The sequence below is a fragment of the Thermus scotoductus DSM 8553 genome (genome assembly GCF_000381045.1).
Taxonomy (GTDB): domain Bacteria; phylum Deinococcota; class Deinococci; order Deinococcales; family Thermaceae; genus Thermus; species Thermus scotoductus.
Window position 1 is genome coordinate 1 of the sequence record NZ_KB905747.1, and the last position, 43102, is coordinate 43102.

General features: G+C 65.4%; 46 protein-coding genes, 1 other RNA gene, 1 pseudogene and 1 riboswitch. Of the genes and pseudogenes, 31 read left to right on the forward strand and 17 right to left on the reverse strand.

Features of this window, described 5'->3' with window-relative positions:
• Positions 1-121: 121 nt before the first annotated feature.
• Positions 122-712 carry a TIGR01440 family protein gene (locus tag F604_RS0107455; protein WP_015717304.1) on the forward strand — a complete coding sequence of 197 codons (591 nt, stop codon included), beginning with the start codon at positions 122-124 and terminating at the stop codon, positions 710-712.
• Here the strand turns inward: F604_RS0107455 and F604_RS0107460 are convergent.
• Entirely contained in the window at positions 675-1733 is a 1059-nt protein-coding gene (locus F604_RS0107460) for a pyridoxal-phosphate-dependent aminotransferase family protein (protein WP_019551104.1), read from the reverse strand. The genes F604_RS0107455 and F604_RS0107460 overlap by 38 nt on opposite strands.
• Positions 1734-1742: 9 nt before the next feature.
• Entirely contained in the window at positions 1743-2453 is a 711-nt protein-coding gene (locus F604_RS0107465) for an NADH-quinone oxidoreductase subunit B family protein (RefSeq protein WP_019551105.1), read from the reverse strand.
• A 123-nt stretch (positions 2454-2576) separates the two neighbouring features.
• Here F604_RS0107465 and F604_RS0107470 point away from each other — a divergent pair, with 123 nt between their 5' ends.
• The gene (locus F604_RS0107470; protein WP_019551106.1) at positions 2577-3425 is read left to right on the forward strand and encodes a hypothetical protein; all 849 of its coding nucleotides are present in this window, start codon (positions 2577-2579) and stop codon (positions 3423-3425) included.
• Here the strand turns inward: F604_RS0107470 and mscL are convergent.
• A complete protein-coding gene (mscL, locus tag F604_RS0107475) occupies positions 3379-3759 on the reverse strand; it encodes a large conductance mechanosensitive channel protein MscL (protein WP_019551107.1) in 381 nt (126 codons plus the stop codon). The genes F604_RS0107470 and mscL overlap by 47 nt on opposite strands.
• A gap of 278 nt (positions 3760-4037) precedes the next feature.
• On the opposite strand from mscL, the gene F604_RS0107480 reads away from it, so the two are divergent.
• From F604_RS0107480 to csaB, 4 genes are read left to right on the forward strand one after another with little or no spacing between them, the layout of a single operon-like run.
• Entirely contained in the window at positions 4038-5168 is a 1131-nt protein-coding gene (locus tag F604_RS0107480; RefSeq protein ID WP_019551108.1) for an ABC transporter ATP-binding protein, read from the forward strand.
• 50 nt (positions 5169-5218) lie between these two features.
• Complete coding sequence (gene udk / locus F604_RS0107485; RefSeq protein ID WP_015717316.1) at positions 5219-5857, forward strand: uridine kinase; 639 nt, start codon at positions 5219-5221, stop codon at positions 5855-5857.
• A complete protein-coding gene (locus F604_RS0107490) occupies positions 5854-7554 on the forward strand; it encodes a DUF5693 family protein (RefSeq protein WP_019551109.1) in 1701 nt (566 codons plus the stop codon). Before udk ends, F604_RS0107490 begins: the two co-directional genes overlap by 4 nt.
• Positions 7539-8543 carry a polysaccharide pyruvyl transferase CsaB gene (gene csaB / locus F604_RS0107495; protein WP_019551110.1) on the forward strand — a complete coding sequence of 335 codons (1005 nt, stop codon included), beginning with the start codon at positions 7539-7541 and terminating at the stop codon, positions 8541-8543. Before F604_RS0107490 ends, csaB begins: the two co-directional genes overlap by 16 nt.
• Here the strand turns inward: csaB and F604_RS0107500 are convergent.
• Genes F604_RS0107500 through miaA form a run of 4 tightly spaced genes read right to left on the reverse strand, consistent with a single transcriptional unit; the run spans position 8506 to position 12691 of the window.
• Positions 8506-9615 carry a hypothetical protein gene (locus F604_RS0107500; RefSeq protein WP_019551111.1) on the reverse strand — a complete coding sequence of 370 codons (1110 nt, stop codon included), beginning with the start codon at positions 9613-9615 and terminating at the stop codon, positions 8506-8508. The two genes, csaB and F604_RS0107500, sit on opposite strands and share 38 nt — an antisense overlap.
• A gap of 1 nt (position 9616) precedes the next feature.
• Positions 9617-10360: a 3'-5' exonuclease gene (locus F604_RS0107505; RefSeq protein ID WP_015717320.1), complete on the reverse strand. Its 744-nt coding sequence runs from the start codon at positions 10358-10360 to the stop codon at positions 9617-9619.
• Entirely contained in the window at positions 10360-11775 is a 1416-nt protein-coding gene (gene gatA / locus F604_RS0107510; RefSeq protein WP_019551112.1) for an Asp-tRNA(Asn)/Glu-tRNA(Gln) amidotransferase subunit GatA, read from the reverse strand. Before gatA ends, F604_RS0107505 begins: the two co-directional genes overlap by 1 nt.
• 7 nt (positions 11776-11782) lie before the next feature.
• Positions 11783-12691, reverse strand: a complete 909-nt coding sequence (miaA, locus tag F604_RS0107515; RefSeq protein ID WP_019551113.1) for a tRNA (adenosine(37)-N6)-dimethylallyltransferase MiaA — start codon at positions 12689-12691, stop codon at positions 11783-11785.
• 18 nt (positions 12692-12709) lie between these two features.
• On the opposite strand from miaA, the gene F604_RS0107520 reads away from it, so the two are divergent.
• On the forward strand, positions 12710-13117 hold the full coding sequence (locus F604_RS0107520) for an Hsp20/alpha crystallin family protein (RefSeq protein ID WP_019551114.1): 408 nt from the start codon (positions 12710-12712) through the stop codon (positions 13115-13117).
• Here F604_RS0107520 and F604_RS0107525 read toward each other — a convergent pair.
• The 3 genes from F604_RS0107525 to F604_RS0107535 form a co-directional block, all read right to left on the reverse strand.
• Positions 13111-13689: a thymidine kinase gene (locus F604_RS0107525; protein ID WP_026329053.1), complete on the reverse strand. Its 579-nt coding sequence runs from the start codon at positions 13687-13689 to the stop codon at positions 13111-13113. The genes F604_RS0107520 and F604_RS0107525 overlap by 7 nt on opposite strands.
• A 349-nt stretch (positions 13690-14038) precedes the next feature.
• Entirely contained in the window at positions 14039-14254 is a 216-nt protein-coding gene (gene rpmE / locus F604_RS0107530; protein ID WP_019551116.1) for a 50S ribosomal protein L31, read from the reverse strand.
• Positions 14255-14334: 80 nt separating this feature from the next.
• Positions 14335-14517, reverse strand: a complete 183-nt coding sequence (locus F604_RS0107535) for a hypothetical protein (protein ID WP_019551117.1) — start codon at positions 14515-14517, stop codon at positions 14335-14337.
• Between the two features lie 43 nt (positions 14518-14560).
• On the opposite strand from F604_RS0107535, the gene rnpB reads away from it, so the two are divergent.
• The 17 genes from rnpB to ruvC all read left to right on the forward strand — a co-directional run bounded on the left by rnpB (position 14561) and on the right by ruvC (position 29710).
• An RNA gene (gene rnpB / locus F604_RS12415) (RNase P RNA component class A) lies at positions 14561-14929 on the forward strand.
• 186 nt (positions 14930-15115) lie between these two features.
• The gene (gene mraZ / locus F604_RS0107540) at positions 15116-15550 is read left to right on the forward strand and encodes a division/cell wall cluster transcriptional repressor MraZ (protein ID WP_019551118.1); all 435 of its coding nucleotides are present in this window, start codon (positions 15116-15118) and stop codon (positions 15548-15550) included.
• 6 nt (positions 15551-15556) lie between these two features.
• Complete coding sequence (gene rsmH, locus F604_RS0107545; RefSeq protein WP_019551119.1) at positions 15557-16417, forward strand: 16S rRNA (cytosine(1402)-N(4))-methyltransferase RsmH; 861 nt, start codon at positions 15557-15559, stop codon at positions 16415-16417.
• Complete coding sequence (locus F604_RS0107550; RefSeq protein WP_019551120.1) at positions 16417-16680, forward strand: hypothetical protein; 264 nt, start codon at positions 16417-16419, stop codon at positions 16678-16680. The genes rsmH and F604_RS0107550 overlap by 1 nt, the downstream gene beginning before the upstream one ends.
• A complete protein-coding gene (locus F604_RS0107555) occupies positions 16677-17996 on the forward strand; it encodes a peptidoglycan D,D-transpeptidase FtsI family protein (RefSeq protein ID WP_019551121.1) in 1320 nt (439 codons plus the stop codon). Before F604_RS0107550 ends, F604_RS0107555 begins: the two co-directional genes overlap by 4 nt.
• Positions 17980-19290: a UDP-N-acetylmuramoyl-tripeptide--D-alanyl-D-alanine ligase gene (locus F604_RS0107560; RefSeq protein ID WP_026329055.1), complete on the forward strand. Its 1311-nt coding sequence runs from the start codon at positions 17980-17982 to the stop codon at positions 19288-19290. The genes F604_RS0107555 and F604_RS0107560 overlap by 17 nt, the downstream gene beginning before the upstream one ends.
• Positions 19278-19985 (forward strand): hypothetical protein, encoded by a 708-nt coding sequence (locus F604_RS0107565; RefSeq protein ID WP_019551123.1) that lies wholly within the window; start codon positions 19278-19280, stop codon positions 19983-19985. Before F604_RS0107560 ends, F604_RS0107565 begins: the two co-directional genes overlap by 13 nt.
• Complete coding sequence (locus tag F604_RS0107570) at positions 19976-20833, forward strand: phospho-N-acetylmuramoyl-pentapeptide-transferase (RefSeq protein ID WP_019551124.1); 858 nt, start codon at positions 19976-19978, stop codon at positions 20831-20833. The genes F604_RS0107565 and F604_RS0107570 overlap by 10 nt, the downstream gene beginning before the upstream one ends.
• Positions 20830-22083, forward strand: a complete 1254-nt coding sequence (locus F604_RS0107575) for a Mur ligase family protein (protein WP_019551125.1) — start codon at positions 20830-20832, stop codon at positions 22081-22083. The genes F604_RS0107570 and F604_RS0107575 overlap by 4 nt, the downstream gene beginning before the upstream one ends.
• Complete coding sequence (locus tag F604_RS0107580) at positions 22062-23120, forward strand: FtsW/RodA/SpoVE family cell cycle protein (protein WP_019551126.1); 1059 nt, start codon at positions 22062-22064, stop codon at positions 23118-23120. The genes F604_RS0107575 and F604_RS0107580 overlap by 22 nt, the downstream gene beginning before the upstream one ends.
• Positions 23108-24127, forward strand: a complete 1020-nt coding sequence (locus F604_RS0107585; RefSeq protein ID WP_019551127.1) for a UDP-N-acetylglucosamine--N-acetylmuramyl-(pentapeptide) pyrophosphoryl-undecaprenol N-acetylglucosamine transferase — start codon at positions 23108-23110, stop codon at positions 24125-24127. The genes F604_RS0107580 and F604_RS0107585 overlap by 13 nt, the downstream gene beginning before the upstream one ends.
• Entirely contained in the window at positions 24124-25464 is a 1341-nt protein-coding gene (murC, locus tag F604_RS0107590; RefSeq protein ID WP_019551128.1) for a UDP-N-acetylmuramate--L-alanine ligase, read from the forward strand. The genes F604_RS0107585 and murC overlap by 4 nt, the downstream gene beginning before the upstream one ends.
• Positions 25454-26251, forward strand: coding sequence for a UDP-N-acetylmuramate dehydrogenase (locus F604_RS0107595; RefSeq protein WP_019551129.1), 798 nt, complete (start codon positions 25454-25456; stop codon positions 26249-26251). The genes murC and F604_RS0107595 overlap by 11 nt, the downstream gene beginning before the upstream one ends.
• Before the next feature lie 33 nt (positions 26252-26284).
• Positions 26285-26869, forward strand: a complete 585-nt coding sequence (locus tag F604_RS0107600; protein ID WP_019551130.1) for an FtsQ-type POTRA domain-containing protein — start codon at positions 26285-26287, stop codon at positions 26867-26869.
• Positions 26866-28110: a cell division protein FtsA gene (gene ftsA / locus F604_RS0107605; RefSeq protein ID WP_019551131.1), complete on the forward strand. Its 1245-nt coding sequence runs from the start codon at positions 26866-26868 to the stop codon at positions 28108-28110. Before F604_RS0107600 ends, ftsA begins: the two co-directional genes overlap by 4 nt.
• A 31-nt stretch (positions 28111-28141) precedes the next feature.
• A complete protein-coding gene (ftsZ, locus tag F604_RS0107610) occupies positions 28142-29197 on the forward strand; it encodes a cell division protein FtsZ (RefSeq protein WP_019551132.1) in 1056 nt (351 codons plus the stop codon).
• 12 nt (positions 29198-29209) lie between these two features.
• On the forward strand, positions 29210-29710 hold the full coding sequence (gene ruvC / locus F604_RS0107615; RefSeq protein WP_019551133.1) for a crossover junction endodeoxyribonuclease RuvC: 501 nt from the start codon (positions 29210-29212) through the stop codon (positions 29708-29710).
• 2 nt (positions 29711-29712) lie between these two features.
• Here the strand turns inward: ruvC and F604_RS0107620 are convergent, their stop codons facing one another.
• Positions 29713-30573: a complex I NDUFA9 subunit family protein gene (locus F604_RS0107620; RefSeq protein WP_019551134.1), complete on the reverse strand. Its 861-nt coding sequence runs from the start codon at positions 30571-30573 to the stop codon at positions 29713-29715.
• Between the two features lie 223 nt (positions 30574-30796).
• Here F604_RS0107620 and F604_RS0107625 point away from each other — a divergent pair, with 223 nt between their 5' ends.
• Positions 30797-31705: a DUF72 domain-containing protein gene (locus F604_RS0107625; protein WP_019551135.1), complete on the forward strand. Its 909-nt coding sequence runs from the start codon at positions 30797-30799 to the stop codon at positions 31703-31705.
• Between the two features lie 30 nt (positions 31706-31735).
• Complete coding sequence (mntR, locus tag F604_RS0107630) at positions 31736-32407, forward strand: manganese-dependent transcriptional regulator MntR (protein WP_019551136.1); 672 nt, start codon at positions 31736-31738, stop codon at positions 32405-32407.
• On the opposite strand, the gene F604_RS0107635 is transcribed toward mntR, so the two are convergent.
• The 6 genes from F604_RS0107635 to F604_RS0107660 form a co-directional block, all read right to left on the reverse strand.
• Positions 32389-33555: a serine hydrolase domain-containing protein gene (locus F604_RS0107635; RefSeq protein ID WP_019551137.1), complete on the reverse strand. Its 1167-nt coding sequence runs from the start codon at positions 33553-33555 to the stop codon at positions 32389-32391. The genes mntR and F604_RS0107635 overlap by 19 nt on opposite strands.
• A gap of 9 nt (positions 33556-33564) precedes the next feature.
• Positions 33565-34302: an SDR family oxidoreductase gene (locus F604_RS0107640; RefSeq protein ID WP_019551138.1), complete on the reverse strand. Its 738-nt coding sequence runs from the start codon at positions 34300-34302 to the stop codon at positions 33565-33567.
• 128 nt (positions 34303-34430) lie between these two features.
• Positions 34431-34742, reverse strand: a complete 312-nt coding sequence (locus F604_RS0107645) for a hypothetical protein (RefSeq protein WP_019551139.1) — start codon at positions 34740-34742, stop codon at positions 34431-34433.
• Entirely contained in the window at positions 34723-35475 is a 753-nt protein-coding gene (locus F604_RS0107650) for an ABC transporter ATP-binding protein (protein ID WP_019551140.1), read from the reverse strand. Before F604_RS0107650 ends, F604_RS0107645 begins: the two co-directional genes overlap by 20 nt.
• On the reverse strand, positions 35462-36490 hold the full coding sequence (locus F604_RS0107655; RefSeq protein ID WP_019551141.1) for a FecCD family ABC transporter permease: 1029 nt from the start codon (positions 36488-36490) through the stop codon (positions 35462-35464). The genes F604_RS0107650 and F604_RS0107655 overlap by 14 nt, the downstream gene beginning before the upstream one ends.
• A gap of 3 nt (positions 36491-36493) precedes the next feature.
• Entirely contained in the window at positions 36494-37348 is an 855-nt protein-coding gene (locus F604_RS0107660; RefSeq protein WP_019551142.1) for an ABC transporter substrate-binding protein, read from the reverse strand.
• 133 nt (positions 37349-37481) lie between these two features.
• Positions 37482-37641: riboswitch (cobalamin riboswitch) on the reverse strand.
• A gap of 131 nt (positions 37642-37772) precedes the next feature.
• Between F604_RS0107660 and F604_RS12025 the strand changes: the two are divergent.
• From F604_RS12025 to F604_RS0107685, 5 genes and pseudogenes are all read left to right on the forward strand, one after another.
• Positions 37773-38965 (forward strand): annotated as a pseudogene (locus tag F604_RS12025) (ROK family transcriptional regulator).
• The gene (locus F604_RS0107670; protein WP_019551143.1) at positions 38922-40157 is read left to right on the forward strand and encodes an ABC transporter substrate-binding protein; all 1236 of its coding nucleotides are present in this window, start codon (positions 38922-38924) and stop codon (positions 40155-40157) included. Before F604_RS12025 ends, F604_RS0107670 begins: the two are co-directional and overlap by 44 nt.
• A 52-nt stretch (positions 40158-40209) precedes the next feature.
• Positions 40210-41319 carry a carbohydrate ABC transporter permease gene (locus tag F604_RS0107675; RefSeq protein WP_026329056.1) on the forward strand — a complete coding sequence of 370 codons (1110 nt, stop codon included), beginning with the start codon at positions 40210-40212 and terminating at the stop codon, positions 41317-41319.
• On the forward strand, positions 41319-42125 hold the full coding sequence (locus tag F604_RS0107680; RefSeq protein ID WP_019551145.1) for a carbohydrate ABC transporter permease: 807 nt from the start codon (positions 41319-41321) through the stop codon (positions 42123-42125). Before F604_RS0107675 ends, F604_RS0107680 begins: the two co-directional genes overlap by 1 nt.
• Before the next feature lie 9 nt (positions 42126-42134).
• Positions 42135-43043 carry an NADPH:quinone oxidoreductase family protein gene (locus F604_RS0107685; protein WP_019551146.1) on the forward strand — a complete coding sequence of 303 codons (909 nt, stop codon included), beginning with the start codon at positions 42135-42137 and terminating at the stop codon, positions 43041-43043.
• Positions 43044-43102 lie beyond the last annotated feature (59 nt).

Consider the following 43102-nt stretch of genomic DNA (forward strand, 5'->3'; position numbering starts at 1 on the left):
ATCCCCGGTTTGGTCAGCCTGTGTCACGCGTTAGCGTATCTTGAGGGCTATCTTGGAAACCGGGGGATTATAGCTCCCCCACACCCCCACTTTTCTCTAAAATCGCAGTGGAGGCCAGGTCATGGAGGGCATCCGCAAGGCGGCGGAAAAAGCGATTTTGGAGTTTCTGGACCTCTTCCCCATGCCCAGGGGAAGCCTCTTCGTCCTGGGGGGGTCCACCAGCGAGGTCTTGGGGGAAAAGGTGGGAACGAAGCCCAGTCTCGAGGTGGCCGAAGCCATCCTCGAGGGGCTCCTTCCCCCTCTCCTCGAACGGGGGATATGGATAGCCGTCCAGGGATGCGAGCACCTGAACCGGGCCCTGGTGGTGGAAAGGGAGGCAGCCCGGACCTACAGCCTGGAGGAGGTCACCGTCTTCCCTCATCCCAAGGCGGGAGGGAGTCTGGCCACGGCCGCCTTTCTCCGCTTCCAGGACCCCGTGATGGTGGAATCCCTAAAGGCCCAAGCCCACGGGGGAATGGACATCGGGGGCGTTCTCATCGGCATGCACCTGCGGCCCGTGGCCGTACCCCTTAGGCTTTCCCTGCGCAGGATTGGCGAGGCAGTACTCATCGCCGCCAAAACCCGTCCCAAGCTGGTGGGCGGGGCCAGGGCGGTCTACACCCAGGAGGAGATGCTCAGGAAGCTGGAAGAATATCGGCAAAAGCTTCCCTGAAAAGGGCCGCCACCCCGAGGGCCTCGTAGCGGTTGTAATAACCCATAAGGGAAAGGCGGAATACCCTGCCCTTCAAGGGCCCCTGGCCCCCGGCGATCACCGCCTGCCTTCGGGCAAAGGCCTCCTTCACCTTCTGGTAGGAAACCCCTTCGGGCAGGTAAAAGGCGGCCACCGCCGGGCTTGGCACCTCGGGCAGAGGGCTTAATCCCAGCTCCGCCCCAACCCGGTACAGAAGGTCGTTCTGCCAGGCCTTTAAGGCCAGGTGTTCGGGAAGCTTGGGCAACACCTCCTCCAGCACCGCCGCCACCGCCCCCACCAGGTTGATGGCCGGGGTCCAGGCGCTTTCCCCTTCCCTCTGGGCTTTGAGCTCCCGGGAGAGGTTCAGGTAGTAGCCCCGGGGGCGCAAACGTTCCAAGGCCCAAGGGCTTAGGGCCACAAAACCCAGCCCTGGGGGGCACATGAGGCCCTTCTGGCTACCGGAGGCCGCGGCGTCCACTCCCCAGGCCTCGAGGGCCACCTCCCGTACCAGCAAGCTGGTCACCATGTCGGCCCCCACCAGACCCTCGGGGTTGGCCTCCTTAAAGGCTCTTGCCAGGGCGGGCAGGTCCACCATGGCCCCGGTGGAGGTCTCCGAGTGAACCAGCAGTAGCCCTTGGTAACCGGGCCGGGCCACCTGCTCTGGGCCAGGCACCTCCCCGTAGGGGAGGTCCAAGCGATCCACCTCAAGCCCTGCGCTCTCGGCAATCTCGGCAAAACGCTCGGAAAACTTCCCGTAAACCGGCACCAACACCCTTTCCCCGGGAGCGAAGAGGTTCCACACCAAAGCCTCCATGGCCAGGGTGCCGCTTCCCGTGAGGATCAGGACCTCCCCTTGGGTTTGAAAGGCTTGTTGGAGAAGGTTTCTAGCCCTTAGGAAAAGCTCCCGGGCCGGCTCCGTACGGTGGTGGAGCTGGGGACGGCTAAGGGCCTCCAACGCCTTGGGGTGAAGGCGAACCGGTCCAGGGGTGAGGAGCCACTCCATGGGAAAAGTTTAGCGTAAGAAGCCTCCCACTAAGCGCTGGACCATTCGGCCAGTGAGAAGCAAGAGCCCGTGGAGAATGGCCCCCGGCCTAGGCGGGTCTCCCGGCACGTAGACATCCACGGGCACCACCTTATCCACCCCCGCCAGCACCTCTTGGCTTTCCGCAAAGACCCCGCCCGAAATGGCCTCGTTCCCCACAGCCACCACCCCTTTGGGCTCCGGCATGGCCTCGTAGGTGCGCCTTAGGGCCTCGGCCATGTTGCGGCTCACGGGGCCCGTGACCAGAAGGGCGTCCGCGTGCCGGGGCGAAGCCACCACCTGGAACCCAAAGCGGCCCATGTCGTTAAAAGGATTGCCAAGAAGGGCGATCTCCGAGTCGGCAATGCCTGTGCCCCCGGCGCTCACCTCGCGAAAGGCCAGGGTAGGTAGGCGAAGCTCTGTCCGAGGGGAAGGGGGAGGGCCTGGGTCCAGAAACCCTCCCCTGTCCAGGTCCACCCGCTGGACCAGGTCCTCCCGCCGGGTCACGGCCACCTCGAGGCGCTTTACCTCCTCCACCGCCTCTGGGCGGCCCAGAACACACCGGCCACATCCCACGCACCGGGCCAGGTCCAGCTGGAAAACCCCGCCCTCCTCCCGGAAGGCCCCGCTCGGGCAGAGGCGAAGGAGGTGGGCCCGGGCCTTGAAGAACTCCGCCTTGTAGCGGTGGAGGGTGCTAGGCATACTTCTTCCTTTGGCTATATGCATATAGCCACATACTTCCAACCTTAGGCCTCTTCGCCCCCCCCCTGTCAACATCCCCACGTGGTATCATGTCCCGCCGGCGGCCCCTTTATGCCAGAGCCCATGTTTCGCCTCCGCTACCGAAGCCCAGGGCAGGAAACCCTCCTGCTTCCCCTGCCCCAAAGCCTTCCCGGGCAGAAAGTGGGGGACCTCTTCCTCTCCCGGCGGCCCGAGGAGGTGTACGAGGCCCAGGGGAACCTCCTGGCCCGCTTTTCCCTCTCCGAGGGGGAGATCCTCGAGGTGCGCTTCCCCTTGAAGACCGAACCCCTGAAGCACCTCCCCCCCTGGGGGAAAACCCTCCTCTTTGAACCCCCGGAGGCCTGGCCCGGCATCCTGGCCCACAAGGGACACAAGGTAGAAAGGGCCTTTGGCTTTCTCCTCTCCGGCCAACCCCACGCCTGGTACCTGGTGGACGGGCTTCCCCTGGATCCCCTTCTCTACCAAACCCTCCAGGAAAACCCCACCCACCTCCTCCCCTTGGGGGTAGCCCCCGAGCCCCACCTCTACCTGGGGGGGCACGAGGGGAAAAGACTTCTCCTTTTAAGAACCCCCTGGCCAGGAGGGGAGGAACCCCTGTGGCAAGAGCTCCACCCCCTGGGGTTCCAACCCCTGCCCTTCCTTCGGGGCCTGGCCTTCGCCAGCCTGGGGGTTTCCGCCCTGGGCCTGGCCACCGGTCCTTGGTTCTACCTTCCCTACCTGGGGGCGCTGATCCTGCAGCAGGGGCCTGCCCTCAAAAAGCTTTTCCTGCGCACCCCGCGCCACGTTTTGGAAAGCCTGTTCTTCCACGCCTTCGCCCTTTCCGTAACGGTAAACCCCAGGCCGGAGCTCGGCCTGGGGTACCTGGCGCTCTTCCTCTGGAACCGGCTTAGGCCTTCCGCCGCAACTCCGAAAGAATCTCCCGAAGAAGCTTGACCTCCTCTGGTGGCTCGGGAGGAGGGGGTGGGGCCGTCTCCTCCGCCTTCTTGCGCCGCTTTTCAATCTCCTGCATGGGCACCACGATCAAGAAGTAGATGGCCGCCCCCACCACCAGGAAGTTCACCACGGCGTTGATAAACTTCCCCAAGGCGATGGGCCCCAGCTTGATGGCGGAAAAATCCGGCGCCCCTCCCAAAGCCCCGATCAAGGGGGTGAGGATATCCGCCACCAAGGAGTTCACCACCTGGCCGAAGGCCCCACCGATGACCACGGCCACCGCCAGGTCCACCACGTTGCCCCGCATGATGAAATCCCTAAAACCCTTCAACATACGTACCTCCTTGCACGCTCCCTAACGCCAAACCCGGTCCGAGTTCCTGGACCGACGGCCACCCTACCCGCTCCCTTTGAAAATCTTGTGAAAAGAACCCTCGCCTGAAAGGCCAACCCCGCCCTTCTCCTGCCTTCCAGACCTGGCCCGCTTTGGGAAAGACCCTCACCGAAGGGAGAAGCCCAGGCGGTATATAATGCCCCCGAACCCCCGATGGGCCAAGGTCAGCCCGAAGGGCTGCCTTGCGGGCTCAAAGCGCGGGGCCTAGGAGGTAAAGCATGGCCAAGGTTAGGCTGGAGCACGTTTGGAAGCGCTTCGGCAAGGTAGTGGCGGTCAAGGACTTCAACCTGGAAACCGAGGACGGGGAGTTCGTGGTCTTCGTGGGGCCTTCGGGCTGCGGCAAGACCACCACCCTGCGGATGATCGCCGGCCTCGAGGAAATCTCCGAGGGCCGCATCTACATCGGTGACCGCCTGGTGAACGACGTGCCTCCCAAGGACCGGGATATCGCCATGGTCTTCCAGAACTACGCCCTATACCCCCACATGAACGTCTACGAGAACATGGCCTTCGGCCTGCGCTTAAGGCGCTACCCCAAGGACGAGATTGACCGCCGGGTGAAGGAAGCCGCCCGCATCCTTAAGATTGAGCACCTCTTGAACCGCAAACCCCGGGAGCTCTCCGGCGGCCAGCGCCAGCGGGTGGCCATGGGCCGGGCCATCGTGCGGGAGCCCAAGGTCTTCCTCATGGACGAGCCCCTTTCCAACCTGGACGCCAAGCTCCGGGTGGAGATGCGGGCGGAGATCGCCAAGTTGCAAAGGCGGCTTGGGGTCACCACCATCTACGTGACCCACGACCAGGTGGAGGCCATGACCCTGGGCCACCGCATCGTGGTCATGAAGGATGGGGAGATCCAGCAGGTGGACACTCCCCTAAACCTCTACGACTTCCCCGCCAACCGGTTCGTGGCGGGCTTCATCGGTAGCCCCTCCATGAACTTCATCCGCGCCCAGGTGGAGGTACAGGGGGAGAAGGTTTACCTGGTGGCCCCGGGCTTCCGGGTCCGGGCCAACCCCATCCTGGCCCAGGCCCTGAGACCCTACGGGGGCAAAGAGGTCTGGATGGGCATCCGCCCCGAGCACCTGGGCCTGAAGGGCTACACGGTGATTCCCGAGGAGGAAAACGTCATCCGGGGCGAGGTGGATGTGGCCGAGCCCCTGGGGGCGGAAACCGAGATCCACGTGAGCGTGGACGGCACGGTCCTGGTGGCCAAGGTGGACGGCCACGCTCCGGTGAAGCCCGGGGATAGGGTGGAGCTTCTGGCCGACACCTCCCGCCTCCATGCCTTTGACGTGGAAAGCGACCAGACCATCGGCCACGCCCAGGAACGGGAAGCGGTGGCCCGCTAGGAATAGGCCTTTGGGCGGGGGATGCCCTCCCCCGCCCTTATCATGGAGGGGTGAGCCGGCGGGATAAGCCCTTCATCATAGGCATCGCTGGGGGAAGCGCCAGCGGCAAAACCACCCTGGCCCGCTCCCTGGCTAAGGCCTTGGGGGAACGGGTGGCCCTGCTCCCCATGGACCACTACTACCGGGATCTTTCCCACGTGGCCTTCCCGGAGCGCCTCCAAGCCAACTACGACCACCCGGAGGCCTTTGACCTTCCCCTCTATCTTGAGCACGTGCACGCCCTTCTTTCCGGGCAGGCGGTGGAAATGCCCCTTTACGACTTCCGGGCCTATACCCGAAGCCCGAAGACGGAAAGGGTCCTGCCCGCTCCCGTCGTCATCCTCGAGGGCATCCTGGTCCTCTACCCCGAACCCCTAAGGGCCCTTATGGACCTCAAGGTCTTCGTGGATGCGGACGCCGACGAGCGTTTCATCCGACGGTTGGAGCGGGACGTCCAGGAACGAGGACGTAGCCTGGAAAGCGTGGTGCGCCAGTACTTGGAAAAGGTAAAACCCATGCACCTGGCCTTCGTGGAACCCACCAAGCGGCATGCGGACGTGATCCTGCCCGGTGGCGGGCAGAACCCGGTAGCCTTGGAGATGCTCAAGGCCAAGGCCTTGGCCCGCCTGGCGGAGATGGGGGTAGCATGAAAAGGTTCCTCCACCTTCTCCTCCTCCTGGCCCTGGTGCCCTCCCTCCTGGCCCTTCCACCCCGCCTGCGGGCGGAGCGGCCAGGTCCCGTGGTGCTACTCCTGGATGCGGAAGCCCTGCGGGAGGAAGCCCAAAGCCAAGGGAAAAGCCTTCTAGAGGTGCTGGAGTCCTACCGCCCCCTGGGGGTCAGAGGGGTGGCCTTCCCGGAACGGCTTGTGAAGGACTGGGTGGGGCAAGGGGAACTTCTTTACCGGAGCGGGAGGGAGCTTTTGGAAGCGGGGCTACCCGCCAAACCCAACTGGTACTACCTCCGGGGCAACCGGGAGCTTCTGGAGCTCTTACAGGCGGCCTATGACCTTCCCCACGAATGGGTGGGTCCTTGGCTGGGCTTCCCCCTGGATGTCCAGGCCTTCCCTGCCTTTTATCCCTTGGAGGAGGTCCGGGCTGCCAAGGAAGCTGGGTTTTTCGTGGCGGTCCGCCCCATCAACCAGCGTTACCGCCGCCTGGATGCTTCCCTGCCCATCGTTCCCAAGGAGGCGGACGCCGTGGTCTTCGCTGGCCTCGAGGCCCTGGGCTACCCCTACCGCCTGGAGGAAGCCCAAGAGCGGGTCCCGGTACCCGTGGCCCTCATTGAGGGCACGCCCCAGCCCGGGCTTGCCGCCTACCGGGAAAAGGGCATCCTGAGGCTTTTCAGCCTACGGTACGAGTGGCAGCTCACCCTGACCCCCGAGGAAGCCGCGGACAAGTACGTTTTGGCCGCCAGGGAACGGGGGCACCAGCTCCTTTACTTAAGGCCCTACCCCTACCGGCAGGACACGGAGCGCCTCCTAGCGCGGATCCAGGAGGGGCTCGCGGCTAGCGGCATCCCCCTGGGTCACCCCAAGCCCCGGGAGTTCACCCCTAGCCCCCTTCGCCACGCCGCCTGGGTGGGGGTGGTTGCGGGCTTGGGCCTTCTGGCCCTGGGGCTTTCCGTCTACGGACCCCTGGTGGCCTTCCTCCTCCTGCTCCTGGCCCTGGGCTATGCGGGAAGCCAAGCCGGGGCCCTTTTGGCCGCCTTGGTCTTCCCCGTGCTGGGCTTTTTGGGTCCCCGGAATGGCCTCTGGATGTGGCTTCGCACCCTGGGCTACGCCCTGGCCGGGACGGTTTTCCTCTCGGCCCTGGGCTCCACCCCGGAGACCATCCTGGGGCTTCAGGCCTTCAAGGGCGTTTCCCTCACCCTCCTGGTGCCTCCCCTCCTGGTGGCCCTCAGCTTCCTGGACAGGAACTACAAGGAAACCCTGACCCGGCTTTTCCTGCATCCCCTGCGCCTGGGGGAGGTGGCCCTGGCAGGGATGGCCCTCGCCCTTCTCCTGTTGGCTCTCCTGCGCCGGGGCAACGAGGCCCCCTTGGTCCCGGACCTGGAGCTAAAGCTTAGGAGCCTCCTCCAGGACCTCATGGTGCGCCCCCGCTTCAAGGAGGTCTTCGGCCACGCCCTCTTCCCCCTGGCCCTCCTCCTTCCCTGGCCGAGGTGGGTGCAAAACAGCATGCTCTTCCTGGCCGCCCTCGGGGTGGCCTCCATCCTGAACACCTTCAGCCACTTCCACACCCCCCTTCCTATCTCCTTCTTCAGGGTGGTGAACGGGGCGCTTTTGGGCGTTTCCCTCGGGCTTCTCGGGGTTATGCTGGTAAGGAGGCTTCGGGCATGGTGGTTGGAGTAGCGGGGTACTACGGGTTTAAAAACGCCGGGGACGAGGCCATCCTCGAGGCCATCGCCCGGGAGCTGAAGGCCCGGGGGCACCAGGTTCTCGCCCTTTCCGGCGATCCCAAACAGACCGCCAAGGAGCACGGGATCCGGGCCGCCTATCGCCTAAACCCCTTGGCCCTTCTCCAGGCGGACCTCTGGCTTTTGGGGGGCGGAGGGCTTTTGCAGGACGCCACCAGCTCCCTAAGCCTTCTTTACTACCTGTCCGTGCTCCGGACTGCCCGCTTCTTCCGCAAGAGGGTGGTGGTATTCAACCAGTCCCTCGGCCCCCTCACCCCCTGGGGGGAAAAGCAGGTGAAACGGGCCTTGCGGGGCGTGCCCATAATCCTTCGCGACCAGGATTCCTGGGAATACGCCAAGAACCTCGGCCTTTCCCCCGCCTTGGGTGCCGACCCTGCCCTCCTCCTCACCCCGCCCCCTGTAAAGCGGGAAGAGGACCTGGTTCTCGTCATTCCTCGGGCTGGGGTGGACCAGGAAGCCCTCACCAACCTCTACATCACCGCCAACCACCTGGTGCACGAGGGAAAAAGGGTGCTGGTCCTCCTCCTCCAACCCGGATACGACGACGAGGTCATCGAGATCTTCCGCCTGCACCGGGTGGAGAAGACCGCCGATCCCAGGCGGGTCCTCTACCTGGCCGCCCAGGCGGGGTACGTGATCTCCATGCGCCTGCACGGCCTCATCCTGGCGGCGGCGGCGGGCACCCCCTTCGCCGCCCTTTCCTACGACCCCAAGGTGGCCGCCTTCGCCAAGGAAACCGGGGCCTACTACCAGGAGCTCCCCGGCGACCCCATCAAGCTCTCCAAGGCGGCCGTGTACGGGCGCTACCCCGACTGGGAAAAGGTGGAAGCCCTAAAGGAGCGGGCCCGGCAGAGCTTTGACCTGGCCCTGGGGGAAGCCAGCCTGGTCAAAAAGACCCACGGACGCGGTTCAAGCGGCCCCTAAGCCCCTGGGCAAAGGCCTCCAGGTCCCGAAGGGCCTCCTCCACCTCCTGCCGGAGGAGGAACTCCCCCGGGGAGAGGCGCTTGAGCACGAGGAAGGGAGGCTGGGAAAGCACCTCCACCCCCTGGCGCACCACCTCGGGGATGAGGCCTTCCTCCACGGCCTCCGCCTCCAGATCCGCCAGCAAAAACACCTCCCCCATGGACTTGCGGGAAAGCAAAAGGAGGAAGGCAGCGAAGGCCCCGCGCTCGGAAAGCTCGGCCACCAGCCGGTCCTCCAGGGACTCCACCGCCTCGAGGTCCACAAAACCTTCCCGAAGAAGGTCCTCCAGGTCCAAAGGCGAAAGGGGAAAGCGGGCCTTAAGGCGCACCAGGCGGCTCACCGCCTCCGGGGAAAGGTATCCCACTCCCTCCGGCACCCCTTCCTTCTGGGATTCCGGCGCCAGGATAACCACGTACGCCCCTTGCTGGCGGTAGGACTTGAGCAGGCTGGGCTCCCCTTCCCCCGGACGCAGCAGCACCAGAAGCACTTGGCGGCGCCCCAAGGGGGCTTTGTACACCCACGGCGGGCCGCCTTCCAGGAGAAAGCCAAGCAGCCTCAAGTCCTCGGTAACCCCAGGGGGCTCCAAGGTCCTTTGCGGCTCGTTGGGGAAAAGCACCTCCTTGGGATAGGGTGTCACCCGCACCCGCCGCTTCTCCGGCCTGGGATCCCCTGCCTCCTTGGATTCCCTCCCGGAAGCAGCCGGCCTCGCCTCCCGCCTCTCGGGCTGGGCAGGCTCCCTGGACTCCGCCTGCCCAAGCCGGGGGAGGCCCCTAGGGGTGGCCTTAAGCTCCACTTCCTCCCCGCGGAAGTGGAGAAGGATGGTCTCGTTCGCGGCGAGGCGGCGCTTTTGATAGTAGGGCAGAAGCCCCCGCACCACCCCCTGTTTCCAGTCCACCTCCACCTCGTACACCTCCCCATCCTCGTCCACGAAGCGCACCCGCTCCTTGCCGAGGAGATGCTGGCGGAGGGAGACGGTTAAGGTCATGGTTCCCGTTTGAATACAGGTGCTGGTCAGCACATAGCGTGCGGTCATATCACCTCCCGAGGTCCACCAAGGGACGGGGAATCCCTGAAGTAAGCATATAATACACCTCGTAGGCCACGGCAAGGGTACGCTCCACATCCCCAAGGGCCCGGTGGGCTTCCCTGGGAGGAAGCTCCAGGACCTGGGAAAGAGCGTCCAGGCCGTAGCGCCTGAGGCCAGGCATGGCCCTTTTGGCCAGGCGGAGGGTGTCTACCACCGGGTTCTCCAGGGAATAGCCCATGCCCTCCAGGGCGGGCCGCAGGAACCCCAGGTCAAAGCTGGCGTTTTGGATGACCAAGGTGGCCCCCCGCAAGAGGGGATAGGCCTTCTCCAGAACCTCCTCGAGGGAAGGAGCCTCCTCCAGCTCCCAAGCGCGAATCCCCGTAAGCCTCTCGATAAAGGGGCTGGGAGGGCGGCTTGGGCGCACCAGGCTCTGAAAGCTCCTGCGCTCTCCCTGCTCCAGCCGCACCAAGCCCACTTCGATCACCTCGTTGAGGCCGGGGGAAAGCCCGGTGGTCTCCAGGTCCAAGACCACCACCGCCTCCCCGGAATAGGGGAAAGGGTAGTGCCACTCCCAAAGCCCCACCTCCTCCCCCAAGCGGAAGCGCCCGTCCAAGAGGGGCCGCACCACGGGCTCCACCGGACCCCTTAGCCCCAGGGCCTCCCCCAGGGCGGGAAGGGGCAAGGGCCTGCCCTCGGCCCTAAGCCTTCGGGCCAGGCGGGTGGCCAGGCGGTGGCGAAAGAAAGCCTCCACTACAAAGCCTCGCCCAAAGGGGTACGAAGGAAAACCCGGTCGGTAGCCTCCTCAAAAGCCAAGGCCGCCTGCAGGAGGAGTTCATCCCTCGACCAGGGAGCGAAAAGCTGAAGGCCAACAGGAAGGCCATCCTCAAAGCCGGCTGGGAAGGATAGAGCGGGAAGGCCCGCCAGGTTAGCCCCCACGGTGTAGAGGTCCTCCCGGTACATGGCCAAGGGATCGGGCCTGCCTCCCAGGAGAAAGGCGGGATGGGGGGTGGTGGGGAGGAGGAGGAGGTCCACCTCCTGAAAAAGGGCTTGGGCCTCCGCCTTAAGCCGCCTGCGGAAGGCCTGGGCCCGGCCGTAGTAGGCCTCGTAGTACCCACTGGAAAGCACAAAGGTGCCCACCAGGATGCGGCGCTTCACCTCGAGGCCAAATCGGGCCCGCGTCTCCTCCAGCACCCGCCACAGCTCCTCCCCTTCGGCCCGATAGCCGAAAAGGGTCCCGTCGTAACGGGCCAGGTTGGAACTGGCCTCGGCGGGGGCCAGGATGTAGTAGGCGTTTAAGGCCAGGGGCAGGGAAGGCCAGGAGACCTCCTTCACCTGAAGGCCAAGCCCCCGGAAAACCTCCAAGGCCTGCCGCAAAGCCCCCTCTACCCCGGGGCTATTCCCGGAAAGGGCCTCCCGCACCACCCCAAGCCGCAAGGAGGGCAGGGGCTCCGCCAAGGCCTCCTGAAACCGGGGCTTCAGGTCCAGGCTGGTGGCGTCCAGGGGATCGGGACCGGAGATGGCGTCCATGACCAGGGCGAGATCCCGCACCGAGCGGGCCATGGGGCCGATCTGGTCCAGGCTCGAGGCGTAGGCGATAAGGCCATAGCGGCTTACCCGGCCATAGGTGGGTTTAAGGCCATAGATCCCGCAGAAGGCTGCAGGCTGGCGCACGCTTCCCCCGGTATCCGACCCCAAGGCCAAAGGCGCCAGATCCGCCGCCACTGCCACCGCGCTTCCCCCGCTGGACCCCCCGGGCACCCGGGTGGGGTCAAAGGGATTCCGGCTGGGGAAAAAGGCGGAGTGCTCGGTGGAGGAACCCATCCCAAACTCGTCCAGGTTGGTCTTGCCTATGACCAGGGCGCCAAGGGCCTTTAGCCGGGCCACCGCCGTGGCCTCGTAAGGGGGCAGGAAACCCTGCAGAAGCCGGCTTCCCGCCGTGGTAGGGATTCCCTTGGTGACGATGTTGTCCTTAACGGCCACGACAAGCCCCGCAAGGGGAAGGGAAGGATCCAGGGAACGGGCCTCCTCCAGCACCCCCTCGTTTACCGTGAGGAAGGCTCCAAGGCCTGGGTCCAAGGAGCGGATCCGCTCCAGGTAAACCTGGGCCACCTCCAGGGGAGATACCTCCCCTTGCGCCACCTTGGCGCGGATCTCGTGGGCCAACATGCCCCTACTATAGCCCGAAGTGGAGATCAAACCAGTCCCGAAAGCCCCGGTAAGCCTCCTCCCCTCCCCTCGGCAAATAGGTGACGTCCCCGGGTTCGTGGCGGAACCAGGTGTACTGCCTTTTGGCGTAGGCCTTCACCGCCCGGATATCCCGGGCCAGGGCTTCCTCCAGGCTGTACGCACCCTGAAGGTACCCCACCACCTCCTTGTAGCCGATGGCCTGAAGGGCGGTCGGCATGGCGGGGTACCGCTCCAACAGGCGCTTCACCTCCTCCACCAGACCCCGGGCGAACTGGCACCTGGCCCTTTCCTCCAGTTTGGGAAAAAGCCAGGTGCGCTCAGGCCAGAGAACCAGTTTCCTGTAGGCGAACCGGGGTGGGCGAAGGGGAAAGCGGGCAGGGGGCGTTCCCGTGCGCCTTACTACCTCCAAAGCCCGCACCAGCCGCCTAGGGTTCCTATCCACCCGCAGGGCATCCTCCGGGCTAACCCGGGAAAGCTCGGCCACCAAGGCCTCAAGACCCCTTTCCTCGAGCTCCCGCCGAAGGGCCTCTTGGACCTCTGGATCGGGTGGGGGCAGGGTGGGAAGCCCCTGGGAAAGAGCCCGGATGTAGTACCCCGTCCCCCCAACCACCAAAGGCACCTTTCCCCGGGCCAGGATATCGGCGATGGCCGCCTCCGCCAGCTCCACCCAGCGCACCACGCTCAGGGCCTCGGAGGGCTCCAGGATGTCCACCAGGTGGTGGGGAACCCTTTGCCTTTCCTCCGGACTGGGCTTGTCCGTGCCGATGTCCAGGCCCCGATAGACCATGGTGGCGTCGGCGGAAACCACCTCGAGGGGAAGCTCCTCCCCAAGCCTCAAGGCCAGGAGGGTCTTCCCACTCCCCGTGGGGCCCGCCAGGACCGGGATCGCCTTCACATCCCTTATGCTAAGGGCATGCTGGAGCGCTTAGACCGCCTGGAGACCCTGCGCAAGCTGAAAGAGCTACAGGAGCGCATCGCCGAGCTGGCCTACCAGCTCACAGGGGAGGAACCCGCCGCCTGGACCCCCAAGGTGGACCTCCTCGAGGACGAGGACCACTACGTCCTCCTCGTGGACCTCCCCGGGGTGCGCCCCGAGGATTTGGAGCTTCTGGAGGAGGGAAGCCGCATCACCCTGGCCGGGATCCGCCATCCCCTGCCCGGGGTCTACCTCCTGGAGGAACGGCCCATGGGCACCTTCCGCCGCACCCTGGACCTGCCCAGCCCCATCGAGGAGGGCACCGCCCAGGCAAGCCTCCGGCAAGGGGTGTTGGAGGTGCGCTTCAAGAAGCGCAAAGGGGCTCCCCTGCCCCTCTCTCAGTAGCGCACCTGGTGGCAGGCCCGGCAACGGGGCTCGTAGTGCTCCTTGGCTCCCACCAGGATCACGGGGTCCGTGTAGCGGGCGGGCTTCCCGTTCACCAGGCGCTGCGTGCGGGTGGCAGGGGCTCCGCACTGGGCGCAGATGGCCGTAAGCTTCTCCACGAACTCCGCCCGGGCCAAAAGCTCGGGCATGAGGCCGAAGGGCTCACCCCGGAAGTCCAAATCCAGCCCCGCCAGGATCACCCGTACGCCCTGGCAGGCCAGATCCTCCGCCAGGGAGAGAAGGCCGGCATCCAAAAACTGGACCTCGTCCACCGTCACCACCTGGGGCAAGGGGGATAGGTACGCCTTGATTTCCCTGGCATCGCCCACGGGGATGGCCTCCACCCGCTGGCCGTCGTGGCTCACCACCTGGCTTTCGTGGTAGCGGGTGTCCAGCCGGGGCTTGAACACCAAAACCCGCTGCCGGGCGATGAGGGCCCGCTTGACCCTGCGGATGAGTTCCTCGCTCTTGCCCGAGAACATGGGCCCGGTGATAACCTCAATCCAACCCTGACGATGCAGTACCGGGGGCATCCTGGCCCAGATTCTACCCGGGCATAGGATATACTTTCTCCAAAATGTCGGCCTTGGACCGGGTTCGGAGGATGCTGGAGGAAGGCTCTGAGGGGAAGGCCCTGGTCTTTCTTTGCCAACTCTCCTCCCCTCAACCCCCACGAAGAGGCCCTGGCCCGCGCTTATGACGAATAGCGAGCGGAGGGAGCGATCCTGGGGAAGAGGGGACGATAAAAGCACACCTGCCCCATTCCCCATAGAAGTGCTGGGAATAAGCCGAAGGGAGCCGCCACGGGAAACCCTGTTCCTGACCCTAACCACGGAAACGGCGAGGCCTTAAAGGGCCTCGCCGGAGACCAAAAACCTGCCCTTACCGTCCCTTGCGGTAGGAACCCCCGTAGCGGCGCTGGAAGCGTTCCACGCGGCCTTCCGTGTCCACAAAGCGCTGCTGCCCCGTGTAGAAGGGGTGGCAGTTGCTGCACACTTCCACGTGGATCTCCGGGCGGGTGGAATAGGTGTGGATGACGTTGCCGCAACCGCAGATGATGCGGGCGGGAACCAGCTTGGGGTGGATGCCTTCCTTCACGTTTCGCCTCCTTTCGCACGGTCTTGGCCGTGCGCAAAACCATCTCCTACTCTACCAGGACCCCGGGGCATCCCGCAACCTCAAGGCGGGGGCAGGCGACGCCACCTGGGTCCGAAGAGGCGGCGGCGTAGCCGCTCCCAGGCCATCCAGAACACCCCTACCCCCACGCCCAAAACCGCCAGGAGCCAGAGAATCCCCAAAACCCCAAGCCCCACCAGGGCGAAAAAGAGGAGGAGAAGGGGCAGATACCAGGGAAGCCTCACGCCTTCACTTTACTCCCTAACTGGACTAGAATAAAGGATGCCCCAGGACAGGGGGGCGGTCGCGCCCGGGAGCCGAACCTCCCGGGTGAGGAAAGTCCGGGCACCATAGGGCAGGGTGCCAGCTAACAGCTGGGCGGGGTAACCCGACGGAAAGTGCCACAGAGAAAAGACCGCCAGCGGCCAGGCCAAGGCCTGGTGCGGGCAAGGGTGAAACGGTGGGGTAAGAGCCCACCGCGCCTCCTGGAGACAGGGGCGGCACGGCAAACCCCACCCGGTGCAAGGCCCAGTAGAGGGGAAGGGCTTGCCCGGCCCGCCACAACCCCTGGGATGGGCCGCTTGAGGCCGGCGGCGACGCCGGTCCCAGAGAGATGACCGCCGAAAACAGAACCCGGCTTACGCCCTATCCTGGGGCTCCCCAAGCTTCGGCTTGGGGTTTTTCTTTGCATCCGGGGTGGGAACCAAGTGGGACCTAGGTGGGAGGTAGTGGAAAACTGTGGGGAATCCGTGCTATACTCCTGGGCAAGAACTCCTCTGCGGGCAAGGCTCCAAACCGGACGCCCAAGCCCAGCCAGCCCCAGAGGGTGGGACCAGGTGGGAAATGCCCTTCGGCGAGTATCAGTACAGCCTGGACGACAAGGGGCGGGTGGTGATCCCCGGCCCCTTCCGGGATTTCCTCGAGGACGGCCTGGTGCTCACCCGCGGAATGGAGGGCTGCCTCTACGTCTTTCCCTCGGACCGCTGGCGCAAGATTGAGGAGCAGCTGGTCAACCTCCCCCTCACCGACGCCCAGGCCCGGGCCTTCGTGCGCTTCTTCTACTCCGGGGCCCACAAAACCCGCATGGACAACGCCTCCCGGGTCCTGATTCCCCCACCCCTCCGCCAGTTCGCTGGTCTTCAGGAAGGTGGGGAGGTGGTGATCGCCGGTGCCCCGGGACGGCTGGAGATCTGGAGCCAGGAACGCTGGTGGAAGACCATTGAGGAGATCATGCAAAGCCCCCCGGCCCCCGAGGCCCTCAAGGGGCTTATCGGATAGGAGACTATGGACGCCATTACCGAGCACATTCCCGTTCTTTACGAAGAAGTTCTAAACCTCCTGCAAGTCCGCCCGGGGCAGGTGTACGTGGACGCCACCTTGGGGGGGGCTGGGCACACCAAGGGCATCCTGGAACGCGGAGGCCTGGTCATCGGCCTGGACCAGGACCCCGAGGCCGTGGCCCGGGCAAGGGCCCTGGGACTCCCTGGGCTTAGGGTTTTTCAGCGGAACTTTCGCCATCTAAAGGAAGTCCTCCAGGAGGCCGGGGTTAGCCAGGTGGCGGGCATCCTGGCGGATCTAGGGGTGAGCAGCTTCCACCTGGAGGATCCCAAGCGGGGCTTCAGCTACCAGAGGGAAGGCCCCCTGGACATGCGCATGGGGGAGGAGGGCCCCACCGCCTACGAGGTGGTGAACACCCTTCCCTTGGAAGACCTCCGGCGGATCCTGTTGGACCTGGGGGAGGAGAAGCAGGCCCATCGCATCGCCAAGGCCATCGTGGAGAGAAGGCAGAAAGCCCCCATCCGCACCACCCTGGAGCTGGCCGAGGTGGTGCGGCGGGCGGTGGGCTTCCGGAAGGCAGGACACCCCGCCCGTAAAACCTTCCAGGCCATCCGGATGTACGTGAACAACGAGCTGGGTGCCCTGGAGGAGTTCCTCAGGCAAGCCGAGGAGGTTTTGGCCCCTGGAGGAAGGCTTCTGGTCATCACCTTCCACTCCCTGGAAGACCGGGTGGTGAAGCGCTTCCTGAAGGAAAGCAGCCTCAAGATACTCACCAAAAAGCCCATCACCCCAAGCCCAGAGGAGGTAGCGAAGAACCCCAGGTCCCGTAGCGCCAAGCTCAGGGCGGCGGAGAAGGAGGTGGCCTGATGCACCGCCAGGGAAGCCTGGGCACAACCCTTCGCTTCGGCCTCCTCTACCTCCTAGCCCTCCTTCTGGTCTTCGCCGTGGGCCACCGCAACCAAGCGGAGAAGGCGCACCTGGCCAAGATGGAAGAGGAGCTCGCCAGGTTCAAAGCCCGGGAGGAAGCCTTGCTCAAGGAGAGGTGGCAGGCCAACGAGCCCCACCGGGTGCTCTCCTGGGCCAAGGAAAAGGGCTTCGTGCCCATGAGCCAAGGGAGGTGGGGGGAGTGACCGTAGGGGTAAGCCGGGTCTCCTGGGTTTTTCTGGGATTCGCCCTCTGGGTGGCCCTCTTCGGCTTGGGCCTTTACAGCCTGATCGCCCGCCCTCCAAGGCTCTCCGCTCCCTTGCCTCCCGCCGCTCCCCCTCGAGGCACCCTGTATGCCCAGGATGGCACCCCCTTGGCCCTGGACCTCGAGGAAGGGCGCTACTACCCCCTGGGAAAAAGCGCCAGCCAGCTCCTGGGCTTCGGGGAACGGGGCACGGGGAAGGGGCTTGAGGGGCTGGAACGGGATTTGAACGGGGCCCTGGAGGCAGGCCGCTCCTTCACCCTCACCCTGGACCCCTGGATCCAGGCCATGGCGGAAAGGGCCCTATGGGAAGGGTTAGCGCGAAGCCGGGGAGCCTTTGGCACCCTGCTGGTCATGGACCGGGAAGGCAACCTCAGGGCCGTGGCCAACGGGCCAGCCTTTGATCCCCTAGCCCCCAGGGGGGATCCCAACCGGGACATCTCCTGGCGGAACCACGCCTTTCTGGTACCCCTGGAGCCCGGTTCCACCATGAAGGCCCTCACCGCGGCCATGCTCCTGGAAGAGGGCAAGGCCACCCTGGCCACCCGGGTGGAAGCCCCCATGCACCGGGTGGTGGATGGCTGGACCATTCGGGATGCAGTGCCCCACCCTTCCGTCCTCACCCTGGCCGAGGTGCTTCGCTACTCCTCCAACGTGGGCATCAGCCTAATGGCCGAGGCTTTGCCCAAAGAGGTTTTCTACACGTACATGGAAAAACTGCACCTAACCGACTCCCGTCCCCTCCCCGGGGTGCGGGTGGCAAACCCCGTGGTCAGTCCTCCGGGAACCTGGAGCCGTGCCGCCTACGCCAACCACACCTTCGGCCAGGGTTTCCTTATCACTCCCCTTCACCTCACCGCTGCCTTCAACACCCTGGTGGACGGCCTCTACCGCCCACCCAGGCTCTTCGCCCAGCAAGAAGGCCAGCCTGAGCGGGTCTTCTCCCCCGCCACCGCCAGGGCCATCCGCCAGGCCCTGAAAGAAGGCCTTGCTCCCCGTGCCTCCCTAGCAGGGTACCCCTTGGCGGGCAAGACCGGAACCGCCCAGGTGGTGGTAAACGGAAAGTATTCCAAGGAGGTCTTTACCGCCTGGTTCGCCGGGTTCGTTCCCGGGGATGAGCCCCTTTACACCGTGGTGGTGGCCGTACACCACCCCAAGGGGGAGATCAACGGCAGCCAGGTGGCCGCCCCCATCTTCCGGGAGGTGGCCGCCGGGCTCTTGGCGTACCGGGGCGTACCCCCCTATGCTGAAGGGCGGTGAGTGGCTTGTGTATCTTCATCATGTTAGGGAAGTAACGCCGGAGTGGGTGGCCAGGGCCACCGGGGGAAGGCTTCACCCTGGGGGAAAAGCCGTGCGCGACCTCCACTGGGATAGCCGCGAGACCACCCCCGGCAGCCTCTTCGTGGCCTTGCCCGGGAAACGGGTCCATGGACGGGAGTATGTGGACGAAGCCCGGGCCAAAGGAGCCCACCTGGTCCTCTCCGACCGTCCAGGACCCGCCACGGTGGAGGTGGCGGACACCCACCAGGCCCTTCTCCACCTGGGAAGGGCCTTGCGGGAGCTTTTCCCCGGCCAGGTGGTGGCGGTGGGAGGCAGCTCGGGCAAAACCACCACCAAGGAAGCCCTGGCCCAAGGCCTGGGGTTCCCCGCTCCTCCGGGCAACCAGAACACGGCTCCGCCTCTCGCCCGCTTTCTCCTGAGGCTGGATCCCCAGGCCCCGGGCTGTGTGGTGGAGCTCGGGGTGGATCGGGTGGGCGAGATGGCCGAGCTCATGGGCCTGGCCAGGCCGCACCTTGCGGTGCTCACCGCCTTGGGAGAGGAACACCTGGAAGCCTTCGGCAGCCTCCAGGGAGTGGTGGAGGAGGAAGCCGGCCTGCTCTCCGCCCCCCAGGCCCTGGTGAGCCTCCAGGCGGCCGAGGTCCTGGAGCGCTTCGGCCGGGGCCGGGGCCTTCCCACTTACGGCTTTGGCGAGGCCACCTTCCGGGGAGAGGACCTGAGGCTTCTCCTTCACGAAACCCGCTTCCGCTATGGGACCCTCGAGGTCCATATCCCCTACCCCGGCATGGGCCCGGCCCTGGCCGCCTTGGCCGCCTTGGGGGTGGCGGAGATGCTGGGCCAGGATCCCAAGGAAGTGGCGGAGAGGCTAGCCCACCTGGTGCTTCCCCCGGGGCGGATGGAGCGGCGGGAAAAGGATGGGGTGGTGTTCTTGAACGACGCGTACAACGCCAACCCCCTTTCGGTGAAAGCGGGCCTGGCCTGGCTGGCCCTGCAACCCGGCAGGAAGTGGGTGGTCCTGGGGGAGATGCGGGAACTGGGGGAGGAAGCCCTAAGGCTTCACCTGGAAGTGGCCCAGGAAGCAGCCCGGCTGGGCCTTAGACCCCTTTACGTGGGAAGCCACGCCAAAGCCCAGGCGGCCCTGGGTGGGGAAGCGGTGGAAACCCTCCAGGAGGCCCTCCTTTGGCTTAAGGAAAGGGTACGGCCCGGCGACCTCGTCTATCTGAAGGCCTCGAGGAGCGTGGGCCTGGAAAGGATTCTGGAGCTATGGGACGCCTGAACGCCCTGGCCCTTCTCGCCCTCCTCAGCGCCTGTGCTCCCCTCCAGGCCACTGCCCCTGTGCTTTCCTACCCAGGCGGCTTTGCTGAGGGAGGATGGGTGACGGGCCGCTTCTTTGTGGCCCTGCCAGGACCTCCCCTCTTGCTGGATGCTGACCAGCAAAGCCTCTACGCCGCCTACCCGTACCAGCTTCTCATCTACCGGGATGGCTATTGGCAAAGCCTTCCCCTGCCGGGCATCCCACGATTTCTTAGGGCCTCTTCAGGGAAAGTGGTCGTGGGGCTAGGAGAAGGCGTGTACACGGAGGAAGAATTTCTCCCCTACCCTGCCCGGGACGCCGCCTGGAGCCATGAAGGGCTCTTCTGGGTAGGAGAAAAGGGGCTTTACCGGGAAGCCACCCTTCTCCGCCCGGGGGCTTTCTCCCAGGTAGTGGCCTTGGACGCCGGGGTGGTGGCCCTGGGCCAGGAAGCCTACTTCTACCCGGAGGGCCTCCTCCTCCCCCTGCCCCAGGTTGTCCGCAAAGCCCAGCCCGGGGCCTGCGGGGTGGTGGCCCTCATGGAAGGCTGGGTCTACTTGGTGCGGCCTGAGGGAGCCAAACCAGTGGCGGAAGCCCAGGACTTTGCCGCCTGGGGAGAAACCCTCTACCTCACCCCGGGCAGGCGGGTGGTTTCCTGCAAGGAGGTGGTATGGCCCTAGCCCTTCTCCTCTCCTGGTTCCTCACGGCAGTCTGGATCGTGTTCATGAGAAGCCTGGGCCTGGGCAAGAAGGTGCGTACCGACGGGCCTCAAAGCCACCTGGCCAAGCAGGGTACCCCCAGCATGGGGGGTGTGGCCTTTCTCCTGGCCGGCTTTCTGGCCTACAGCCTGATAGGGCGGGACGGGTTCGCCGGTCTTTGGCTCCTGGGCCTGGGCTTCGCCCTCCTGGGGCTTTTGGACGACCTGGGGGGAAGCCTCGCCCGGCCCCTAAGGGCCCGCGAGAAACTCGCCCTGCAGACCCTCATGGCCCTGATCTTTGCCCTTTGGGCGGTGCGGGAGGTGGCCTACACTCCCTGGCCCCTTGCGGATGTGCTCCTCATCCTCCTGGCGGTGGTGGGCGCGGCCAATGCCTTCAACTTCACGGATGGTCTGGATGGGCTTTTAGCCAGCATCGCCGCCGTGCTCCTCCTTCCCTTTTACCCTTACCCCTTTGCCCAAACCCTCCTCGGGGGGCTTTTGGGCTTCCTGTGGCACAACGCCCCCCGGGCCAAGGTCTTCATGGGGGACACGGGAAGCCAGGCCCTGGGGGCCATGCTGGCCGGGCTTTTCACCCTTACGGGAAAGCTTTGGCTTCTGCCCTTGGCAGGCATCATCCCCGTACTGGAGGTGCTCTCCGTGGTGGTTCAGGTCCTCTACTTCCGGAGGACGGGGAAGCGCCTTCTGCGCATGAGCCCCCTGCACCACCACCTGGAGCTTTCCGGATGGGAGGAAAGCAAGATCGTCTTCCGCTTCGCCATCCTCACGGCCCTGGCCACGGCCTTGGCCTTCAGCCTGGGGGGAGGAGCATGATCCTGGTCTATGGGCTGGGACGAAGCGGACTTGGGGTTCTGCGCTTCTTGAGGAAGCGGGGACTTCCCGCCCGCTTCTACGACGACCATTCCAAGGAAATAGAGGTGCAGGAGGCTTTGAGCCTGGGCTTTACTCCGGACTGGAACCTGGAGGGGGACTACCCGGAGGTGGTGGCCGCCCCTGGGGTACCCTTTTTCCACCCCCACCTCGAGGCCCTGAAGGCCCGCGGGGCCCTGATCCTTGGGGAGGCCGAGCTGGCCTACCGCCTCTCCCCCACCCCCATCATCGGCATCACCGGCACCGCCGGCAAAACCTCCACCACCCTCTTCACCGCCCATCTCCTTAGGGGGCAGGGGCTTAAGGCCCTCGAGGGGGGCAACGTGGATCCCCCCTTGGTAAGCGTGGTGGACGAGGCTGAGGTGGCGGTGGCCGAGCTTTCCAGCTTCCAGCTGGAAAGGATCCACACCTTCCACCCCCGGGTGGCGGTCCTCCTCAACCTGGGGGTGGACCACCTGGACCGACACGGAAGCGTGGAAGCCTACCACCAGGCCAAGTTGAAACTTCTCAAGAACCTCACCCCCGAGGACGCCCTGGTCTACAACGAAGGGGACCCCAAGGTGCGGCAAGCGGCCCTGGCCTCCCCCGCCCGGCTCTACCCCTTTACCCCGGGGAACTCCCCCAGGGAAACCAATCTGAGGGCGGCCCTCGAGGCGACCCGGGCCTACCTGGAACTCCTGGGCCGCCCCTTGAACACCGATCTTCTTCAAGAAAGCTTAAAAACCCTCCCCTCCCCTCCCCATCGCTTCCAGATCTTTGCCCGGAAGGGGGAGGTGGTTTTCATCGATGATTCCATCGCCACCCGCACTCCCTCGGTGGCCGCTGCCCTGGAGGCCGCCCCGGCCCCCATCGCCTGGATCCTGGGTGGGGAGGACAAGGGAGCCGACCTCGAGGCCCTACGCCCTCTCCTTTCCCGGGTACGGGTGGTTTTGGCCATCGGCCGGGATGGCCCCAAGATGGCCGAGGCCTTAGGGGGTGGGGTGGAGGTGGTGGTCCTCCCTCAGACCGATGGGCGGGCCGCCCTACGGCAGGCGGTGGCCGAGGCCTTAAAGCGCCTGGAACGGGGAAGCGTCCTCCTGGCTCCCCTGGCCGCCAGCTTCGATCAGTTCAGGAACTACCAGGACCGCGCCCAAGCCTTCCGGGAAGCGGTCTACGCCCTAGGAGGTGAGCCATGGATCCCATCCTCCTCCTAAGCGCCCTTCTCCTCATGGCCTTCGGCCTCCTGGGGGTGGGGGTGGCCGAGCCAACCCTCCTTCCCAACCATCTCCTTCGCATCAGCGTGGCGCTTGGGGCCATGATCCTAGGCCTTCTCCTGCCTCCCGCAAGGCTCCTTCGCCACGCCCGCTTCCTGCTTGCCGCCACCTTCGTTCTCCTCGCGTTGGTCCTCATGGTGGGAAGCGGCCCGGGAGGGGTGCGGCGGTGGTTTTACCTGGGGCCCTTAGCCTTCCAACCCTCGGAACTCGCCAAGGTGGTGCTGGTTTATTACCTGGCTTCCTTCGTCGGGCGGAAGGGAAACGACTACCCCATCGTGGGCGCCGCAGCCCTGGTGGGCCTCACCGCAGGGCTGGTGCTGGTGGAACCCGACTTCGCCACTGCCCTCTTCCTGGCAACCCTGGCTGGCCTCCTCTTTATCCTTGCGGGGGTACCCTGGCGGAGGCTCATCATGGTGAGCCTGGCAGGGACCATGGTCCTAGCCCCCTTTTCCGGGATCTACTTCGCCCGCTTCCGCTATGTGTCCGAGCGCTTTACGGGCTTTGTGGATTACCTTCAAGGTGAAGCCAGCCCCTCCCAGACCGCCTACCAGGTTCTCCAGGCCCAGAAAGCCTTGATCCTGGGTGGCCCCTTCGGCCAGGGACCCTCCGGCAACCTCCCCCACCTGCCCGAGGCCCACAACGACATGGTCTTTGCCAGTGTGGTCTTCGCCACCGGCTGGCTGGGAGGGTTCGTGGTGCTCTTGCTCTACTTCCTTCTCTTCGCCCGGGGGCTCTCCCTGGCCCTCAGGCTCCCTGGACCCTTGGGGTTGGTGGCCCTGGGCCTTACCCTTTACCTCACCCTGCAGGCTGCCCTGAACATCGGGGTGACCGTGGGGTTCCTGCCGGTCACGGGGGTACCCCTTCCCCTGGTTTCCTATGGGGGAAGCTCCCTTTTGGTTTCCGGCTTCGCCGTAGGCGCCCTGATGCGCCTGGCCCGGGAAGCGTCCAGGAAGGGGGTGGAGCCATGGTCCTCCTGACCGGGGGCGGAACCGGGGGGCACCTTTTCCCCGCCTTGGCGGTGGCGGAGGAACTTAGGAGGCGGGGCCTCGAGGTCTTCTACCTGGGAAGCCAAGGGGGCCTCGAGGCCCGCCTCCTCCCCGAGACCTCCCTCCCCCACGCCTTGATCCCCGCAGGCAAGCTGGACCGAAGTGCCTTCAGGCCAAAGGAAGCCCAGAAACTCCTCCTAGGCCTTAGGGCCGCCTGGCGCCTTCTTGTTGGGACAAGGCCCAGGGCCATCCTCTCCACCGGAGGGTACGCCGGGTTTCCCGGGGCCATGGTGGGGGAACTTAAGGGGATTCCCGTCCTCCTCCACGAGCAAAACGCCAAGCTGGGTCTGGCCATAAGGCTCCTCGCCCCCCTGGCCCGGGGTCTCGCCCTCTCCGTGCCGGTAACCCTTTCCCCCGGGCTTGCCCGCAAGGCCCGGGTCACCGGTTACCCCGTGCGGGAGGTACGCTACCCCAAGGCCGAGGCCAAGGCCAGGCTGGGCTTTCCCCCGGACAAGCCCTTGCTCCTCATTCTCGGGGGAAGCCAGGGCAGCCTGGAGCTCAACGAGAAGCTCCCTCCCCTGCTGAAACCCCTACGCCTCCCTGTCCTTCACCAGGTGGGGGAGCGCTGGCTGGAGCGTTACCGGCATCTGGAGGAAGATGGCTACCGGATTGCGGGGTTCGTGGACGCACCCCTGGCCATGAGCGCCGCGGATCTCCTCCTTGCCCGGGCCGGGGCGGGCACCCTGGCGGAGGCTGCCTACCACCGCCTCCCCGCCTTGCTGTTTCCCCTTTCCCCCAGCCTGGACGGAGGTGCCCAGGCGGCCAACGCCCAAGCCTACCGGCAGGCAGGTGGTGCGGAGCTTGGGGATCTGGCGAGGCTTGCCAAGCAGGTGGAAGGGATCCTGGCCCACCCCGAGCCCTACCGGGAGGGTATGGCCCGCCTTTCCCCTGAGGGCGCCGCGGGCAGGCTGGCGGATTGGCTGGAGGAATTCCTATGACACGGGTACACATCATGGGCCTCGAGGGAGTGGGCATGAGCGCCTTGGCCCGCCTCCTACGGGGAGAAGGAATAGAGGTAACCGGGTGCGACCTAGCCCCTGGCCGGCGGGCGGAAAGCCTGGGGGTCCCGGTCCATAGGGGCCATGATCCCGGCCATCTCCAGGAGGAGGACACCCTGGTGGTTCCCACTCCCATCCCCCTGGACCACCCCGAGGTGGAGGAAGCCAGGCGCAAGGGGATGCAGGTGCTGAGGAGGATGGAGCTTCTTGCCCATCTGCTAAGGCAAAGACCCTCCTTGGGGGTTACGGGTACCCACGGCAAGACCACCACCACGGGGATGCTGGCCAGCATCCTCCTGGCCGCGGGCCTGGATCCCTGGGTACTCCTCGGGGGCGAGCTTTCCCTCCTACCTGGAAACGCCCGCTTCGGCCTCGGCCCCCGCCTGGCGGAGGTGGACGAGTCCGATCCCCTCTTCCAGGAGGTGGAGGTGGCGGTGGCGGTGGCCACCAACCTCGAGGCGGACCACATCGCTCCCGCCGGGCAAAGGGCCCCCAACTACCATGCGAGCCTGGAGGAGTTGGAAAAAGCCATGCGGGGCTTTTTGAGCAGGGCCAAGACGGTGGTGGTGCCCACCTTCGACCCCAGGCTTCTAAGGCTTTCCCAGGGATTCCCCAGGAAGCTTTTCGGGGAGGGAGGGGATCTTTGGGCCGAGGAAACCGAGCTTGGACCCACGGGAAGCCGTTTCCAGCTCGTGTACCAAGGCCGGACCCTGGGGGAGGCCAGGCTCCAAGTCCCGGGCGCTCACAACGTGCAAAACGCCCTGGCTGCCGCCTTAGCCGCTCTAAGCTTCGGGGTGGAACCCAAGGCCATCCTCGAGGGCCTGGCCCGTTTCCCGGGGGTGGGGCGCCGGTTCCAAAAAATCGGAGAAGTGCGGGGTGCGTGGGTGGTGGACGATTACGCCCACCATCCCACGGAGCTAAAGGCCACCCTGGCCACCGCCAAGCTCCTGGGCCGCCGGGTTCGGGTGCTCTTCCAGCCCCACCGCCTCCTCCGTACCCAGGAGCTTTGGGAAGGCTTTGCCGAGGCCCTATCCTCCGCACACGAAGTGGTGGTTCTTCCCGTGTACACCGCAGGGGAAAAGGCGGGTATCACCCCCGAAGCCCTTTCCCGAAGGATCGCCGAACGGCTTCTGGCCCTGGGGAAATCTGCCCGTTTTCTGGACAAGGAGGAGGCCTTGGCCTACGCCAGGGCCACCGCCACCCCAGAGGACCTCTGGCTCACCCTGGGGGCCGGGGACGTGACGGAGCTCGCCTGGAGGCTCGTCCATGAGGATTGAACGGGTGCTTCTTAAGGACTACACCACCTTAGGGGTGGGAGGCCCGGCGGAGCTTTGGACCGTGGAAACCCAGGAGGACCTCCTTAAGGCCACGGAGGCTCCTTACCGGGTCCTGGGGAATGGCTCCAACCTTCTGGTAATGGACGAGGGGGTGCCCGAAAGGGTGATCCGCCTTGCAGGGGAGTTCGCCACCTATGACCTAAGGGGCTGGGTGGGAGCGGGGGTCCTCCTTCCCCTCTTGGTACAGGAGGCTGCCCGCCAAGGGCTTTCCGGTCTCGAGGGCCTCCTCGGCATCCCCGCCCAGGTGGGGGGTGCGGTCAAGATGAACGCGGGCACCCGGTTCGGGGAGATGGCGGATGCCCTCGAGGCGGTGGAGATCTTCCACGAGGGCCGTTTTCACATCTACCTCCCCCAGGAACTGGGCTTCGGCTACCGCCAAAGCCGCCTCCCCCCCGGGGGCATCGTAACCCGGGTCCGCCTGAAGCTGAAAGAGCGCCCCCTGGAGGAGATAAGGCGGCGCATGGCCGAGGTGGACGCCGCCAGGAAGGGCCAGCCCAAGCGGAAAAGCGCCGGCTGCGCCTTCAAAAACCCCCCGGGCCACTCCGCAGGAAGGCTCATAGACGAACGGGGCCTCAAGGGCCTCAGGGTGGGCGATGCCATGGTATCCCTAGAACATGGAAACTTTATCGTTAATCTGGGACAGGCCACGGCCAAGGACGTGTTGGAACTCCTAAAGCGGATCCAGGAAGAACTTCCCCTGGAGCTGGAGTGGGAGGTGTGGCCTTGAGGTTTAGTGGCTTTTTCACAGGTGGGGATTAAGATGTGGGGGATGAGGCTTCTGCTGGCCTTGCTCCTCGCCGCCACCTTATATGTGGCCAGCCTGGTGCTCTTCCCCGTGGAACACATCGTGGTGATGGGCAACCAGCATCTGAAAACCGAGGAGATCCTCGCCCGCACCCAGCTCTATGCGGGCGAGCCCTGGCTTTGGATTCGCTCCGACCGCCTCCAAGGCCTTCGGCGGGATCCCTGGGTGGCGGAAGCCCGGCTGGAGAAGCCCCGAGTAGGAGAGGTTCGCCTGATCCTGAGGGAACGGGAGCCCTTCCTTCCCCTGGCGGACGGCAACGCCTTGGCCACCGACGGGACCGTGCTTCCCGGAGGGGCCCCCATGGCCAAGGGCCCCCGGGTGGAGGGCGAAGGTCCCCTACCGGTCCAAGACCTCCTGGCCTTAGCCCGCGCCTACCCCGAGGCCACCCGGCTTCGCTACACGCCCGCCGGGTTCTGGGTGGAAACACCCCAGGGCGTGGCCTTTGCCCCGGAAGCCCAGCTTCTAGTAAAGTATGCCCAGGCGGGCGTACCAAAGGGCAGGGTTTACCTGTATTCTTGGGGGGTGAGTGTAAGCCCATGATTATCGCTGGATTGGACGTCGGCACCAGCAAGGTCACCACCGTGATCGGGGAACTGGCCCCCGATGGCGTGCTGGATATCATCGGCGAGGGCAACGTGCCCTCCCAGGGCTTGAAGCGGGGCGTGGTGGTCAACCTGGAGCGCACCACGGAGGCCATCCGCCAAAGCGTCCACCAGGCGGAGAGGGTGGCCGGGGTGAAGGTGGAGCGGGTCATCCTGGGGGTGGGAGGACCCCATCTCAAAAGCGTGACCAGCCACGGCCTGGCCGCCATCCGCCGGGGTCAGAGCATCAGCGCCGCCGACGCGGAGCGGGCCATCGAGCAGGCCAAGGCCTACCCCTTTGACACCGACCTGGAGCTCCTGCACGCCCTGCCTCTGGAGTTCAAGGTGGACGGCCAGGAGGGCATCCGCGATCCCGTGGGCATGGCGGGAGTGCGCCTCGAGGTGGACGTGCACCTGGTGGCCGCAGGCCGTGGGCCTTTGGCCAACCTGCGCCGGGCGGTGGGGGAAGCGGGTCTGGAGATCGAGGCCCTGGTGGCCCAACCCCTGGCCAGCGGTCTCGGCGTGCTGTCCCCCGAGGAGGAACACATGACCGTACTCCTCCTGGACGTGGGTGGGGGCACCACCGAGGTGGCGGTCTTCCGGGAAGGCCGTCTGGCCCACTCCTCCGTTCTGCCCTTGGGTGGGGATCACGTGACCCAGGACATCGCCCAGCTCCTCAAGATCCCCTTCGAGGAGGCAGAAAGAGTGAAGCGCAAGTACGGGGCAGCCTTGCCGGAGCTGGCGGATCCCGAGCTGGTTCTGGAGATCAACCAGGAAGGAGGGTCCTTGGGCGAGGTGCCCGCCCCCGAGCTCGCCCGCATCATCCGCCCCCGCCTGCGGGAGATCCTGCACCTGGCCCGCCAGTCGGTGGACGAGGCCCTAGGACCCTTGGAGATCAAGGTCAATCGGGTCATCCTCACCGGGGGAAGCGCCCTTCTTAAGGGCTTTGACCTCCTGGCAAGGCAGCAGTACGGCCTTCCCGTGCGGGTGGGTAAGCCCCATGGGGTTTCCGGGCTCACCGACGTGGTGGCCACCCCCGCCCACGCCACCGCCGTGGGCTTGGTCCGGTACGCCACCACCTTGCCCCTCACCGCACCCGAGCCCCGGAGGGCCCGGGAAAGGAGGGAACGGCGTGAGGAAAAGGCTAAGGGTGAGGGTCTTTGGGCGAGGATCAAGGAGATTCTGAATAACCTGTTCTAGTTCTGGATCTATTTGGGGAGAGGAGGCAGAGATGGAGGGAGCGGTTATCAAGGTCATCGGTCTCGGGGGAGCGGGGAACAACGCGGTGAACCGCATGATTGAGGCGGGGCTTTTGGGGGTGGAGTTCATCGCCGCCAACACCGACGCCCAGGTGCTGGCCAAGAGCCTGGCCGACCAGCGCATTCAGCTTGGGGAGAAGCTCACCCGGGGCCTTGGGGCCGGGGCCAACCCCGAGATCGGGGAGAAGGCGGCCCTCGAGGCCGAGGACCTCATCGCCGAAGCCTTGGACGGGGCCGACCTGGTCTTTATCACCGCCGGCATGGGGGGAGGTACCGGAACGGGAAGCGCCCCGGTGGTGGCGGATATCGCCAAGCGGCTTGGAGCCCTCACCGTGGCCGTGGTGACCCGCCCCTTCAGCTTCGAAGGCCCGAAACGCCTCAAGGCGGCGGAAGAGGGTATCAAGCGCCTTAAGGAGCGGGTGGACGCCATGGTGGTGGTGCAAAACGACCGCCTCCTCTCTGCCGTGGACAAGAAGGTAAGCCTCAAGGATGCCTTCCTCATCGCCGACCGGGTCCTCTACCACGGGGTCAAGGGCATCACCGACGTCATCAATCTCCCGGGCCTCATCAACGTGGACTTTGCCGACGTGAAAACCCTTTTGGAGGGGGCAGGCCAGGTGCTCATGGGCATCGGGGCGGGACGGGGGGAAAACCGGGTGGAGGAAGCCGCCAAGACCGCCACCCACAGCCCCCTCCTGGAACGCTCCATTGAGGGAGCCAAGCGGCTTCTCCTCAACGTGGTGGGCTCCGAGGACCTCTCCCTTATGGAGGCGGCGGAGGTGGTGGAGCGGGTGCGGGAGGCCACGGGCAACGAGGATGTGGACATCCTCTACGGGGTCACCTACGATGAACGGGCCCAGGATGAACTGCGGGTGATCCTCATCGCCGCAGGTTTCGGCGAGAGTACCGTGGTCCCCAAGCCCCTGCGCCCTGTGGATTTCCCGACCCACGCCGATCCCTATAACTTCGACATCCCCGCCTTTATCCGCTACGGGGATGCGGACTACCCCCCTAGAAAGGGAAACTAGGAACCTCGAGGCATGGTGGTTTTGGGCATAGACCCCGGCATCACCCACCTGGGGCTGGGGGTGGTGGAGGTGGAGCCCAAGGGCACCCTAAAAGCCCGCCTCCTCCACGGGGAGGTGGTGAGGACCTCCCACAAGGAACCCGCCCAGGAACGGGTGGGGCGCATCCACGCCCGGGTAAAGGAGGCCCTTGCCCGCTTCCACCCCGAGGCCCTGGCGGTGGAGGAGCAGTTCTTCTACCGGCAGAACGAACTGGCCTACAGGGTGGGCTGGGCCCTGGGGGCGGTGCTGGTGGCGGCCTTTGAGGCCGGGGTTCCCGTTTACGCCTACGGCCCCATGCAGGTGAAGCAGGCCCTGGCCGGGCACGGGCACGCCGGTAAGGAAGAGGTGGCCTTGATGGTCCGGGGCATCCTGGGTTTAAAGGAAGCTCCCAAGCCCAGCCACCTGGCCGATGCCCTGGCCATCGCCCTCACCCACGCCTTCTACGCCCGCCTGGGGGCGGCTAAGCCCCTTTGAGCTCAGCAGCGGAGGTAACCGGGCAGGACCTCCTCCAAGGGGGTGAGGCGGGGGAGGAGGTGGGCGGGAGGGGGAAAGGGAGCGGTGTTCCCCTCCTTCAGCATGAGGTACTGGTCCTGGGTGATGGGGGCGAAGGGCAGGCGGGACAGGAGGGGTACGGCGAGGTCCATAAACCCTAGGGGAATGGAGAGAAAGGGTTTTTTCCGCCCTAAAACCTCCATGCAAAGCCCTAAAAGCTCCCGGAAGGTGTACTCCCTTGGCCCCACCAGGTCAAAGGTACCCTCGAGGCCCCTTTCCAAAGCCCCAGCAAAGGCCTCGGCCACATCCCCCACGTAGACGGGGCGAAAGGGGAAGCTTCCATCCCCGATGAGGGGCACAAAGGGCAAGGACCCGCAGACGAGACTCCTGAGCACCTGGCCAAAGAACTCATCCCCTGGGCCGAAGATGAGGCTGGGGCGGAAAATGGCGTAGCTTAGGCCGCTATCCCGCACCAGCTCCTCGGCCTCCGCCTTGGTTTGGTAGTAACGGCTACCCGTGCCCCGCCTGGCCCCCAGGGCGGACATGTGAAGAAGACGGCCCACCCCAGCCCTCTTTAGGGCCACAAGAAGGTTCCTGACCCCTTCCACGTGCACCTGGCGGAAGGTCTGGTCCTTCTCCCGGATGATCCCCGCCAGGTAGATGGCGGCCTCCACTCCCTCGAGGGTCGGTACCTCCCGGGTAATGTCCCCGGGGATGTGCACCGCCCCCTTGGGAAGGTCCCTGGGGGTGCGGGAAAGGACCAAGGGGATGTGGCCCCCTTGCACAAGCCGGGCCACCAGGTGCCGGCCCACAAAGCCCGTCCCGCCAACGACCAGAACCCTCATCCCAAGCGTCCCAAGGCTCTCTTCGTCCTCCTTTGCATCTAGAGAGTTAACGGTAGACTGCCCCAACCTGCCTTCCACCGCCCAGCTCCAGGGCTGGGGACGACTTTAGGTATTCTCCCAGAAAGAACAACCCAAGGGTGTTACCCCAGCCACAAAGGAGGCCCCCGCAGCCAAGGCGGGGTAAGCGCTTGTCTAAAAACCCCACCCCTGCCACCATGAGGGCATGGGAGAGATCCGGGTGGGTACCGCCAGCTGGACGGACGAAACCCTCCTCGCCTCCGGGTGGTATCCTCCCGAGGTACGCCACCATCCCGAGAAGCGCCTCCGCTACTATGCGGAGCACTTTGACACCGTGGAGGTGGACAGCACCTTCTACGCCCTACCCCGGCGGGAGGTGGTGGCGAAATGGGCAGAGAGGACCCCAGCGGGCTTTCTTTTCCACGTGAAAGCTTATTCCGCCTTTACCGGGCATGGCCTCGAGGCCGCCACCCTTCCCAAGGACCTTCGCTCCCTTCTCCCCAAAACCGAAGGCCACCTGGCCCAGCGGGAGGTTCCCAAGGAAGTGGTGGAGGAAGCCTGGAACCGCTTCTTCGCCGCCATCACCCCTTTAAGGGAGGCGGGCAAGCTGGGGTACCTGCACTTCGGCCTTCCGCCCTGGACCGAACCCAAGCCCCGAAGCTTTCGCTACCTGGAGCGCCTGGCGGAGAGGACCCAGGGCTACTGGGTGGCGGTGGAGTTTCGCAACCCCAGGTGGTACGTGGCCTGGGGATTCGTGAGGAAGGAACTGGAGCGGCTCGGCCTCATCCACGTGAGCGTGGATGCCCCACTCCATCCCGAGGCCCCACCCCGGGTCCTGGAACCCACCCACCCCGTGGCGGTGCTTCGATGCCACGGAAGAAACGCAGAGTCCTGGAAAGGCCCTCACCAAAAGCCCTACGAGCGCTTCAACTGGCGTTACTCAGAGGAGGAGCTTCAAGACCTGGCCCAGGCTACCCTGACCCTTGCGGAGAAGGCCGAGACGGTTTTCGTCATCTTTAACAACAACTATGGCACCCAGGGCGTGGAGGCAGCCCTGGGGCTTAAAGGCCTCCTGGGCCTAGGCCCTCCTCCCTGGGCCAAGAAGCTTCTTTAACCCCTAGGGTTTCATGCTACCTTGAGGGGGATGACGCGCCCTCCCCTGTCCGAGGCCCAGGAGGACTACCTGAAGCAGCTTTTCCTCCTGGAGGCGGAGCGGCAAGGCCCGGTGCCCACCCAAGCGCTTGCCGAGCGCCTGGGGGTTAAACCCCCCTCGGTGACGGAGATGCTCAAGAAGCTCACCGCCTTGGGCCTGGTGGAGCATGCCCCCTACCAGGGGGCCCGGCTCACCGAGGCCGGGCGGCGGATCGCCCTGGAGGTCCTAAGGCACCACCGGCTCCTCGAGGCCTACCTGCACCAAGCCCTGGGCTACGGCTGGGAGGAAGTCCACCAGGAAGCGGAACGGCTGGAGCACGTGATCAGCGAGGCCTTTGAGGAAAGGATCGCCGAGCTCTTAGGCCACCCTCCCTTTGACCCCCACGGGGACCCCATCCCCACCAAGGACCTGGCCCTGCCGGAAGCCCCAGCCCTCCCCCTCTCCCAGGCTCCCTTAGGGGAGGCCCGGGTGGTGCGGGCCTTGGCCCAGGACCGGGGCACCCTCAACCTCCTGGCCAAGCTGGGTCTGGTTCCCGGAAAGGTCCTTAGGGTGGTGGAGAAAGGAGACGGGGTGGGCATCGAAATGGCAGGGGAGGTATTGCGCCTTCCCGAGGAGCTGGCCCAGGCCGTTGGGGTAGAGGCCCTTCAGGAAAGGGCCCCGTAAACCAGGGTGCGGAAGGCCAGGCCAAGCCGCTGCCCAAGCCGGGAGTGAAGAGCCCTTTCCGGCTCCAGCACGGAAAGGAGATTGGGGGCCTGGGTGAAAAGCAAGGCGCTCAGTTCCAGGGCGGGATCCACCAGGAAATACGTGCCGGCAAACCCCCACCAGTAGAAGTCCCCGGGGCTTCCCGGCGCCAGACCCCCAGGGCCCAAACGCACCGCCACCCCAAGGCCAAAGCCGTAGCCGGGGCCAGGAGTGTACTCCAGGCCCCTTCTCAACCCCGCCTCGTAGAGGGGACCCAGGTGATCCTGGACCAGGAGGCGACAGAGGCTTTTGTGCAAAAACCCCCGTCCCGTGCGCAGGGCCTCCAGGAACCGCAGGTAGTCCCAGGCCGTGCTTACCCCGCCCAGGCCCCCCGCATACCGGGGGGGCTCCGCCTCCACGGGAATGAGGCGGATGGACCTGCCTGTTTCCGGATCCCGGGAAAAGGGCTGGGCCAGCCGGGTAGGGTCTTGGGCCACGAAGCCCGAATCCCACATACCCAAGGGGGAAAACACCCGCTCATTGAGGAGCTCCGCCAGGCTTTTGCCCGCCATGGCCTCCAAGAGATGCCCCAGCACATCGGTGGAAAGCCCGTACTCAAAGGCTTCTCCCGGCTGGAAGCGCAGGGGCAAAGAGGCCAAGCGGGTAAGGAACTCCTCCCGGGGAAGGTCAAACCGATCCACCCCCGCCTCCAGGTAGAGCCGTTTCACCGGGGAGCGGAAGAAGACCCCATAGGTAAAGCCCGCGGTGTGGGGGAGGAGGTCGTAGACAGTGAGGGGCCGCCTAAGGGCCTCGAGGGCCACCTCCTCCCCCACTTCCCGCCCCACCTTGACCCCGGCGAACCCCGGCAGGTACTTTTCCACAGGGTCCAGAAGGGAAAGGCTGCCCTCCTCCACGAAGGTGAGGGCTAGGGCGGAAACCCATGGCTTGGTCATGGAGTAGATGCGGAAAAGAGCGTCTTCCCGCATGGGAAGAGCCTTTTCCGGATCCAGATACCCCCCCACTCCCTGGTAGATCACCTCTCCCCCCCGGGCCACCAGGGCCACGTACCCGGGAAGAAGACCCTCAGCCACCTGCCTTTTCAAGAATTCATCTAGTCGGGAAAAGTCCATGCTCGCCTCTCAAGCGGGAGCAGCGCCGATGGTTCTACCCCCGTCCACGAAGAGCACCTGGCCGGTGATGTAGCTGGACTCATCGGAAACCAGGAAAAGGGCAGCGTAGGCCACCTCAATGGGCTTCCCCGTGCGCCCCAAAGGGGTGGCGGCGATGGCCTTCTCCCGCACCTTCTCCGGCACCTTAGCCGTCATCCGGGTCTCAATAAAGCCCGGAGCCAGGGCGTTCACCCGGATCCCCCACCGGCCAAGCTCCAAGGCCAGGGTCCGGGTCAGCCCCACCACCCCCGCCTTGGCCGCGCTGTAGTTGGCCTGCCCCAGATTCCCCAGGTACACCCGGGAACTGGTGAGAACAATGGAACCCGGGTTCTTCTCCCGCATGGCCTCGCTGGCCGCCTTGGCCACCAGGAAGCTTCCCGTGAGGTTCACCCGGATCACGGCCTCCCAGTCCTCGAGGGGCATCTTCCAGTGGAAGTTGTCCCGGGTGATCCCCGCGTAGTGCACCACGCCATCCAAGCGGCCCATGGCCTCTAGGGCCTCCCGGAACCCTTTCTCCACCGAGAGGGGATCGGCCACGTCCATGGGTACGGCCAAGGCCCCCGTGGCCTTCGCCGCCTCCTGCAATGAAGCCGCCTCGAGGTCACAGGCCACAAGCCTCGCCCCTTCCCCAGCGAAAAGCTCCAACGTGGCCCGGCCGATCCCGTGGGCCGCCCCGGTGATCAGGACCACCTTATCCTTAAGCCGCATCCCTCACCTCCTCCTTGCCACGACCGAACGGTCGGTAGGCCTACCCTACCCCTTCTCCCGGCCGGCGGTCAAGGGCGGGTAAACACCCCTTGAGGGTGCCTACGCCAAAGCAGGGACTCAGGCAGCCCCTATAGCCGCCAGGCGTAATAGGGCGTTTCCACAAAAAGGGGTGGGCCTCCCAGATAGACCCTAAGCCCAGGCAGGATTAGCGTTTCCCCCTCCCATTCAAAGGCCAAGGGGTCCACCGATAGGGGATAGTGGAGCACCCCCGTAAGGGGCAGGCCAAGCCGCAGGCGCTCGGGTAGGGAAAGCTTACCCACCAGGAGGTAGCGGGCCCTCTTGGGTCCGGATTCCGTGTAAAAAGCCACCTCCTCCCCTAGGTCCAGGAGGAAAGCCCGGCCCCGGATGTAGAGCCTAGCCCTATCCGTCCAGGTAGACATGCGGCCTCCCCATGAGGTGGGCCACCCGCACCCCTGGGCCGTAGAGGTTTTGCAGAAGGGCTTCCGTGAGCACCGCCTCCGGCCTTCCTTCCGCCAAAAGCCGTCCCCCTTTCAACACCGCCACCCGTCCGGCCAAAGCCGCCTGGTTGGGGTCGTGAAGGACGGAAAGAATCCCCATCCCCTTGGCAACCAGGTTTTGGAAGAGGGCCAGAAGCCCACCCTGGTATTCCAGGTCCAGGAAGGTGGTGGGTTCGTCCAGAAGGAGGTAGCGGGGCCTAGCCGCCAGGGCCCGGGCCAGAAGAACCCGCTGGCGCTCCCCGCCGGAAAGGCTGCCCAGGTACCGGCCCCGGAAACGGGAAGCCCCCGTAACCTCCAAAGCCCACTCCACCGCTTCCACATCCTCCCGCCCTTCCCGCCCCCAAAGGCCCAGGTGGGGAAGCCTTCCTAAGCGCACCACCTCCTCCACCAAGAGCCCCTCCGGGTAGGGGCCTCCCTGGGGCAGGTAGGCGAGGAGCCGGCCCCGGGCATAGCTTCCATAGGCCCGAAGGGGCTTTCCCTCCAGAAAGACCCCCCCTGCCCTGGGCCGGAGGAGCCCCGCCATAACCCTCAGAAGGGTGCTCTTCCCCGATCCATTGGGGCCCAAAAGGGCCACCCACTCCCCCGGCCTTACGGCCAGGCCCACCCCTAAGAGGGCATAGGGCCCCACGATCCCCTTGGCCTCAAGCCCTTCCACGCCGCCTCCACATCAGGTACAGGAAGAATGGCCCCCCAAGAAGAGTGGTCACCACCCCCACGGGAAGCTCCGCCGGTCGGGTGAGGGTGCGGGCCAAAAGGTCGGCCAGAGCCAAAAGGGCCGCCCCTCCCAAAGCGGAAGCCGGCAAGAGCAGCCGGTAGTCCTCCCCCAGGAAGCGCCTCAGGAGGTGGGGGGTGATGAGGCCCACAAAGCCAATGATCCCCGCTTGGGCCACGGCGGCGGCCACCAGGAGGCTTGCGGCCAGGAGGAGAAGAAGCTTCAGGCCCTCGAGGGGCAATCCCAGGCTCTTGGCCACATCCTCCCCCAGCTGCAAGGCATTCAGGACCCGCCCCAGAAGCAGGAGGGGTGGAAAGGCCACCAGGAAGAAGAGGAGCAAGGCCTTCACCCCCGGCCAGCCCAAAAAGGCCAGGTTGCCCAGGGTGTAGGCGAAGACCGCCCGCACCCGGTCGGCATCCTGGAGCATCAGGTAAGTGGTGGCCCCGGTCAGGACGCTCCCCACCACGACCCCGGCCAGCACCAGCTCCCCCGTGCGGGCGGCACCCCCCGCCAAGACCAAGGTGACCAGGGTAGCCAGAAGGGCACCGAAAAAGCCGAACAAGGTGGCGGAAAGGGGTAGGCTTTGGAAAACGGCGTGCTGGGCAAAGGCAGGGGAAAGCCCCCCGAGAAAAGCCGCCAAGAGGGTCACGGCAAAGGCCGCCCCCGCCGCCGAGCCCATGAGGTAGGGGTCGGCCAAGGGGTTGCGGAAAAGCCCTTGGAAGCTGGCTCCCGCCACCCCCAAGGCCGCCCCCACCAGCATGCCCCCTAGGACCCTGGGAAGCCGCATTTCGGTAACGATGGGATTCTCCTTCAGGCCCAAGAGGGCGGAAACCACCTCGCCCACCGGGAGGCTGACCGCCCCCAAGGCTACCCCCAGCACCAAAGCCAGGAGGAGAAGGAAAACCAGCCAAAGGAAGACCAGGCTTCGCTTAAGGGCTAGGGGAAGGGCCTGGGTCATGGCCTAGCGCCCGTGGAAGCAATCCACCAGAAGCCTCAAGCCCTGGGCCACCCGAGGACCTGGGCGGGAAAGGAGGCTATCCTGGCCCCCGGTAAACACGCAGATGCGCCCAGTCTGCACCGCCTTCACCCGGCTCCAGCCAGGCCTGGCCCGGATGGTTTCCAGGGCACCCGGGTAGGTGGCCACGATCACCTCGGGGTTTTTCTCCACCACGAACTCGGGGGCGATCTTGGGGAAAAGACCCAGCTCCTTGGGGATGATGTTCACCCCCCGGGCCTTTTGGATCAGCACCCCGATGAAGCTCTCGGGCCCTACGGTGTAGGGGGTGGGGTCAATCTCGTAGTAAACCCGGGGCCGGGTCTTGGCCTTGGCCGCCCGGGATTCCTCCTGGTATACCTCCCGCTGGATCTGGGCCACCAGGCGCTCCGCCTGGGCCTCGAGGCCAAGAAGCTTCCCCAGGGTACGGGTGGTGCGGAAGATATCCTCGTAGGTCTCAGTGCGCACCGCATACACCGTTAGGCCCGCCCGCTCCAGGGTCTCATAGAGCCGGCCGTACTTGGAAACCAGGACCAGGTCCGGCTTCAGGGAAACGATGAGCTCGGGGTTGGGGTTGTAAAGCCCCCCGGCCTTGGGCAGGGCCTTCACCCTCTCGGGCCAGTCGGAGTAGTTGTCGGTGGCCACGATGCGATCGCAGGCCCCGAGGGCGCACACCGTTTCCGTCACCGATGGGAGCATGGTAACGATGCGCTTTGGGGGTGCCTTGACCGTGACCGTGCGCCCTAGGTCGTCGGTGAGGGTTAAGGGAAAAGCGAAGGCCAAGGCCAAAAGGACCGAAAGAACCGCCCAAACTCTCTTCATGCCTACCTCCCTAAGGCCGCTAGGGCCAGGCCCGGGGGAGGTAGGGAAAACCCCTGCCGGAAAGCGGCAGAGGCGCAAATGGCTTTGCAAACCCCCATCGCTCCCCCATCCGCGTGAGGTGCCCGCCTAAGGGGTTTGGCGGGCGGCCCTGGCAGGTATTCGGGCTTCCGGCCTGCGAAGTTTAAGCTTAAAGAATGGCCGGTTACCGTTGCGGGACAGCGCCGGACTTGCACCGGACTTCCCCACTTTAAGCCTGGACTACGCGCCCAGGCACCAGGGCAACGGACCTGGCTTTGAGGCCCTAGCGGGCCTTAAGGCCAGGCTAAGCCTAATGGGGCAAAAAGGCAAGGGCTTGACACATTCGGGGACGGGTGATTTACTTAGTCCCGAGAACGAACTAAAGGGCAAAGGGAAAAGAACTGGGATGCGCAAAGGGGACACGCAGGAAATCCGCAGGCTCAACCGCCGGGCTATTCTGGCCCACCTGAGGCGGGGCCCCCTTACCCGGGCGGACCTTTCCCGGCTTACCGGTTTGGCTAAAAGCGCGGTAAGCCGCCTGGTGGATGAGCTTTTACAGGAGGGCCTTCTGGAGGAAGGGGCCTTTACCTCTCCCCCCGTGGGCCGGCCCGGCACCCTCTTGCACCTACGCCCTGGCGCCCGCTTTGCCCTAGGCGCGGAACTGGGGGTGGAGGAAACCGTCCTTCTGGCCCTGGACTGGCGGGGAGAGGTTCTATGGGCCAAGGAATGGAGCCACCCCCGGGAGGCCGGTCCCAGGGAACGTCTGGAACGGCTTCTGCAGGAGATTCTTCCCCATGTACCGGGGCCCTTGGGCCTGGGGTTCACCCTGCCTGGGGTGGTGGTGGAGGACCGGCTCCTCCTGGCCCCCAACCTGGGCTGGAAAAACCTGGACCTCCGGCCCCTGCTTTCCCACTTTCCCCTGCCCACGGCCTTGGAAAACGATGCCAAGGCCTCGGCCCTGTCCGAGGTCTTCTTTCACGGCGAGGCTAACCTCGCCTACCTGGTGCTCAGCACGGGCTTGGGAATCGGGGTGGTATCGGATAGCCGGATCCTGCGGGGAGCGGGTGGGGCCGCTGGGGAGCTGGGCCACTGGCTCGGCCAGGGGCACAAGCCCTGCGCCTGCGGCCGGGTGGGGTGCCTGGAAACCGAACTGGGCCTCGGTGCCCTCTTGGAGCATTACCGGTCCCTGGGCGGAAAGGCGGGGGCCCTCGAGGCCCTGCTCCAGCAGGCCAAGCAGGGGGAGGCTTTGGCCCTCGAGGCCATCCATCATCTGGGCGAGGCCTTGGGGCGGTTCCTCGCCAACCTGGCGGTGGCCTACGACCCGGCCCGGGTGGTCATAGGGGGCAAGGCAGCCGAGTTCTTCCCCTACCTGGAGCAATCCTTGCGCCAGTCCTTGGCGGCCCATGCCTTCCTGGAAGCCCATCGTTCCTTGCCCGTGCAACCTTCCCTTTATGGTCACCTGCCCCGGCGGTGGGTGGGGCTAGCCTCTTTTTGGTGAGGTTTTTCGAGCTGGGCGGCCTGTGGGCGGAAAGCCCACGTCGCAATGGAGGTAGGTATGAGGAAGTGGCTTTTGGCGATCGGCGTGGCCTTGGGGCTTAGCGCCCTGGCCCAGACGGGCAAGCTGGAGATCTTCTCCTGGTGGGCAGGGGATGAGGGACCGGCCCTCGAGGCCCTCATCCGGCTTTACAAGCAAAAGTACCCCGGCGTGGAGGTCATCAACGCCACGGTTACCGGCGGGGCCGGGGTGAACGCCAAGGCGGTCCTGAAGACCCGCATGCTGGGCGGTGACCCGCCCGATACCTTCCAGGTGCACGCCGGGCAGGAACTCATCGGCACCTGGGTGGTGGCCGACCGCATGGAGGACCTCACCAGCCTCTTCCGGCAGGAGGGTTGGCTCCAAGCCTTCCCCAAGGGCCTCATCGACCTCCTCTCCTACAAGAGAGGCATCTGGAGCGTGCCCGTCAACATCCACCGCTCCAACGTCATGTGGTACATCCCCGCCAAGCTGAAGGAATGGGGGGTGACCCCGCCCAAGACCTGGGCGGAGTTCCTCGCCACCTGCCAGACCTTGAAGCGGAAGGGCCTTGAAGCACCCTTGGCCCTGGGCGAGAACTGGACCCAGCAGCACCTTTGGGAAAGCGTGGCCCTGGCCACCCTGGGAGCCGACGGCTGGAATAACCTCTGGAGCGGCAAGCTAAAGTTCACCGACCCCAAGGCGGTGGCCGTATGGGAAACCTTTGGCAAGGTGCTGGATTGCGCCAACAAGGACGCCGCGGGGCTTTCCTGGCAACAGGCGGTGGACCGGGTAGTCCAGGGCAAGGCCGCTTTCAACATCATGGGCGACTGGGCCGCCGGCTACATGAGCACCACGCTGAAGCTGAAGCCCGGTGTGGACTTCGCCTGGGCCCCCTCCCCCGGCACCCAAGGGGTCTTCATGATGCTCTCCGACTCCTTTGGCCTCCCCAAGGGAGCCAAGAACCGGCAAAACGCCATCAACTGGCTCAAGCTGGTGGGCTCCAAGGAGGGCCAGGACACCTTTAACCCCCTGAAGGGCTCCATCTCCGCCCGGCTGGACTCCGACCCCGCCAAGTACAACGCCTACGGCCAGTCGGCCATGAAGGACTGGAAGTCCAACCGCATCGTGGGCTCTTTGGTCCACGGGGCAGTGGCACCCGAAAGCTTCATGAGCCAGTTCGGCACCGTGATGGAGATCTTCCTGCAGACCAAGAGCCCCCAGGCGGCCGCCAACGCCGCCCAGGCCATCGCCAACCAGGTGGGCTTGGGCCGCTAAGCTTCCTCGGCCCGTGGGGGCAAAAGCCCCCACGGGCTTTTCCGGAGAGAGCATGCGCGACCGGATCGTAGCCTTCCTGGTCCTCCTCCCCTCCTTGGTGGCCGTGGGCATCTTCGTCTACGGCTTCATCGGGCAAAACCTCTGGGTTTCCCTCACCGACTGGGGAAAGAACCCAGCCCAGGCCCTGGCCCTGAGGCCAGAGCTCCACTTCGTGGGCCTGGAAAACTACCGTGAACTCTTCACCGGCTTCGTGGACGTGCGTTTCCGCCAAAGCGTGGTCAACCTCATCTTCTTCACCCTCTTTTTCATGGGGGGAAGCCTGGGCCTAGGCCTCCTCCTGGCCATGGCCCTGGACCGCGGGCCCAAGGGAGAAGGCCTTTTCCGCACCGTCTTCCTCTTTCCCATGGCCCTCTCCTTCGTAGTCACCGGCACCATCTGGCGCTGGCTCTTGCAGCCCCAAGGTGGGATCAACGTCCTGCCCACCCTCTTTGGCCTACCCCCCTTCCACTTCCCCTGGCTCACCACCAGGCAGCAGACCTGGGTCTTTGACTGGAACCAACTGCCCTTTTACACCGCCTTGGCGGTGGGCCTAACCCTCTTGTACGTGGCTTGGAAAGCCCACCAGGAAGGGGAAAGGAAGCGGCTTTTCTGGAGCCTGTTGTCCAGCGGGGTCCTCCTGGTTTGGGCCTTCACCCTGGGCAGGACCACCCACCTTCTCCCCTACCCCGAGCCCCACGGCTTCAGCCTAGCCCTGGTGGGGGTGATTCTGGCGGCGGTCTGGCAGATGTCCGGCTACACCATGGCCCTTTATCTGGCGGGTCTAAGGGGAATCCCCGTGGAGGTGCTGGAAGCGGCCAAGGTGGACGGGGCCAGCGAGTGGCAGACCTACCGGCACGTCATCCTTCCCCTCCTCGCCCCCATCACCCTTTCCGCCATGATCGTCCTGGGGCACATCGCCCTGAAGATCTTTGACCTCATCTTCGCCATGGCCGGGTTGGATTACGCCCCCACCGATGTACCCGCCATCTACATGTACCTCCTCGCCTTCCGCGGCAACCAGTTCGCCAAGGGGGCGGCCATCGGCATACTCCTCTTGCTCTTGGTGGCCTTGGTGGTCATCCCCTACCTGGTAAGCCAGCTTCGGAAGGAGGTCAGGCGCTGATGGGCCGGTTCTTCCTGTACGCCTTCTTACTCCTCGCCACCCTCTTCTTCCTTCTCCCCGTCTATCTGGTGATCCTCACCGCCCTGAAGGAACCCGCCAAGATTACCCTGGACACGGTCTGGCGCTGGCCGGACCCCGTGTACTGGGAAAGCTTCAAAATCGCCTGGGATGCCTTCCGGCCCAAGTTCCAAAACAGCGTGGTCCTGGCCCTTTCCGCCACGGCGCTGTCCGCCCTGGTGGGAGCCCTCAACGGCTACGTCCTGGCCAAGTGGCCCTTTAGGGGTTCTAACCTCCTGTTTGCCCTCATGCTCTTCGGGATGTTCATCCCCTACCAGAGCATCCTCATCCCCCTTTTCCAGTTCGTAAAGGCCATAGGCCTTTACGGCACCCTATGGGGCCTCATCCTGGTCCACGTGGTCTACGGCATCCCCATCGTCACCCTTATCTTCAAGAACTACTACAGTGAAATCCCCGATGAGCTGGTGGAGGCTGCCCGCATAGACGGGGCAGGCTTCTTCGGCATCTTCCGCCACGTAATCCTGCCCCTTTCTGCCCCCGCCTTCGTGGTGGTGGCCATCTGGCAGTTCACCCAGATCTGGAACGAGTTCCTCTTCGCCGTGACCCTGACCCGGCCGGAAAGCCAGCCCATCACCGTGGCCCTGGCGCAACTGGCAGGCGGTGAGGCAGTGAAGTGGAACCTGCCCATGGCCGGGGCCATTCTGGCCGCTTTACCCACCCTTCTGGTCTACATCTTCCTGGGCCGGTACTTCCTTCGGGGGCTCCTGGCTGGCTCGGTAAAGGGGTAGACTCCTGCCATGCGCGCCTGGGTGCAAGAACGCCTTCAAGGCCCCATGACCTTTAAGGAGATCCCCGACCCCACGCCGGGCCCGGGAGAGGTAGTGCTGGAAGTGGAGGCGGTGGGCCTGAACTTCGCCGACCACCTCATGCGGCTTGGCGGATACCTCACCCGGATTCATCCGCCCTTCGTGCCGGGCATGGAGGTGGTGGGCCGGGTGGAGGGGCGGCGCTTTGCCGCCTTGGTAGGGCATGGGGCCCTGGCGGAGAAGGTAGCCGTGCCCAGGGAAGCCCTTCTACCCGTGCCCGAGGGGCTCTCCCCGGAGGAGGCCGCCGCCTACCCGGTTTCCTTCCTCACCGCCTACCTGGCCCTGAGGCAGGCGGGGGCCAAGCCCGGGGAAAAGGTCCTGGTGCAGGCAGCGGCGGGAGCTTTGGGAACAGCTTCGGTGCAGGTGGCAAAGGCCATGGGCCTAAAGGTGCTGGCCTCCGCCTCGAGGCCCGAGAAGCTGGATCTTCCCCAGGCCCTGGGGGCTGAGGCCGTCGCCACCTATGCGGAGCTCCCCGAAAAGGCCAAGGCATTCGGCGGGGTGGATATCCTTCTGGAGGTGCGGGGTAACCAGCTGGAGGAAAGCCTTTCCCTTCTGAACCCAGGGGGAAGGCTGGTCTATATTGGGGCCGCCGAGGGAGAGGTGGCGCCCCTGAATCCCTTGCGCCTCATGCGGAGGAACCTCACGGTAATGGGCTTTTGGCTTGCTCCCCTCCTCAGGGAAAAAGCCCTGGTGCAGGAGGCCTTGCGGTTTCTCCTGCCCCGTTTGGGCAGGGAGCTCAAGCCCGTGGTGGGAAGGGTTTTCCCCTTCCCCGAGGCTGAAGCCGCCTTCCAAGCCCTCCTGGACCGGGGCCATGTGGGCAAGATCGTCGTCCGCCTTTAGAGAAAAGAGGGGGTGTGGGGGAGCTATAATCCCCCGGTTTTTAAACCGGGGATACATGG

Coding starts and splice junctions, on each gene's coding strand:
- F604_RS0107455 (WP_015717304.1), top strand. CDS start 122: ATGGAGGGCATCCGCAAGGCGGCGGAAAAAGCGATTTTGGAGTTTCTG.
- F604_RS0107460 (WP_019551104.1), bottom strand. CDS start 1,733: ATGGAGTGGCTCCTCACCCCTGGACCGGTTCGCCTTCACCCCAAGGCG.
- F604_RS0107465 (WP_019551105.1), bottom strand. CDS start 2,453: ATGCCTAGCACCCTCCACCGCTACAAGGCGGAGTTCTTCAAGGCCCGG.
- F604_RS0107470 (WP_019551106.1), top strand. CDS start 2,577: ATGTTTCGCCTCCGCTACCGAAGCCCAGGGCAGGAAACCCTCCTGCTT.
- mscL (WP_019551107.1), bottom strand. CDS start 3,759: ATGTTGAAGGGTTTTAGGGATTTCATCATGCGGGGCAACGTGGTGGAC.
- F604_RS0107480 (WP_019551108.1), top strand. CDS start 4,038: ATGGCCAAGGTTAGGCTGGAGCACGTTTGGAAGCGCTTCGGCAAGGTA.
- F604_RS0107490 (WP_019551109.1), top strand. CDS start 5,854: ATGAAAAGGTTCCTCCACCTTCTCCTCCTCCTGGCCCTGGTGCCCTCC.
- csaB (WP_019551110.1), top strand. CDS start 7,539: ATGGTGGTTGGAGTAGCGGGGTACTACGGGTTTAAAAACGCCGGGGAC.
- F604_RS0107500 (WP_019551111.1), bottom strand. CDS start 9,615: ATGACCGCACGCTATGTGCTGACCAGCACCTGTATTCAAACGGGAACC.
- gatA (WP_019551112.1), bottom strand. CDS start 11,775: ATGTTGGCCCACGAGATCCGCGCCAAGGTGGCGCAAGGGGAGGTATCT.
- F604_RS0107520 (WP_019551114.1), top strand. CDS start 12,710: ATGCTGGAGCGCTTAGACCGCCTGGAGACCCTGCGCAAGCTGAAAGAG.
- F604_RS0107525 (WP_026329053.1), bottom strand. CDS start 13,689: ATGCCCCCGGTACTGCATCGTCAGGGTTGGATTGAGGTTATCACCGGG.
- mraZ (WP_019551118.1), top strand. CDS start 15,116: ATGCCCTTCGGCGAGTATCAGTACAGCCTGGACGACAAGGGGCGGGTG.
- rsmH (WP_019551119.1), top strand. CDS start 15,557: ATGGACGCCATTACCGAGCACATTCCCGTTCTTTACGAAGAAGTTCTA.
- F604_RS0107550 (WP_019551120.1), top strand. CDS start 16,417: ATGCACCGCCAGGGAAGCCTGGGCACAACCCTTCGCTTCGGCCTCCTC.
- F604_RS0107560 (WP_026329055.1), top strand. CDS start 17,980: ATGCTGAAGGGCGGTGAGTGGCTTGTGTATCTTCATCATGTTAGGGAA.
- F604_RS0107565 (WP_019551123.1), top strand. CDS start 19,278: ATGGGACGCCTGAACGCCCTGGCCCTTCTCGCCCTCCTCAGCGCCTGT.
- F604_RS0107570 (WP_019551124.1), top strand. CDS start 19,976: ATGGCCCTAGCCCTTCTCCTCTCCTGGTTCCTCACGGCAGTCTGGATC.
- F604_RS0107575 (WP_019551125.1), top strand. CDS start 20,830: ATGATCCTGGTCTATGGGCTGGGACGAAGCGGACTTGGGGTTCTGCGC.
- F604_RS0107580 (WP_019551126.1), top strand. CDS start 22,062: ATGGATCCCATCCTCCTCCTAAGCGCCCTTCTCCTCATGGCCTTCGGC.
- F604_RS0107585 (WP_019551127.1), top strand. CDS start 23,108: ATGGTCCTCCTGACCGGGGGCGGAACCGGGGGGCACCTTTTCCCCGCC.
- murC (WP_019551128.1), top strand. CDS start 24,124: ATGACACGGGTACACATCATGGGCCTCGAGGGAGTGGGCATGAGCGCC.
- F604_RS0107595 (WP_019551129.1), top strand. CDS start 25,454: ATGAGGATTGAACGGGTGCTTCTTAAGGACTACACCACCTTAGGGGTG.
- F604_RS0107600 (WP_019551130.1), top strand. CDS start 26,285: ATGTGGGGGATGAGGCTTCTGCTGGCCTTGCTCCTCGCCGCCACCTTA.
- ftsA (WP_019551131.1), top strand. CDS start 26,866: ATGATTATCGCTGGATTGGACGTCGGCACCAGCAAGGTCACCACCGTG.
- ftsZ (WP_019551132.1), top strand. CDS start 28,142: ATGGAGGGAGCGGTTATCAAGGTCATCGGTCTCGGGGGAGCGGGGAAC.
- ruvC (WP_019551133.1), top strand. CDS start 29,210: ATGGTGGTTTTGGGCATAGACCCCGGCATCACCCACCTGGGGCTGGGG.
- F604_RS0107620 (WP_019551134.1), bottom strand. CDS start 30,573: ATGAGGGTTCTGGTCGTTGGCGGGACGGGCTTTGTGGGCCGGCACCTG.
- F604_RS0107625 (WP_019551135.1), top strand. CDS start 30,797: ATGGGAGAGATCCGGGTGGGTACCGCCAGCTGGACGGACGAAACCCTC.
- mntR (WP_019551136.1), top strand. CDS start 31,736: ATGACGCGCCCTCCCCTGTCCGAGGCCCAGGAGGACTACCTGAAGCAG.
- F604_RS0107635 (WP_019551137.1), bottom strand. CDS start 33,555: ATGGACTTTTCCCGACTAGATGAATTCTTGAAAAGGCAGGTGGCTGAG.
- F604_RS0107640 (WP_019551138.1), bottom strand. CDS start 34,302: ATGCGGCTTAAGGATAAGGTGGTCCTGATCACCGGGGCGGCCCACGGG.
- F604_RS0107645 (WP_019551139.1), bottom strand. CDS start 34,742: ATGTCTACCTGGACGGATAGGGCTAGGCTCTACATCCGGGGCCGGGCT.
- F604_RS0107655 (WP_019551141.1), bottom strand. CDS start 36,490: ATGACCCAGGCCCTTCCCCTAGCCCTTAAGCGAAGCCTGGTCTTCCTT.
- F604_RS0107660 (WP_019551142.1), bottom strand. CDS start 37,348: ATGAAGAGAGTTTGGGCGGTTCTTTCGGTCCTTTTGGCCTTGGCCTTC.
- F604_RS0107670 (WP_019551143.1), top strand. CDS start 38,922: ATGAGGAAGTGGCTTTTGGCGATCGGCGTGGCCTTGGGGCTTAGCGCC.
- F604_RS0107675 (WP_026329056.1), top strand. CDS start 40,210: ATGCGCGACCGGATCGTAGCCTTCCTGGTCCTCCTCCCCTCCTTGGTG.
- F604_RS0107680 (WP_019551145.1), top strand. CDS start 41,319: ATGGGCCGGTTCTTCCTGTACGCCTTCTTACTCCTCGCCACCCTCTTC.
- F604_RS0107685 (WP_019551146.1), top strand. CDS start 42,135: ATGCGCGCCTGGGTGCAAGAACGCCTTCAAGGCCCCATGACCTTTAAG.